Annotated in this window: 49 protein-coding genes and 1 pseudogene (2 of these 50 running past the window's edge); 32 read left to right on the top strand and 18 right to left on the bottom strand. The window is 30.7% G+C overall.

All coding sequences use genetic code 11. The features are described 5' to 3' along the window. From ACFQ1R_RS01175 to ACFQ1R_RS01130, 10 genes are all read right to left on the bottom strand, one after another. On the bottom strand, positions 1 to 442 hold the 5' portion of the coding sequence (locus ACFQ1R_RS01175; RefSeq protein WP_379924262.1) for an SDR family NAD(P)-dependent oxidoreductase. It extends 329 nt beyond the left edge of the window; only the first 442 of its 771 coding nucleotides appear in the window; the start codon lies at positions 440 to 442; its stop codon lies off the left edge, out of view. A gap of 8 nt (positions 443 to 450) precedes the next feature. Further along, positions 451 to 2,484 carry a VWA domain-containing protein gene (locus ACFQ1R_RS01170; RefSeq protein WP_379924260.1) on the bottom strand — a complete coding sequence of 678 codons (2,034 nt, stop codon included), beginning with the start codon at positions 2,482 to 2,484 and terminating at the stop codon, positions 451 to 453. Between the two features lie 54 nt (positions 2,485 to 2,538). Beyond that, entirely contained in the window at positions 2,539 to 3,285 is a 747-nt protein-coding gene (gene fabG / locus ACFQ1R_RS01165; protein WP_379924259.1) for a 3-oxoacyl-[acyl-carrier-protein] reductase, read from the bottom strand. Between the two features lie 161 nt (positions 3,286 to 3,446). Beyond that, entirely contained in the window at positions 3,447 to 4,319 is an 873-nt protein-coding gene (gene sucD / locus ACFQ1R_RS01160; protein WP_379924258.1) for a succinate--CoA ligase subunit alpha, read from the bottom strand. Positions 4,320 to 4,389: 70 nt separating this feature from the next. Next, positions 4,390 to 5,328, bottom strand: coding sequence for a UDP-3-O-(3-hydroxymyristoyl)glucosamine N-acyltransferase (locus ACFQ1R_RS01155; RefSeq protein WP_379924257.1), 939 nt, complete (start codon positions 5,326 to 5,328; stop codon positions 4,390 to 4,392). 88 nt (positions 5,329 to 5,416) lie between these two features. Then, the gene (efp, locus tag ACFQ1R_RS01150; protein WP_379924256.1) at positions 5,417 to 5,983 is read right to left on the bottom strand and encodes an elongation factor P; all 567 of its coding nucleotides are present in this window, start codon (positions 5,981 to 5,983) and stop codon (positions 5,417 to 5,419) included. Positions 5,984 to 6,104: 121 nt separating this feature from the next. Continuing rightward, the gene (gene lpxA / locus ACFQ1R_RS01145; protein WP_379924255.1) at positions 6,105 to 6,890 is read right to left on the bottom strand and encodes an acyl-ACP--UDP-N-acetylglucosamine O-acyltransferase; all 786 of its coding nucleotides are present in this window, start codon (positions 6,888 to 6,890) and stop codon (positions 6,105 to 6,107) included. A gap of 24 nt (positions 6,891 to 6,914) precedes the next feature. Then, the gene (locus ACFQ1R_RS01140) at positions 6,915 to 8,321 is read right to left on the bottom strand and encodes a bifunctional UDP-3-O-[3-hydroxymyristoyl] N-acetylglucosamine deacetylase/3-hydroxyacyl-ACP dehydratase (protein ID WP_379924253.1); all 1,407 of its coding nucleotides are present in this window, start codon (positions 8,319 to 8,321) and stop codon (positions 6,915 to 6,917) included. Continuing rightward, entirely contained in the window at positions 8,312 to 9,334 is a 1,023-nt protein-coding gene (lpxD, locus tag ACFQ1R_RS01135; RefSeq protein WP_379924252.1) for a UDP-3-O-(3-hydroxymyristoyl)glucosamine N-acyltransferase, read from the bottom strand. The genes ACFQ1R_RS01140 and lpxD overlap by 10 nt, the downstream gene beginning before the upstream one ends. A 143-nt stretch (positions 9,335 to 9,477) precedes the next feature. Beyond that, positions 9,478 to 10,695: an HD domain-containing protein gene (locus ACFQ1R_RS01130; RefSeq protein ID WP_379924251.1), complete on the bottom strand. Its 1,218-nt coding sequence runs from the start codon at positions 10,693 to 10,695 to the stop codon at positions 9,478 to 9,480. A 104-nt stretch (positions 10,696 to 10,799) separates the two neighbouring features. Between ACFQ1R_RS01130 and porX the strand changes: the two genes are divergently transcribed. The 4 genes from porX to ACFQ1R_RS01110 all read left to right on the top strand — a co-directional run bounded on the left by porX (position 10,800) and on the right by ACFQ1R_RS01110 (position 13,660). Beyond that, a complete protein-coding gene (porX, locus tag ACFQ1R_RS01125) occupies positions 10,800 to 12,353 on the top strand; it encodes a T9SS response regulator signal transducer PorX (RefSeq protein ID WP_379924250.1) in 1,554 nt (517 codons plus the stop codon). A 91-nt stretch (positions 12,354 to 12,444) separates the two neighbouring features. Further along, a complete protein-coding gene (gene tsaE / locus ACFQ1R_RS01120; protein WP_379924249.1) occupies positions 12,445 to 12,852 on the top strand; it encodes a tRNA (adenosine(37)-N6)-threonylcarbamoyltransferase complex ATPase subunit type 1 TsaE in 408 nt (135 codons plus the stop codon). A 183-nt stretch (positions 12,853 to 13,035) separates the two neighbouring features. Further along, positions 13,036 to 13,176, top strand: coding sequence for a hypothetical protein (locus ACFQ1R_RS01115; RefSeq protein ID WP_379924248.1), 141 nt, complete (start codon positions 13,036 to 13,038; stop codon positions 13,174 to 13,176). Beyond that, complete coding sequence (locus tag ACFQ1R_RS01110) at positions 13,142 to 13,660, top strand: hypothetical protein (protein ID WP_379924247.1); 519 nt, start codon at positions 13,142 to 13,144, stop codon at positions 13,658 to 13,660. Before ACFQ1R_RS01115 ends, ACFQ1R_RS01110 begins: the two co-directional genes overlap by 35 nt. On the opposite strand, the gene ACFQ1R_RS01105 is transcribed toward ACFQ1R_RS01110, so the two are convergent. Next, complete coding sequence (locus tag ACFQ1R_RS01105) at positions 13,657 to 16,089, bottom strand: outer membrane beta-barrel protein (protein WP_379924246.1); 2,433 nt, start codon at positions 16,087 to 16,089, stop codon at positions 13,657 to 13,659. The genes ACFQ1R_RS01110 and ACFQ1R_RS01105 overlap by 4 nt on opposite strands. Positions 16,090 to 16,289: 200 nt before the next feature. Between ACFQ1R_RS01105 and ACFQ1R_RS01100 the strand changes: the two genes are divergently transcribed. From ACFQ1R_RS01100 to ACFQ1R_RS01085, 4 genes are all read left to right on the top strand, one after another. Beyond that, positions 16,290 to 17,489, top strand: a complete 1,200-nt coding sequence (locus ACFQ1R_RS01100; RefSeq protein WP_379924245.1) for an alanine dehydrogenase — start codon at positions 16,290 to 16,292, stop codon at positions 17,487 to 17,489. Positions 17,490 to 17,526: 37 nt separating this feature from the next. Further along, positions 17,527 to 17,901 carry a hypothetical protein gene (locus ACFQ1R_RS01095; protein ID WP_379924244.1) on the top strand — a complete coding sequence of 125 codons (375 nt, stop codon included), beginning with the start codon at positions 17,527 to 17,529 and terminating at the stop codon, positions 17,899 to 17,901. Further along, complete coding sequence (locus ACFQ1R_RS01090) at positions 17,901 to 18,497, top strand: sugar transferase (protein WP_379924243.1); 597 nt, start codon at positions 17,901 to 17,903, stop codon at positions 18,495 to 18,497. Before ACFQ1R_RS01095 ends, ACFQ1R_RS01090 begins: the two co-directional genes overlap by 1 nt. A gap of 96 nt (positions 18,498 to 18,593) precedes the next feature. Next, positions 18,594 to 19,658: an SDR family NAD(P)-dependent oxidoreductase gene (locus ACFQ1R_RS01085; RefSeq protein ID WP_379924242.1), complete on the top strand. Its 1,065-nt coding sequence runs from the start codon at positions 18,594 to 18,596 to the stop codon at positions 19,656 to 19,658. Between the two features lie 71 nt (positions 19,659 to 19,729). Here ACFQ1R_RS01085 and ACFQ1R_RS01080 read toward each other — a convergent pair whose 3' ends face one another. After that, on the bottom strand, positions 19,730 to 20,905 hold the full coding sequence (locus ACFQ1R_RS01080; protein ID WP_379924241.1) for a proline dehydrogenase family protein: 1,176 nt from the start codon (positions 20,903 to 20,905) through the stop codon (positions 19,730 to 19,732). Between the two features lie 96 nt (positions 20,906 to 21,001). Here ACFQ1R_RS01080 and aroB point away from each other — a divergent pair, with 96 nt between their 5' ends. Together aroB and ACFQ1R_RS01070 are read left to right on the top strand one after the other, a co-directional pair. Beyond that, entirely contained in the window at positions 21,002 to 22,069 is a 1,068-nt protein-coding gene (gene aroB, locus ACFQ1R_RS01075) for a 3-dehydroquinate synthase (protein WP_379924240.1), read from the top strand. Positions 22,070 to 22,093: 24 nt separating this feature from the next. After that, positions 22,094 to 22,840: a tyrosine-protein phosphatase gene (locus ACFQ1R_RS01070; RefSeq protein ID WP_379924239.1), complete on the top strand. Its 747-nt coding sequence runs from the start codon at positions 22,094 to 22,096 to the stop codon at positions 22,838 to 22,840. Here the strand turns inward: ACFQ1R_RS01070 and ACFQ1R_RS01065 are convergent. The 4 genes from ACFQ1R_RS01065 to ACFQ1R_RS01050 are packed head-to-tail and all read right to left on the bottom strand — an operon-like array spanning position 22,833 to position 29,109. Further along, a complete protein-coding gene (locus ACFQ1R_RS01065; protein ID WP_379924238.1) occupies positions 22,833 to 25,223 on the bottom strand; it encodes a GumC family protein in 2,391 nt (796 codons plus the stop codon). The two genes, ACFQ1R_RS01070 and ACFQ1R_RS01065, sit on opposite strands and share 8 nt — an antisense overlap. Before the next feature lie 6 nt (positions 25,224 to 25,229). Next, entirely contained in the window at positions 25,230 to 26,000 is a 771-nt protein-coding gene (locus ACFQ1R_RS01060; protein ID WP_379924237.1) for a polysaccharide biosynthesis/export family protein, read from the bottom strand. 41 nt (positions 26,001 to 26,041) lie between these two features. Then, the gene (locus ACFQ1R_RS01055) at positions 26,042 to 27,982 is read right to left on the bottom strand and encodes a polysaccharide biosynthesis protein (RefSeq protein WP_379924236.1); all 1,941 of its coding nucleotides are present in this window, start codon (positions 27,980 to 27,982) and stop codon (positions 26,042 to 26,044) included. After that, positions 27,979 to 29,109 (bottom strand): aminotransferase class I/II-fold pyridoxal phosphate-dependent enzyme, encoded by a 1,131-nt coding sequence (locus ACFQ1R_RS01050; protein WP_379924235.1) that lies wholly within the window; start codon positions 29,107 to 29,109, stop codon positions 27,979 to 27,981. Before ACFQ1R_RS01050 ends, ACFQ1R_RS01055 begins: the two co-directional genes overlap by 4 nt. Positions 29,110 to 30,135: 1,026 nt before the next feature. Between ACFQ1R_RS01050 and ACFQ1R_RS01045 the strand changes: the two genes are divergently transcribed. The 15 genes and pseudogenes from ACFQ1R_RS01045 to ACFQ1R_RS00975 all read left to right on the top strand — a co-directional run bounded on the left by ACFQ1R_RS01045 (position 30,136) and on the right by ACFQ1R_RS00975 (position 46,590). Beyond that, the gene (locus ACFQ1R_RS01045) at positions 30,136 to 31,134 is read left to right on the top strand and encodes an SDR family oxidoreductase (protein ID WP_379924234.1); all 999 of its coding nucleotides are present in this window, start codon (positions 30,136 to 30,138) and stop codon (positions 31,132 to 31,134) included. A gap of 93 nt (positions 31,135 to 31,227) precedes the next feature. Next, the gene (locus ACFQ1R_RS01040) at positions 31,228 to 32,508 is read left to right on the top strand and encodes a nucleotide sugar dehydrogenase (protein WP_379924233.1); all 1,281 of its coding nucleotides are present in this window, start codon (positions 31,228 to 31,230) and stop codon (positions 32,506 to 32,508) included. 212 nt (positions 32,509 to 32,720) lie between these two features. Continuing rightward, a pseudogene (locus ACFQ1R_RS01035) lies at positions 32,721 to 34,127 on the top strand (lipopolysaccharide biosynthesis protein); the annotation flags it as partial. Next, entirely contained in the window at positions 34,124 to 35,305 is a 1,182-nt protein-coding gene (locus tag ACFQ1R_RS01030; protein ID WP_379924232.1) for a glycosyltransferase, read from the top strand. The pseudogene ACFQ1R_RS01035 and the gene ACFQ1R_RS01030, both read left to right, overlap by 4 nt. Position 35,306: 1 nt before the next feature. Further along, positions 35,307 to 35,945 (top strand): CatB-related O-acetyltransferase, encoded by a 639-nt coding sequence (locus ACFQ1R_RS01025; protein ID WP_379924231.1) that lies wholly within the window; start codon positions 35,307 to 35,309, stop codon positions 35,943 to 35,945. 11 nt (positions 35,946 to 35,956) lie between these two features. After that, a complete protein-coding gene (locus tag ACFQ1R_RS01020; protein ID WP_379924229.1) occupies positions 35,957 to 37,132 on the top strand; it encodes a glycosyltransferase in 1,176 nt (391 codons plus the stop codon). Next, positions 37,122 to 38,231 carry a polysaccharide pyruvyl transferase family protein gene (locus ACFQ1R_RS01015; RefSeq protein WP_379924228.1) on the top strand — a complete coding sequence of 370 codons (1,110 nt, stop codon included), beginning with the start codon at positions 37,122 to 37,124 and terminating at the stop codon, positions 38,229 to 38,231. The genes ACFQ1R_RS01020 and ACFQ1R_RS01015 overlap by 11 nt, the downstream gene beginning before the upstream one ends. A 28-nt stretch (positions 38,232 to 38,259) precedes the next feature. Next, the gene (locus ACFQ1R_RS01010; protein WP_379924227.1) at positions 38,260 to 39,744 is read left to right on the top strand and encodes a glucosamine inositolphosphorylceramide transferase family protein; all 1,485 of its coding nucleotides are present in this window, start codon (positions 38,260 to 38,262) and stop codon (positions 39,742 to 39,744) included. Positions 39,745 to 39,763: 19 nt separating this feature from the next. Next, positions 39,764 to 40,882 (top strand): glycosyltransferase family 4 protein, encoded by a 1,119-nt coding sequence (locus ACFQ1R_RS01005; RefSeq protein ID WP_379924226.1) that lies wholly within the window; start codon positions 39,764 to 39,766, stop codon positions 40,880 to 40,882. Beyond that, on the top strand, positions 40,879 to 41,997 hold the full coding sequence (locus ACFQ1R_RS01000; RefSeq protein ID WP_379924225.1) for a glycosyltransferase family 4 protein: 1,119 nt from the start codon (positions 40,879 to 40,881) through the stop codon (positions 41,995 to 41,997). Before ACFQ1R_RS01005 ends, ACFQ1R_RS01000 begins: the two co-directional genes overlap by 4 nt. Positions 41,998 to 41,999: 2 nt before the next feature. After that, on the top strand, positions 42,000 to 42,584 hold the full coding sequence (locus ACFQ1R_RS00995; RefSeq protein WP_379924224.1) for a hypothetical protein: 585 nt from the start codon (positions 42,000 to 42,002) through the stop codon (positions 42,582 to 42,584). Positions 42,585 to 42,693: 109 nt separating this feature from the next. Beyond that, positions 42,694 to 43,698, top strand: coding sequence for an EpsG family protein (locus ACFQ1R_RS00990; RefSeq protein WP_379924222.1), 1,005 nt, complete (start codon positions 42,694 to 42,696; stop codon positions 43,696 to 43,698). A 10-nt stretch (positions 43,699 to 43,708) separates the two neighbouring features. Continuing rightward, positions 43,709 to 44,599, top strand: a complete 891-nt coding sequence (locus ACFQ1R_RS00985; RefSeq protein WP_379924221.1) for a glycosyltransferase family A protein — start codon at positions 43,709 to 43,711, stop codon at positions 44,597 to 44,599. A 162-nt stretch (positions 44,600 to 44,761) separates the two neighbouring features. Beyond that, complete coding sequence (locus tag ACFQ1R_RS00980; protein WP_379924220.1) at positions 44,762 to 45,856, top strand: glycosyltransferase; 1,095 nt, start codon at positions 44,762 to 44,764, stop codon at positions 45,854 to 45,856. A gap of 5 nt (positions 45,857 to 45,861) precedes the next feature. Next, a complete protein-coding gene (locus tag ACFQ1R_RS00975) occupies positions 45,862 to 46,590 on the top strand; it encodes a DUF2194 domain-containing protein (RefSeq protein ID WP_379924219.1) in 729 nt (242 codons plus the stop codon). A 45-nt stretch (positions 46,591 to 46,635) separates the two neighbouring features. Here the strand turns inward: ACFQ1R_RS00975 and ACFQ1R_RS00970 are convergent, their stop codons facing one another. Both ACFQ1R_RS00970 and ACFQ1R_RS00965 read right to left on the bottom strand, forming a co-directional pair. Beyond that, positions 46,636 to 48,627, bottom strand: a complete 1,992-nt coding sequence (locus tag ACFQ1R_RS00970) for a hypothetical protein (protein ID WP_379924218.1) — start codon at positions 48,625 to 48,627, stop codon at positions 46,636 to 46,638. A gap of 874 nt (positions 48,628 to 49,501) precedes the next feature. Next, positions 49,502 to 49,699: a hypothetical protein gene (locus tag ACFQ1R_RS00965; RefSeq protein ID WP_379924217.1), complete on the bottom strand. Its 198-nt coding sequence runs from the start codon at positions 49,697 to 49,699 to the stop codon at positions 49,502 to 49,504. A 699-nt stretch (positions 49,700 to 50,398) separates the two neighbouring features. Here ACFQ1R_RS00965 and ACFQ1R_RS00960 point away from each other — a divergent pair. The 7 genes from ACFQ1R_RS00960 to ACFQ1R_RS00930 all read left to right on the top strand — a co-directional run. Further along, complete coding sequence (locus tag ACFQ1R_RS00960; protein ID WP_379924216.1) at positions 50,399 to 51,148, top strand: hypothetical protein; 750 nt, start codon at positions 50,399 to 50,401, stop codon at positions 51,146 to 51,148. A gap of 220 nt (positions 51,149 to 51,368) precedes the next feature. Then, entirely contained in the window at positions 51,369 to 52,526 is a 1,158-nt protein-coding gene (locus ACFQ1R_RS00955; RefSeq protein WP_379924215.1) for a glycosyltransferase family 4 protein, read from the top strand. 28 nt (positions 52,527 to 52,554) lie between these two features. Next, complete coding sequence (locus ACFQ1R_RS00950; RefSeq protein WP_379924214.1) at positions 52,555 to 53,166, top strand: sugar transferase; 612 nt, start codon at positions 52,555 to 52,557, stop codon at positions 53,164 to 53,166. Between the two features lies 1 nt (position 53,167). Further along, positions 53,168 to 54,931 (top strand): NeuD/PglB/VioB family sugar acetyltransferase, encoded by a 1,764-nt coding sequence (locus ACFQ1R_RS00945; protein ID WP_379924213.1) that lies wholly within the window; start codon positions 53,168 to 53,170, stop codon positions 54,929 to 54,931. A 223-nt stretch (positions 54,932 to 55,154) separates the two neighbouring features. Then, complete coding sequence (locus ACFQ1R_RS00940) at positions 55,155 to 56,408, top strand: hypothetical protein (RefSeq protein WP_379924212.1); 1,254 nt, start codon at positions 55,155 to 55,157, stop codon at positions 56,406 to 56,408. Between the two features lie 20 nt (positions 56,409 to 56,428). Next, entirely contained in the window at positions 56,429 to 57,061 is a 633-nt protein-coding gene (locus ACFQ1R_RS00935; RefSeq protein WP_379924211.1) for a sugar transferase, read from the top strand. Positions 57,062 to 57,073: 12 nt separating this feature from the next. Beyond that, positions 57,074 to 57,671, top strand: the 5' portion of a protein-coding gene (locus ACFQ1R_RS00930; RefSeq protein ID WP_379924210.1) for an ATP-grasp domain-containing protein. Its footprint extends 449 nt past the window's final position; only the first 598 of its 1,047 coding nucleotides appear in the window; its start codon is at positions 57,074 to 57,076; its stop codon lies off the right edge, out of view.

The raw sequence follows: 57,671 nt of genomic DNA, 5'->3' as shown, positions 1-57,671 counted from the left end.
TAGCACTTATTGAAGAAATATTAACAATAGAACCATGAGCCTTTTTTAAATAAGGTGCTGCTAATTTTACCATTTGGTAAGCTCCAATAACATTAACCTCATATAGGTCTTGGAAATCTTTTTTACTAAGTCCATCTAAATTGTTATAATTGCAATACTTTGTGGTTCCAGCATTATTTACCAAGGCATCAATTCTGTTAAAAGTATGAATTGTAGCTTCTACCATTCGTTTACAATCGTCTTCGTCAGCCACATTTGCTTGACATACCAGCGCGTTTACGCCAAAACTTTTGCAAACCTCTGCCAAATTGTAAGCATCAACTTTGTTTTGTGAATAGTTTATAACAACATTCCAACCTCGTTTAGCAAATTCAATACAAGAAGCGGCACCAACACCAGAAGAAGAACCTGTTACTATGGCCGTTTTTGTTTCTTTTTTCATTTAAAATTTTAAATTAATCCGTTATATTTTCTTAAAAACCACTCTACAGACAAACTTAAAGCGATTATAATGAGCAGATAGTTCCAATCTATCAAAGGTAAGGTTTTTTTATGGCTTTTTTGAATCGTTACAAATCGGCTATCGTTTAGCAAATTAGAAATTAAACCATCCGTTTTAGCAACAAAATAATGCTTTCCATTACTATTAGTAGCTAATTGTTTAAGTTTTGTTACATCGGCATTTAAAAATTGTTGCTCTACATTGTATTCCAATATTTTAAAGTTACCAGATTTTGATATTTTTTCATTGGAAGTACTAACCGTAAAACTATAGTCTGAAGGCGGTAAATTGCTTAAATCTACTTGATAGTTAGTATTATTTAAAATAAGCGGAAAGGTTTTTGTAGTGTTAGAAACAATATCTTTTACTTTGATGCGAAGGGTTTCACGCGTATCAAAAATATAGTTTTTATCGAAAAATTCTGCCATAATAATAATGTTGGTATTGCCATTATAAAACGACTCATATTCTAAATTCAATCTGCTTTTTTGCTTATTTGAAGCTACATATTGAATAAGTTTACCCATAAAGTCATCAAACGTTTCAAAAGATTTTGAGTTTAAATAACTATGTGCGCGCCATTGCCAAATATCCTCACCAAATAACACTGCTTCTCGCCTACCATTAGTTTCAAAAGTTGCTAATAAAGGGTCTTTTTTTGAAATTCCATTAACCGTTTTAGTCAAAATAGTTTCAAAAGGAATTGAAAATTTTGATGAACCATAAGGTGAATTTAAAGGCGGAAACGATTCAAAATTAATAGCATCAACTAAAAAAGGTGTGTAGTTTTGGTTTAATTCAGCTTGATAGTTTTCTGTTTGATTAGTGATTTCGTAGGTGTAGTTTTTATTAATTTTATTTAGAAAGTTTAAATCGGTTTTAGTACCTATAACTAAAAAACGATTCTTGTTTTCAGCATTTAAAGCGTCAAATAATTTGTTAAATGTATTGTTTGGTTGATATAAAATAACCAATTGAAAATCATTTAGTTGATTTAATGTTTCATTTGGATTTAAAAATGAAACAGAACGTTGTTCATTACTTTCAATACTCTTTTTAAAAGCACCTAAATCAGGGTGAAGCATATTGCTTACCAAGGCTATTTTAGTTTTTTGATTGATAACGTCTACAGCAAAATTTTTGAAATTATTGGTGGTGTTTTTTTCATTAGTTATAGGTTCTAATTGCGCCTTATAAACATGAACACCAACGGCATTTGCTGGAAGTTTTAAATTAATAACTTTTGAGTTGTTTGTTTTTGTAAAATTTACCGTTTCTGAGTAAACTACTGAATTATCACTAGTTACAACAAAACGAGTATTTACAGATGTTTCACCATTGTAAACTAAAATAGCTTCAACTGGAAATTGATTTTTTAAATACGCGTATTTATTAACATTCAATTGCTGAATTTTTAAATCGATATGTTTAATAGTATCGCCTAAAATGATTGGATAAATGGGCTGTTTGAATGTATTATAAGCAAATTCATAATCGTTACCATAGGTTTGATTACCATCAGTAATTAAAATAGTTGGAGAAATAGACGCTTTATAAATTTGAGATAATTGGTTAAAAGCATTGTCTATATTGGTTTGTTTTTCAGAAAAGGTAATGGAATCAGATGCTTTTAGGTTATCACCAAATGTATAAGTCTCTATATTGAATTTTTTTGCTAAATCTGAATTAGTTGTTAATGCTGAAACGATATTTTTTGAATTAACAGCTTGATTTTGAAAGGTAATAGAACTTGAGTTATCAATAGCTATAACCAAATTTGGTTTTTCAGTAGATAAGCTTACTTGCTTGAATTTAGGATTTATAATTAATAAGAGTATTGAGAAAATCGTAATAAACCTTAAAACCAAGAAAAGCATGTTTAGTTTAGACATGCTTTTCTTGGTTGTGTAATACTGAAATCCTGCTACAACCATAGCAATTATTCCAGAAAGTATGATGTATAATAGAGTTTCTGAACTCATTAAAAAACTTTGGGTTTAAATTGATGCGATTGCCTCCTTTGTGGCAATAACAGCTTAGGTTAACATACCACCATCAACATTAATAGTTTGTCCGGTAACATAGGCACTCATATCACTTGCTAAAAACACACAAACGTTTGCAACATCCTCTGGTGTTCCACCACGTTTTAATGGAATGCCTGCACGCCATCCTTTTACAACGTCTTCATCAAGAACAGCTGTCATTTCAGTTTCAATAAAACCTGGAGCAACAACGTTACTACGAATGTTTCTAGAACCTAATTCTAACGCTACAGATTTTGAAAACCCAATAATACCAGCTTTAGATGCTGCATAATTAGTTTGACCTGCATTACCTTTTACACCAACTACTGAACTCATATTTATAATAGAGCCTTTACGTTGTTTTAGCATGGTTTTTTGCACAGCTTTGGTCATATTGAAAACCGATTTTAAGTTTACTTCAATAACAGTATCAAAATCTTCTTCAGAGATGCGCATTAGTAAATTATCTTTAGTAATACCAGCGTTATTTATTAGTACGTCAATGCTACCAAATTCTGCAACCACATCATCAGCTAATTTTTGAGCTTCTTCAAAGCTAGCAGCATTACTTTTATAACCTTTGGCTTTGATGCCTTGTGCGATTAGTTCTTTTTCAAGGTCGTTTGCAGCTGCTACAGAACTACTATATGTAAATGCTATATTGGCACCTTGAGCAGCAAAAACTTGTGCAATTCCTTTACCAATACCCCTACTTGCACCTGTGATGATGACTGTTTTTCCTTCTAATAATTTCATGTGATATATTTTAATTATAACGAATACACGAATACTAGGTTATTCAAATTCGTTCTTTTAGTTGGTTAATTATTCTAATTTCAAATATAGTGATTACAAATAGTATGAAATAAAAAAACCTCACAAAATCTTGCAAGGTTAATTTATATGTAATTTTATTTTTAAGCTAAAACTTCAGCTACTTTTTTACCAATTTCAGCAGGCGAATCCACTACGTGAATACCACAAGCTCTCATAATTTTCTTTTTAGCTTGTGCAGTATCATCGCTACCACCAACAATAGCACCAGCATGACCCATAGTACGACCAGCAGGCGCAGTTTCACCAGCTATAAATCCTACGATTGGTTTTTTGCTTCCGCTAGCTTTATACCAATTTGCAGCATCGGCTTCCAATTGACCTCCAATTTCACCAATCATTACAACTGCCTCTGTTTCTGGGTCGTTAATCAATAATTCAACAGCTTCTCTTGTAGTGGTTCCAATAATAGGATCGCCACCAATACCAATAGCTGTAGTAATGCCTAAACCTTGTTTTACAACTTGGTCTGCAGCTTCATACGTTAATGTTCCAGATTTTGAAACAATACCAACTTTACCTTTTTTGAAAACGAAACCTGGCATGATACCAACTTTTGCTTCACCTGGCGTGATAACACCTGGACAGTTAGGACCAATTAAACGACAATCTTTATTTTTTATATAGTTTGAAGCTGTAATCATATCTGCAACTGGAATACCTTCGGTAATGGTAATGATTACTTTAATACCGGCATCTGCAGCTTCCATAATAGCATCAGCAGCAAACGCTGGTGGTACAAAAATTATGGTTGTATCGGCTCCTACTTGCTCAACTGCATCTTTCACAGTATCGAAAACAGGTTTATCTAAATGGGTTTGACCACCTTTTCCAGGAGTAACACCACCTACAACGTTTGTTCCGTATTCTATCATTTGGCTTGCGTGAAATGTACCTTCACTACCCGTAAAACCTTGAACTATAATTTTTGAATCTTTGTTTACTAAAACACTCATGTTATATTTTTTTTAAATAAAGCTTTGCAAAAGTAATTTTTTTGAAATTACTTTTAACAGCATTTCACATTTATTTTTTTGATTTTATATATGTTAATATTTCTGGTATTTTCTTAATGTTTGCCATCTCTTTCATTACACTTCTAGCTTCCTGTGCTGGAATACCCCAATAGGTTTTACCGCCATCTAACGATTTACTAATACCAGCTTGTGCATGAAGTACTGCTTTTGAGCCTATTGTAACACCACTAGTGCAACCTACTTGCCCCCAAAAAGTAACCTCGTCTTCCACAACCACACAACCAGCAATACCTACTTGTGATGCTATCAAACATTTTTTACCAATTACAGTATCGTGACCAATTTGCACTAAATTGTCAATTTTAGTACCTTCTTTTATAGTTGTATCGCCTGTTACACCTCTATCAATAGTGCAATTTGCACCTATATCTACGTTATCTTCAATAACCACACGACCACATGATTTTAATCTATCAAAACCTTCTGGTCTTTTTTTATAATAAAATGCATTGGCACCTAAAACGGTTCCAGCATGTATGGTAACATTATTACCAATTACAGCATCATCATAAATACTAACATTGGAATGGATTGTGCAATTTTCACCAATAACCACATTGTGTCCTATAAAACTATTGGGTTGAATAACTGAATTAGCACCAATAACAGCTGAATCAGATATTGAACTTGTAGCTGTTTTAAACGGTTTAAAAAAATCAGTTAATTTGTTAAAATCTCTAAACGGGTCATCACTAATCAACAACGCTTTACCCTCTGGACATGCTACTTCTTTATTAATTAAAATTATGGTAGCTGCGGAATTTAAAGCTTTATCGTAATATTTAGGATGATCAACAAAAACAATATCACCAGCTTCAACAACATGTATTTCGTTCATGCCTAACACAGAAAAGTTAGCATCACCCACAAAACTACAATCAATTAATTGAGCAATTTGTTTTAAAGAATATGTAATTGGAAATTTCATTTATAGTTGTTTGTTGTTAAATTGTTTGTTGTTTAGTTGTTTGTTCTTTTCGACTTAACAAATCCACGACCAACGACTTAACAAAATATTACTCTTTTACACGTTCTTTGTAAGTACCTTTTTCGGTTTCTACCTTAATTTTATCACCTTCGTTGATAAACAATGGTACGTTTACAATAGCGCCAGTTTCAACTGTAGCAGGTTTTGTAGCATTGGTAGCTGTATTACCTTTTACACCTGGTTCGGTTGCTGTAACTAATAAAACAACACTTGCTGGCATTTCTACTGAAAGAGGCATATTGTCTTCTGCATTTATAATTACTGTAACTATCTCACCTTCTTTCATTAAACCTGGATTATCTAAAGCAGATTCTCTTAATTGAATTTGGGAGTAATCTTCAGTGTTCATAAAGTGATAATATTCACCATCGTTGTATAAAAATTGAAATTTATGTGTTTCAACACGTACATCCTCCAACTTATGTCCTGCAGAAAAGGTGTTGTCTAATACTTTTCCGTTAGTTACACTCTTCATTTTTGTTCTTACAAACGCTGGTCCTTTACCTGGTTTAACGTGTAAAAATTCTATAATTTTGTAGATGTCGTTATTATATCTTATACATAATCCGTTTCTAATATCGCTTGTAGTTGCCATTTATTGTTTGTTGTTTATTTGTATTTTATTAAGTCGTTTATAGATTTATGTGTATGTTGTAAAATTGTTTGTGGCTAAGTTGAAAACGACTAAAAAACTCCACAACAAACAACTTAATCTTTTAGTTTGATTTAAAATAGCCTTTCATAATACCACGTTGAGAATCTTTTATGAATTGAAGTATTTCATCACGCTCTGGAGTTGCTTCCATTTCAGCTTCAATTATTTCAGCTGCTTGGGTATTATTATAGTTTTTTTGGTAAAGAATTCGGTATATATTTTGAATTTCTCTTATTTTTTCGGTTGAATAACCACGCCTTCTTAAACCTACTGAATTGATACCTACATAAGATAATGGTTCTCTTGCTGCTTTTACAAAAGGCGGTACATCTTTACGAACCAAAGAACCTCCTGTAACAAAAGCATGACTTCCTACTGATACAAATTGGTGTACTGCAGTCATACCTGCTAAAACCACAAAATCGCCAATGGTTATATGACCAGCTAAGGTACTGTTGTTTGAAAAAATACAGTTATTACCAACAACACAATCGTGTGCTACGTGGCAATAGGCCATAATTAAGCAATTATTACCAATAACGGTTTTCATTCTATCTGTAGTACCACGATTAATGGTTACGCATTCACGAATAGTCACATTGTCACCTATTTCTACTGTCGTTTCTTCATCGTTATATTTTAAATCTTGCGGAACAGCAGAAATCACAGAACCTGGAAAAATATTACAATTTTTTCCAATTCTGGCACCTTCCATGATGGTAACATTACTACCTATCCAAGTACCTTCGCCAATAGTAACGTTATTATATATGGTTGTAAAAGGTTCTATTACAACGTTTTTTGCAATTTTAGCACCAGGATGTACGTAAGCTAGTGGTTGATTCATGTATTAGAATTTGTTAAGTCTCAGTTATTTTACTTTTGATATTTGTGCCATAAGTTCTGCTTCTGCACATAACTTACCGTTGGCATATGCATACCCTTGCATGTGGCAAATACCACGACGAATAGGTGTTATTAACGAACATTTAAAAATTAAAGTATCGCCCGGAACTACTTTTTGTTTGAACTTAACATTATCCATTTTCATAAAAAATGTTAGGTAGTTTTCTGGATCTGGAACCGTATTTAATACTAAAATACCGCCTGTTTGTGCCATGGCTTCAACTATTAAAACACCTGGCATTACTGGTGCTCCAGGAAAATGACCTGCAAAAAACGATTCGTTCATTGTTACGTTTTTTGTTGCAGTTACATAACTATCGGTCAATTCAAATACTTTATCAATCATTAAAAAAGGCTGACGGTGTGGTAACATAGCCATAATTTGATTAACATCCATTAATGGTGTTTCATTTAAATCGATATTTGGCACGTTATTACGACGGTCGTTTTTAATAAGCTTAGATAGTTTTTTTGCAAATTGTGTGTTTACAAAATGCCCAGGTTTATTAGCTATAACTTTACCTCTAATTCTTGTTCCTACAAGTGCTAAATCGCCTAAAACATCAAGCAATTTATGTCTTGCAGCTTCGTTTGGATGGTGTAAAGTTAAGTTGTCTAAAATGCCATTAGGTTTTACAGCAATGCTATCTTTTTTAAAGGCTATTTTTAGTTTTTCCATGGTTTCTGTAGATAAGGGTTTATCTACATATACAATAGCATTATTTAAATCGCCACCTTTTATTAAGCCATTTTGAAGTAACATTTCAATTTCATGCAAAAAACTAAACGTACGTGCATTTGAAATATCTGCTTTAAAATCCGATATTTGATTTAATGTGGCATTTTGGGTTCCTAAAACTTTAGTACCAAAATCTACCATGGTTGTTATTTGGTATTCTTTGGCTGGCATTACTAAAATTTCACTTCCGGTTTCTTCATCAGTATAAGAAACAATATCTGTTATAACATATTCTTCTCTAAAAGCTTCAAGTGTAATAACTTCAGCTTTTTCTAAAGCTTCAACAAAAAACTTAGAAGAGCCATCCATAATTGGAGGTTCAGAAGCGTTTAATTCAATAATAACATTATCAATATCTAAACCTATTAATGCTGCTAAAACATGTTCAGATGTTTGTATAATAACGCCGTTTTTTTCTAAGCATGTACCTCGTTGTGTGTTTGTTACATAATTGGCATCTGCTTCAATTACAGGTTGTCCTTCTAAGTCTACGCGTTTAAAAGCTAAACCAGTATTAGCTTCAGATGGTTTAAAGGTTAATGTTACATTTTTACCTGTATGTAAACCAACACCTGTTAAAGAAGTGGCATTTTTAATGGTTTTTTGTTTAATTTCGGTAGTTATTATTCCCATTTATTTTTCTCTAAATCATTAATATTTCTAACAATCTTTGGTAAGTTCTTAAAGTGAACATACGATTTATTATAGTCGGTTAAACTTAGTGCAGGCGAACCTTGCAGTATTTCATTATCTTTTACATTTCTAGCAATACCAGATTGCGCTTGAATTTTCACATTATTTCCTATGGTAATATGACCAGCAATACCTACCTGACCTCCAATTTGGCAATGTACACCTATTTTTGTTGAACCTGCAACACCAGTTTGTGCAGCAATTACAGTGTGTTTGCCAATTTCTACATTATGGGCAATTTGTATGTGGTTATCTAATTTTACACCTTCACGAATAATTGTTGAGCCTATGGTTGCTCTGTCAATAGTTGTTGCTGCTCCAATATCAACATAATCTTCAATAATAACGTTTCCTGTTTGTGGAATTTTATTATAGCCACCAGATTCGTTTGGCGCAAAACCAAACCCATCAGCACCTATGATTACGCCTGAATTAATAACGCAATTACAACCTATTACTGTTTCAGAATAAATTTTAGCACCTGAAAAGATAATGGTATTATCACCAATTATTACGTTTTCACCAATATAGGTGTTCGGAAAAATTTTAACGTTGTTTCCTATTTTAACATGGTCACTTATATATGAAAAGGCACCAATATATACTGAATCGCCATGGTTGGATGATTCTGAAATAAAAGAAGGTTGCTCAATACCTACCTTATTTAACTTTATAGAATTGTAATATTCAAGAATTTTGGAAAATGCTAAATACGCATCATCAACTTTAATAAGTGTAGTCTTAACCTTGTTTTCAGGAACAAATGTTTTGTTAACAATGGTTATGGACGCTTCGGTGTTGTATATGTGTGGTGTATATTTAGGGTTAGCCAAAAACGTTAAAGAACCATGAAAGCCCTCTTCTATTTTAGAAAGTTTTGATACTTCAGCTTCTGGATTTCCAACCACTTCACCTTCTAATATACCCGCAATTTGTTGTGCTGTAAATTTCACACTTTAAGTTTGTTGTTTCTTTTAGTTTGCTCTGGCAAAAATAGGAAAAATGTGCTAAACTTTTTCAAATCACTATTCTTATTGTTTTGTACTGAATTACAATAACTTAAATATTACATTAAGTTATTGTAAAGTTTAATTAGTTAATTTTCTTTTGGGTAACAGATGTAATATTTTGTTACTGGCTTTGATAGTGCTTTTAAATTAAGCTGGTCTGAAGCCGAAACAATATCTTGAATTTTACCTGTTTTGTATAAAATATTAATGCCTTTATGATTGTTTTGGTAAGCTTGATTTGAAATATTTCCATTAAAAACAAAATACTGCGCTTCGGTTTTTGTAATGTTATGTTTATCTATTAAGGCAGTTATGTGTTTTTCTAAACTTTCTTTTTTAATAGGTTTATTTTTTAGTTTTATAGTTAGCAAATTCCTATTAATAATCATTTCACACAAATTACTTAATACAAAATCAGTGCTATGTTGCCAATGTTTCATAGCCGAAATAATATCAAAATCATCTAATTGTGAAAAAATTTCCAAGGTGTTATCGTTAAAATTAGTAATGGAAATTTTGTTTTCTAAAAAGTATAAAAGTGGTTTACTTGCTTCTAGTGCATGCCCTGTATTATGCAATTCTTTAGCGCGTTGTAGTACTCGTATTAATAGTTGTTCGGCAGCTAATCCTGTTTTATGTAAATAAACTTGCCAATACATAAAGCGTCTTGCTATAAGGAATTTTTCAACACTATAAATGCCCTTTTCTTCAACCACCAATTCATCATTAACTACGTTAAGCATCGTAATTAAACGTTCGCTGTTTACATTGCCTTCTGCTACACCAGTATAAAAACTATCACGTTTTAAATAATCGGCTCTATCCATATCAAATTGCCCAGAAATAAGCTGACACATAAACTTACGAGGGTATTCGCCTTTAAAAATTTGAATGGCAAGCGTTAAACTTCCGTTAAATTCGTCGTTTAAACGCTCCATAAAAAGCAGTGAAATTTGCTCGTGCGACACCGATTCTACAATGCTATGTTCCATGGCATGAGAAAATGGGCCATGGCCAATATCGTGCAATAAAATAGCAACATAAAGCCCTTCTTCCTCCTCACTAGTAATGGTAACTCCTTTAAAACGAAGTACATTAACAGTTTTTTGCATTAAATGCACACAACCAATAGCATGATGGAATCTGGTATGATGCGCACCAGGATATACAAGATAAGATAACCCCATTTGGGTTATTCGGCGTAAGCGTTGAAAGTATTTATGTTGAATTAAATCGAATATAAGCGAATTTGGAATTGTAATAAATCCGTAAATTGGGTCGTTTAATATTTTAAGTTTGTTCAAACTTTAAAAGTTAAGGTTTTTACAATCACAAATATAAATATATGCAGTCTATATATAGGCTTTATTGAAAACAAATTACAATTAATACTTATTAAAATATATAAATGAATACAATAAAAATACTTTGGGTTGATGATGAAATTGATTTGTTAAAGCCACATATTTTGTTTTTAGAACAACGTAATTATAAGGTAACTACCTGTAAAAGTGGTACAGAAGCTATTGAAACATTAGATACCGATAATTTTGATATTGTTTTTTTAGATGAAAATATGCCCGGACTTACGGGTCTTGAAACCTTAAATGAAATAAAGGAAAAACAAGATAATCTTCCTGTAGTAATGATTACTAAAAGTGAAGAAGAATACATAATGGAAGAAGCCATTGGCAATAAAATAGCCGATTACCTTATAAAACCCGTAAACCCAAATCAAATTCTTTTAAGTTTAAAGAAGAATTTAGATCATTCCAGATTGGTTTCAGAAAAAACAACCTCTAACTACCAACAAGAATTTAGAAAAATAGCTATGGATTTAGCTATGGTTAACTCGTATGAAGAATGGGTAAGCTTATATCAAAAACTAATTTACTGGGAAATTCAGCTAGAAAATATTGAAGATGCTGGCATGTTCGAAATATTAGAATCTCAAAAAAATGAAGCAAACACACAATTTGGAAAATATATAGAAAAAAATTACGAGAAATGGTTTCAACGCAATGGTGACACTCCTATTATGTCGCACACACTTTTTAAAGAAAAAGTTGTTCCAGAATTAAGCAAAGAACAACCTACCCTATTGGTTGTTGTTGATAATTTGCGTTACGACCAATGGAAGGTTTTTGAACCTATTATAAACAACCATTACAAAAAAGAAAAAGAAGATGCCTTTTTCAGTATACTTCCAACAGCTACACAATACGCCAGAAATGCTATTTTTTCAGGACTAATGCCAAGTGATATGGAAAAACTATTTCCGCAATATTGGAAAAATGATACCGATGAAGGTGGTAAAAATTTGCATGAAGAAGATTTTTTAAAAACACAACTAAAACGCTTAGGTCTTAATCATTTAACAACAGAGTTTCATAAAATAACCAATTTAAAAGCTGGAAAAAAGCTAGTTGAAAATTTCAAATCATTAAAAAACAATAACTTAACGGTTGTGGTTTACAATTTTGTTGATATGCTTTCACACGCCAAAACCGAAATGGAAGTAGTAAAAGAATTAGCTTCTAATGATAAAGCCTATCGCTCTTTAACCTTAAGTTGGTTTAAAAACTCACCGCTTTTAGAAATGATTCAACAAGCACAACAACTTGGTTTTAAACTTATTTTAACTACCGATCATGGTACAATTAATGTTAAAAATCCATCAAAAGTTATTGGCGATAGAGATACCAGCTTAAACCTTCGTTACAAAACAGGTAGAAGTTTAACCTATGAGAGTAAAGAAGTTTTGGTATTTAAAAATCCGCAAGACATCCATTTACCATCTATAACCATGAGTAGTTCGTATATATTTGCAAAAAGCGACTTATTTTTTGCTTATCCTAACAATTACAACCACTATGTAAGTTATTTTAGGAATACCTACCAACATGGTGGTGTTTCACTTGAAGAAATGATTATTCCTTTTGTGGTTTTTAATCCAAAATAATCCACATAATACCAAAATCATCGGTAAAATACATTATTTATTAGTTTTTTTCAATTATTATTTGTAACATTGCCAATAAATTTTTTTAAAATTGAAAATAGATTATCAACTCGTTGATGTAAAAGAAGTTGCTAAGCAATTATTAAAGAATTTAAAAACCAAAACCATATTGTTTTATGGCAATATGGGCGTTGGTAAAACAACATTAATAAAAGCTTTAGTTAATGAAATTGGTAGTAAAGATGAAATTAGTAGTCCTACCTTTTCAATAGTTAATGAATATGAATTAGAAGATGATAAGATATTTCACTTTGATTTGTATAGAATTAAAAGTATTGAAGAAGCATATAACTTTGGGATTGAAGATTATTTAGATTCAAACCATTGGATTTTAATTGAATGGCCAGCGCTAATTGAAGATATGCTAGACAGCAATTTTGATGTAATTCACTTAGAAATTGATAATAAAAATACAAGAAAACTAACTTTAAATAATTAAAAACAAACCAGCAAAATAGCAAAAAACAACATTATTTTCGTTGAAATTTTAAGATTTACGGGAAACCCACAGCATGAAAATACAAAAATCCATGTTTTTAACATAATTTTAACATTTCAGCACCTTTAGCACCTTAGTCTTTGTATAACTTTGGGGTATTAATTAATTAAATCCCTTATAATTATGAAAACTAAAAAGTATGTAATCGCAATAGCGTTATTCGGAGGAATGTTGTTCACAGCTTATGCTGCTAATGCCTATAATTTAGATGGAACAACAACAGCAAAAATTGAAAAAAACAGAATTAAAGTTCCAGGACAATAAAAAAAATTTTGTTATAGGGAGTATTACAGCTACTTTAATAGCTATTACTCCTTATTTGTACAGCTTATACGAAAGTGTTCCAGATGTTAAAGTATGGAACACTTTTTTTGGTACTTACACTAGTATTTATTATGAAAGTTTATTTGTTTTAGCATGGACATTAATGGGGAAAGTTATCCCTTTATTTTTGCTTTTTATTTGGTTTTTTACATGTCGACATTGGTGGTATCATACTATACTTGTTCCAATAGCAATGTATGTATATCAAATAATAATTGTTTTAAATGATGACTTATCATTTGCTGATGATAATCAAATATTTTATTTAATACCAATTATGTCAATTATAATTCCTTCAATCTATCTAATAAGGGCAAGAATATTTAATAGAATCAATGATGCTACCAAATCTTTAGAAGAACTTGAAGAAGAATTTAAAATATCCCCTAGAAACTTTTGGGATAAAATTAAACAGTATTTTTAATTAGATTTAGTATTTAGACGGTTGCGTTCTTCCAAATCGATTTCTTTTTGGTTGTTTTTCAAACTACTATTCCCAAATTTATAATTAAAACCTAAGGTAAATAGCCTGTTTTCCATGTACGATTTAGAGAAAACATCTTGGTTTAAATACTTAGTTGTTTGGGTGAAATTTTGTGTATTAAAAATATCATAGTAACCTACGCTTAATGATGCCTTATTATCCCAAAATGTTTTTTTTAGGTTTATATCCAAACCATGCCTACTACTTACTTGTGTAGGACCATCAATTAATGGTGAGATATATAAATACGTAATATCTAAGTTTAAGCTTTCATCTTTCAAAAAACTAAAATAATTTATAATATTTCCGTATAAAGACCATTTGTTGGTGTTAGCCAGTACATTATTACTTTCAAGAGCTGTAAATTTATTTTCATAATAAAATATTGATGATAGCATGTATAAATGCCATCGGTTAGCAATTTTAGTATAGGTTGTAAAATCTAAACCATACGAAATGCTTTTGTCAATATTAGTATTTATGTATTTTAAAATAGTGTTTTCGTTGTCTTGAAATAAAATTTCTAAGGTTGGATTATTTTCATTGCGGTAATATAGCTCAAAAGTATAATCGGTATTAAATGTATAGCCTAATGTAAAAACATCGTCTAGTTGTGGTTTTAAATTAGGATCGCCAACTATATATGCGTTATCATTTAAAAAATATTTAAATGGATTTAATTCATTATATCGTGGTCTATAGATACGCTTATTGTAGCTAAAATAAAATTCATTATGCTCGTTTAATTTATTTAGTACATACAAGGAAGGAAATAATTTTCCGTAGTTTTTTTTGTTGATGGTATTGGTTGCTAAAGAGTTACCTGTTATGTCAGTAAACTCATTTCTTAAGCCTAGTTTTAAACTCCAAGCATCCCAATCTTTAGCATAACTAGCGTAAACAGCATAATTAAATTCATCATATATAAAAGTATCTGAATTTCGAAAATCTTGTGTGGCTATATCATTTTCAATTTGGTATTGCCGTAACTTACTATCTGAATTTATTTTTGATACCTTAAGGCCTGCCTCAAAACGAGCGGTATTAGCTAATGGCAATTCATAATCAACTTGCCCTGTATATAATTGAATAATTTGATTTGAAAATGTTTGAAAATTATTATTTCTAAAAGCCATAGCATCGGTAGGATAAAAATAGCCTGTTTTCACATCTTGAAAGCTCGAAAAATCATAATTGGTATGATGCGCACTAACAAAGAGTTGTTCGCCTTCTTTTTTAAATTTATGTACATAATCTAAAGTAAAAGCAAAATTAAAAGTTTCATCCACCAAACCGTTATTGGTATTAAAAATAGAATCTAATGTCTTATTAGGGCTAAATACCTTGGTTGATGAGTTTACAAACGTTTTTGTGTGTTCTCTAGGCGATATTAACATACTGGTTGAAAATCCAATACTGTTATTGGCATCCAATTCATAATCAATATTGGCATTTATAGTATGGTTTGATGTTTCACGGGTTCGCTTATAATCGGTTTCCCAACTAGAAATTGTTTGATTGTTTTCAGAAAAATTAATAAGTTCATTATTATGCCTAAAATCTTTTCTGGGGCTAACATTATAGTTTAAATACGTATTTAATTTTTTGGTTTTAAAAAAATGACTGGTTCCTAGTGAATATTTAGGGTATTCACTTCCTTGTTTATAAGTTCCAAAAATACTGCCATTATAACCTGCTATAATATTTTTGCTAGTAACAATGTTTAGTACAGCACCGCCTTCTGCTTCGTATTTTGCAGGAGGATTTGTAATAACTTCAATAGATTTTATATTGCTTGCCGATGTGCCTTCTAATAGTTGCTGTACTTCGTTTGCCGATAAGTAAACCTTTCGGTCATTAATGTATACTACAGGGGTTGCTTGCTTTACAGTTATTTTACCGTCATGTACTAAAACACCCGGTGTATGTTTTAAAACATCTAACACATTATTGTTAGATAATGTAGAGTTTTCAACATTAAAAACCAGTCGATCTACCATTCTGCTTACGGTTGGTCTTTTTGCTATTACGGTTATACCATTTAAAGTTTCTGTTTTTTCTTTAAGTGTAATAATACCCAAATTTTTAGTTCCAACAAGTTGTATGGTTGTACTAAATTCTTCAAAACCCAAATAACTTATTACTAAAGTGTAGGTGTTTGGTTTTAAGTTTTTAAATTGAAATTCACCAGTTTCATTAGTGGTTGTACCATCTAAATAGTTTGAGTTTTCAGCAAAATATAAAACAACATTTGAGAAGGCTACAGGCTGGTTTTGTTCATCTACAACGGTAGCTTCTAAATAAAAATCTTGCGAAAAACCATAAAAAGTAGATAAATAAAAGGTATAGAATAGTAATTTTTTAAGCATATTATCGTTTCTGTCAACAAAAATGTAAATTTATGCTAATTAGTTATAAAAATCGCATATTTTTAAGCTTTTTCGTTCAAATTCATAGTATCATATTTATTCCATAAACAGTACTGTTTAAATTCTAAATTAATTATTTTTGAAATATGTATTTTCAATAAAATATTATTTGTAATTTATTTTTATAAACTAAAAAAACCATGGCAAAACAATTGTCTCCTTTTACAAAACAACAACTCTTACCGCAAGAAGAAACGCTTGAAATATTTAAAAAAAAAGGAGCTTTATTTATTGGCATTCCTAAAGAAACGGCCTTTCAAGAAAAGCGTGTTTGTTTAACACCTGATGCTGTTTTTGCTATTGTTAGTAATGGTCATAGAGTATTATTAGAATCTGGTGCGGGCAATGGCGCTAATTTTAGCGATAAAGATTATAGTGAAGCTGGAGCTGAAATTACCAACGATACCGCAAAAGTGTTTTCTTGCCCTATGATTCTAAAAGTTGAACCACCAAGTTTAGAGCAAATAAAATTAATTAACCCGCAAACCATATTAATTTCTGCTTTACAAATTAAAACTCAACATAAATCTTATTTTGAGGCGTTAGCAGCAAAACGCATTACTGCACTAGCATTCGAGTTTATAAGAGATTCAGATGGGTCGTATCCAGCCGTAAAATCTTTAAGTGAAATTGCAGGTACAGCATCGGTACTTATAGCAGCAGAGTTATTATCTGACACGCGAGGTGGCAATGGGTTGATGTTTGGTAATATTAGTGGTGTACCACCGCTTGAAGTGGTTATATTAGGCGCTGGAACGGTTGGTGAGTTTGCTGCCAGAAGTACTATTGGGCTTGGGGCAAACGTAAAAATATTCGATAATTCTATTACTAAATTAAGACGCATCCAAACCCATTTGGGCAGACCTTTATTTACATCTACCCTACAACCTAAAAACCTATCCAAAGCTTTAAAACGATGCGACGTGGTTATAGGTGCTGTAAGAGGTAATGATAGATCGCCTGTTATTGTAACAGAAAATCTGGTACAATGCATGAAAAAAGGCGCTATTATTATAGATGTAAGTATCGATATGGGCGGTTGTTTTGAAACCAGTGAAGTTACATCGCACAAGCAACCTACTTTTATTAAACATGGTGTGGTACATTACTGCGTACCAAACATACCAGCGCGTTATCCACGTACAGCATCGGTGTCTATTAGTAATATTTGCACACCCTATCTTTTAAAAATCGCAGAAGATGGTGGTTTAGAAAATTCGCTTCGTTTTGATAGAGGTTTGAAAAATGGATTGTATTTTTACCACGGAATTTTAACTAGCAAATCGGTTGGTGAATGGTTTGATTTAAATTATAGCGATATTAATTTAATTATTTTTTAAACAAAGCAACTTACTCCAAAGCTACTAAACAATTTAAATGACATTATTTCAACGTATTGGTTATTATTTAGGAGGTTTCTCTCTCGGATTAGTAATATTAGCCTTCTTTTTTAACGGAAAAAAAACATCCTGCAGCTACGGTCCAGATGCACGCGTACTTAAAAACATACGACTTAAAAAAATAGTGTATACGGATAATGCAAGCTTTGATTTGCATGCTAACAACCTCGATACTACCGCTGTAAATTATGTTTTAAAAAAGGGAAATATCAACTTTTCTAAAAGTGATGCCCGAAAAACACCTTGCGCTATGTATGTGGTTGAAGGTGATTATAACGAAAAGGATATTGTTTTAACTATTGAAAACTGCGATAGCATAGCAACTATTACCAAATTTAGATTAGAAAAGTAATGGTTTTAAAACGCTGTTTTGATGTAGTTTTTTCTATAATTGGTCTAATTATTTTAGCTCCAATGCTCATCATTATAGCGGGTATTATAAAAATAGATTCTAAAGGACCTGTTTTATTTATTCAAGGACGAGTTGGTAAAAACAACAAAGATTTCAATATTTTAAAGTTTCGCACCATGCGAGTACAATCGGAAAGCAAAGGTTTACTTACCTTAGGCAATCACGATAACCGCATAACCAAAGTTGGTTACTTTTTAAGACGTTACAAAATTGATGAATTTCCCCAACTTATTAATATTTTAAAAGGCGATATGAGTTTTGTTGGTCCAAGACCAGAATTACGGTATTACGTTAATTTTTATACAGAAGATGATATGAAAATATTTGTAGTAAGACCAGGCATTACAGGGTTAGCGTCTTTAAAATACCGAAATGAAGTAGAGCTTTTAAAGGCTGCCGAAAATCCTGAAGAATTCTTCATAAAAACCATCATTCCAGACAAGTTAAAATTCAATAAACAATACATTAAAAACCGTAGTTTCTTTTTCGATTTAAAACTCATTTTAATCACCATTATAAAAGTGGTAACAAAATAGCGGTTTGCTACAATTCTATTTGGATTAGCAGTATATTATTCCTACTTTAGAACTATCTTTTCATCCTGTAAAAACAGTACTTAAGCGCTTTTTTTAATGAACCAAACTACCTACAACCACTTAAAGGAATTAATTGAAGATTCTGGTTTAACACGTTCTAAAACAACACATTTAAAGCCTATTCAAATAATCGATTTTTCAAATGAAACCATTTTAATTACAGGTGCTGCGGGTTCTATTGGTAGTGAATTAGCTAAACAATTATTAGCTTGCAAATACAAAAAACTTATTTTAATTGATATTGCAGAATCGCCACTTTATAATGTAATCAAAGCCTTTGAAAATGAAAATCTTACAAACGTTTCATTTTTACTAATTAATATAAAGGAAGAAGACGAACTTAAGCATCTTTTTGAAACACACAAACCTACCATCGTGTTTCATGCGGCGGCTTACAAGCATGTACCATTAATGGAAGTTCATCCATACGAAGCGGTAAAAACAAACATTATAGCCACAAAAAGTTTAGCAGATTTGGCAATAAAACATGAGGTTAAAAAATTCATCTTCATTTCAACGGATAAAGCGGTAAACCCCATAAGCGTTATGGGAATGTCTAAACGTATTGCCGAAAACCAATTACTCCAATTAGCCAAAACAAGTAACACCCTATTTTCCATCGCAAGGTTTGGTAATATTATTGGCTCAAACGGTTCGGTATTACCTATTTTTATAAAACAAATTGAATCAGGATTGCCATTAACACTTACAAGTCCAACCGTAACCCGTTACTTTATTGGAAAACACAAAGCCTGTAGTTTAATTTTGCAACTAGCAACATTTAATAAAATGGAAAGTCATGTGTTTACATTTAATATGGGAAAACCTATAAAATTGAAAGATTTAGCAGACTGTTTAATAGATTTTTACCCCAATGAAACTGTTGAAATAAAAATTACAGGCTTACGCTTGGGTGAAAAAAATGAAGAATCGATGATAGCGAATGATGAATTTTTAGTACCTACCAGAAATGATGCTATTTTTCTAGTAAAAGAAAAACTAGAAAACAAGTATAATAACTTGGACTTAACGAATTTAATTAACATAACGCCATACATATCACCTCAAGAAATAAAAAACACATTACTAACGTATATTTAATGTTGTAAACCCTTCATAATCCAATAACTACAACTCAAATATAAATCTTAAGGCCTACTAATATTTAGCTATTATTGCAGTTTTCGGCGTTGTTTCTCTTTGGTTAAAAGTGCCAATTCCCTACCCGTTTGTCCTGCAACCGATGTGTTTTCTTCGGCACGTCTAATTAAATAAGGCATCACATCTTTCACAGGTCCAAAAGGCATATACTTGGCAACATTATAACCTTCAGCAGCTAAATTAAAACTAATATGGTCGCTCATACCATACAATTGTCCAAACCAAACCCGCGTATCGTTATTTTTTATTCCTTTTTCATGCATTAAATCCATAAGTAAATACGAACTTGCTTCATTGTGCGTACCAGCAAACAACGAAATACAATCTAAGTGATCTAATATATAATGCAAACCTGCGTCAAAATTGGCATCGGTTGCTGCTTTTGAAGCGCAAATGGGCGTTTTATAGCCTTTTGCTTCTGCCCGATCATGTTCTTTTTCCATATAAGCACCACGCACCAATTTATAGCCAATAAAATAACCACCTTCTTTAGCTTTTAAGTGCTCGCTTTTTAAAAAGGTCATTCTATCATGTCGGTACATTTGTAGTGTGTTAAAAACAATCGGTTTTTCGGTGTTGTAGGTTTTCATCATTAGCGTAACCAAATCATCAGCAGCTGTTTGCATCCAACTTTCTTCAGCATCTATTAAAACAGCAATATCATGCTCCTTGGCACGTTTACAAACTGTATCAAAGCGTTTTATAACCTTATCCCAAGCCGCTTGTTCTTTTGTGCTAAGGGTTTCGCCATTACCTATTTTTTCGTATAGTGCAATACTACCAAACCCAGTTGGTTTAAACACAGCAATAGAAATAGCGTCAATGTTTTTAGCAAAGTCTATAATTTTTAAAATGGTGTTCATGGCAGCATCAAAATCATGTTCACTTTCTTTACCTTCCACGGAAAAATCGAGTACAGAACTAACACCTTTTTGATACATCTTTTCAATTACGGGTAAGCAATCGGCTTCATTAACACCGCCACAAAAATGATCAAAAACGGTAGAACGTATTAAACCTTCAATAGGTAAATGCGCCTTTAAAGCAAAATTGGTTGCTGCAGTACCTATTCGCACCAAAGGTTCAATAGAAATCATTTTAAAAAGAAAATAAGCACGCTCCAACTCAGAGTCACTTTTAAGGGCAAATGCTGTTTTTGTGTTATCGAATAGACGCTCAGTAGGCATAAAAAAACAAATTTTGTAAAAAGATAATGCCAGCTAAGTTACCATTTTATGTAAAATCTCCTTAATTTCACAGCCTAAAAAAAAGTTAAATATTTCATGGATTCTATTGTAGCAAATAACTGTACTATTCATTTTAATAACACATGTTATACATCTGTAAACAAGCATATTAAAGAGCGAAATTTTTCTAAAATATTTATTTTGGTAGATGAAAATACGCACCAATTTTGTTTGCCATCATTTATCGAGAAGTTAGAAACTGATAGCGTTATTGAAATTATTGAAATAGAATCTGGCGAAATTAATAAAACCATAGACACTTGTGTTGGGGTTTGGAATACGCTTTCTGAATTAAATGCCGATAGAAAAAGCTTGCTTATTAATATTGGTGGTGGCGTTATTACAGATTTAGGTGGTTTTGTAGCATGCACTTTTAAACGTGGCATTGCTTACGTTAATGTACCTACTACCCTATTATCTATGGTTGATGCTTCGGTTGGAGGAAAAACAGGTGTCGATTTAGGACATTTAAAAAACCAAATAGGTGTTATCAGCAATCCTGATTTAGTGCTTATTGATACACAATTTTTAAATACCTTACCACAAAACCAAATGCGTTCTGGCTTAGCCGAAATGCTAAAACACGGTTTAATTAGTAATGAAGGGTATTGGAATAAATTTCAAAATCTAGAGAAGCTTACCTTAAATGATTTGGATACCTTAATTCATGAATCGGTTATGATAAAAAAGCACGTAGTAACCGTTGATCCTTTTGAAAACGAACTACGTAAAACCTTAAACTTTGGGCATACACTTGGGCATGCTATTGAGTCCTATTTTTTAAGCAATACAAATAAAAACACCTTATTGCATGGTGAAGCTATTGTTGTAGGTATGATTTTAGCTTGCTACATTTCAACAGAATTGGTTGGCTTTCCTAAACAATTAACAGCTGATATTAAGCGTTTATTTATAGATTATTACGGTAAAGTAACGATTGATGAAAGTGAATATGCACCTATTATGGACTTGCTTAAATACGATAAGAAAAACAATCATGGTAATATAAACTTTGTGTTATTAGAAGCTATAGGCAAACCAAAAATAGATTGTTTGGTTGATGATGCTATTATAATAAACGCATTCAAGTATTATGCCTCATAACCCCATAGCCCTTAACTACCTAAAATGCTACAAATATTCACTAAAAAGTCATTTTTAAAAGATTTATTAGAAGGCTTTGTTGATATACATAACCACATACTTCCAGGTATTGATGATGGGGCAAAAACCATTAAAGAATCCTTATTACTTATAAAAGGCTTGAAAGAACTTGGTGTAAGGCAATTTATTCCTACACCTCATGTTATGCAAGATTTTTACCCTAATACCGATGAAAGTATAGGCGATGCCTACCAATTACTATTAGAAAACATACCCAAAGCGGTACAAGCAGCCATTACAATAAACCCTGCGGCAGAATACATGCTGGATAATAATTTTGAAAAGCTTTTGGATGATGGGCATCTATTTACCCTCAAAGGAAATTATTTGCTTATTGAAATGTCGTATTTTCAACCGCCTATCAATTTAGAAATACTTATTTTCAAAATAAAAACCAAAGGATACAAACCTGTTTTAGCACATCCAGAACGCTATGCGTTTTACCATAATAATTTAGAATACTATCATAAGTTAAAGGCCTTAGGATGTTTTTTTCAACTTAATTTATTATCAGTAAGTAATCACTATGGCCAAGGTGTTGAAACAACCGCAAACTATTTAATCGATAAAAATTTAATCGATTTTGTAGGGACAGATGTTCATAACCTGTCGCACATTGAAAAGTTATCAAATATCGTTTTAAATAAAAAGTTAGCAGAAAAAATGTCGCATGTAATTTCTAATACAAATACAACATTTTCAGTTATTTAAATATACGTTTAAAAAGCGATTTCTTTTCAGGCGTGCCATAATAGCCATACTTCGCACCATAACCAAAGTTTGATTGACTCACATCATTAACAACAAGCATCATTCCGTTAAGTTTTTTATCAGCATGCAATTCTTTAGCAAAATTTAATACCTGTTTTTCTGTATAATCAGCACGTGTTAGGTATATTGTGTGACCTGCATATTGGCTAATTAATAATGTATCTGTAACCAGCATAGCAGGTGCTGTATCTACAATTACCATATCGTATTGGTTTGATACATAATCAAAAAGGTCTTTAAGTCTACCACTCATTAACAATTCAGCAGGATTTGGCGGTACTTTTCCAGAAAGTAAAATATCTAACTTAATATCATTAACCGTATAACTGTTAATAGTTTCGCCAACCAAAATAGATTTGTCTACAATAAATTCAGTTAAACCAACGGTATCAACGGGTGTTTTAATGGCATGTTTTAAAACAGCTTCTATTTGAGGGTTTCTAATATCCGCACCTATTAATAAAACACGTTTGTTTGTATTTGCCATAGTTAACGCGGTATTCAAACTAAAAAACGATTTCCCTTCACCATTAATGGTTGATGTTACAAATACAACATTATCATAGGTTTCCACAGTCCTTCCTCGTCTAACATAATCAAAATTAGTTCTTACAATTCTAAAGGATTCCGATAAAATAGAACGATCATTCTTTTCAACCAATAATTTTTCAGTGCCTTTTAAACCTAATTTAATTCTTGGTATTTCGCCTAAAACAGTCATGTTTTTAATTTCCTTCTCTAAATCTTCTTTATTATGTATTTTGGTATCAAGCAAATCGCCTATATAAATAATTCCAAAAGGAATTAAAAAACCTAAAAACAAGGCACCTATATAATACATGCGTTTGTTTGGTGATACAGGACTTCCCGTACTGTAAGCTTGGTCAATAACTTTTGAACTTGGCGATGTTGCTGTTAGCGATATAGCGGCTTCTTCACGTTTTTGCAATAAATACAAATACAATTGTTCTTTTATTCCTTGTTTGCGTTCAATACCACGCAATTTACTTTCTTGTCCGGGTACAGAAAATATCTTAGAGTTCAATTTACTCGATTGGTTTTCTAAACTATTAATTTGAATACCAAGCGATTTTTTTGAGTTTTGAATACTTCTATTTAAGTTGTCTTTTATGCTTCGTAAACTTTGATCTATTTGTATTACTACCGAGTTTTTTTCACCTGCACTTTTTAATAAACGGTCTCGTTCGCTTATTAACTCGTTGTAGCGTGATGATAGGGTTACAATGGTTGGATCTCCCAACCCTAAATTTGATGGAATTGGTGTATATGAGTTTGCTTCACCCAATGCAGAATCCATGTAATTAAGTTGGCGTAATTGCATTCTTGATGTTTCCAACTCTTGCTCATTAGCCATGCTTGTGGTTAAAAATTGACCAGCTTCCGAGGCTACATCGGTAACTTTGTTGCCTGTTTTAAAACGTACAATGCTATCATCAACACCTAATAAATCTTTAGCTATTAATTCAACCCTATTATCAATAAATTTTGATGTATTTATAGATTTTATATTTTTTTGCTTTAAGGCTGCTTCGTTGTATTTAGCAATTAAAGTATTTACTATATCTTTTGCTTTTTGTACAATTGGGTCTTGTATGGAAATGGTTATAATTTTAGAACCTTTTACTTCTTGAAAAATAGTAACACGTCGCTTTAAAGATTCAGCAACAGAACTAATTGATGAAATTTGAGTTCTTGTATCTGTTCCTAAACTATTTTTAATATTGTTAGAACTTGGGGTTATTATCATACCTCCAAACGCAGTTGGTATTTTTTCTCCAAAAGCTATTGTTTTAGGTGTTTCTTCTTCATGCAACCAATATTCAAACGCTTTTTCTGAAATTATTCTAGTATGAAAAGTAAAATCTAATTGATTAATAATAGAATCAGATGCTATAAAATTTATAGTTAATGGTGAACTTCTATAAATTTCAGAATCATATATACGCCCTTTTGAGAAATGCTGAATATTTAACTGTAACTCTTTTGCAACACTTTGAAAAAAGTCTCTAGACATAATTACCTCAATTTCATCCTCTACTTTAGCGTCTTCTTTTTCAGCAAAAAAAGGTAAATCTTTAAATATAGCATCAGGACTTGAAGAATCGGTGTCACTTAACAACATAATTTTGGCTGTTGCTAAGTAAGATGGTGCAGTATAGCGAAGTTTTGTAAAAGCAAGTGCCAAACAAATCAAAACACTTAAAACAAACCAAAACCAACGCTTTAAATATATTGAAGCGGCTTTTTTTAAATTAAATGGATTTGAGGTATTAAGCTTAGATAAATTATTCGAATCTGTCATAATAAACTAATTTCTTGTAACAAAAATAAGTGCTGTAGTTAATATAAAGGAGGTAATACTTATTATAGTACCAATTCGCAAATCACCAGAAGCACCGCTAATGGATGAATTATTAGGCTCAACATAAATGTAATCGTTTTGTGTTAAGTAATATACTGGCGAATTAAAAACTTCCTTATTTGTTAAGTCAATACGGGTATAAGTTTTAGTGCCGTTAAAATCTCTAATTACTAAAATATTATCACGTCTTCCTTTTATTGTTAAGTCGCCTGCCATACCCAAGGCTTCTAATATAGATACACGTTCACCAGAAACAGGATACACACCAGGAGATTTAACTTCTCCAGCAACAGTTATTCTAAAGTTTAAAACCCGTATCATCACAACAGGGTCTTTTAATAATTGACCTTCAGAAAATTTCTTTTTAAATAGTTCTTTTGCTTCTTCAGTAGTTAAGCCAACCAATTTAACTTTACCCAGTACAGGATAATCTATATTGCCATCAACATCAATTAAATAATCAATTAATTGACCACCGCTGCCGCTTTGTATAATCAAATTATAAGGTTGGGTAACGGTTGGATCTAGTGTAGATACATAAATGCTAACAATATCTCCTATTTTTAACTTCGCTTTAAATGTATCCGTGTCTACTATGGTTTCAAAACTTTTGGCATTTTGAAAATATACAACATCATGCTTAGTGGCACACGATATTGAAAATAAAGCAGCAAAAAACAAGACAACGAACTTGTTGTTTATAAAAATTTTAATCATGGTAATAAATATTGGGGGAAAATACTAAAAAAAATGCTTACTTAAGCATTACCGTAAGTTTTGTCTGTTTTATCCGTTAAAATAGATTTTACTTTTTTATAGATTTGAACTTTTTTATCAAAACGCTCATAATCAGAATTATTAGATTTATACTCAGGAATTAGCTGTTTCATTTTCATAACAATATTATTATTTTGAAAACGATTTGTAATACACAACGCTTCAATATCCGATTTTACCGTAGCATAATCAAGCTCTCGTGTTTTACTTATTAATATTTTTTTATGATAGGTTGCTAAAGTATTTTCGCCATTAGCCAACAGTTCTTCATAAAGTTTCTCACCTGGGCGTAAACCTGTAATTTTAATATCAATATCTTCAGGAAAATTAAGACCTGATAATTTTATCATGTTTTTGGCTAAATCATAAATTTTAACCGATTCACCCATATCAAATATAAATATTTCGCCTCCTTTACCCATAGTACCAGCTTCTAAAACAAGTTGGGAAGCCTCAGGAATCGTCATAAAATACCTGGTAATATCTTTGTGAGTTAAGGTTAACGGACCACCATTTTCAATTTGCTTTTTAAATAAGGGAATTACAGAACCGTTAGAGCCTAAAACGTTACCAAAACGGGTAGTTATAAATTTTGTTTTACTTTCTTTTTGTAAACAACTAATATACATTTCTGCAATACGCTTAGTAGCACCCATAACACTTGTTGGGTTTACGGCCTTATCGGTAGATACGAAAACAAATTTTTTCACATTGTAACGCGATGCAGTATCTGCTAAAAGTTTTGTACCATTTACATTTATTTTAATCGATTCATAAGGCGATTGCTCCATTAAAGGCACGTGTTTATAGGCTGCTGCATGAAATACCATGGTTGGTTTATATTCTTGAAAAATAGCATCCATACGTAAGCCATCACGAATATCGGCAACGATAGCAGTAAATTTATATTTACCGTTTCTTATCAAGTCCTGCTGTACATCGTATAGTGGCGATTCAGCTTGATCAACAAGTATTAGTTGCTTAACATCAAAGTTTGAAAGTTGTTTAACCAACTCACTCCCTATAGAACCTGCAGCACCTGTAACGATAATCGTTTCTCCATTAAATTCATTTATTAAGTTCGGATTATCTATTTGTATAGGGGCGCGTCCAAGCAAATCTTCTATTTGTACTTGTTTTATTTGGCGCACATTTAGTTCACCATTAATCCACTTTTCAATTGGAGGCACTTTGGTTATTTTAACAGGTAAGTTTACCAAACTAATTAAATTATCTTTATTTATGTTTTCAGATGTAACTATAATTTCATCAATAGAATGAGTATCAATAAAATCTTGGTTAATTTTAGATTTATTTAAAATTGAAATTCCATTTATAAATTTACCGTTTTTACTGGTATTATCGTCTATAAAGCCAATTACATCAAATTTTTCTTTAACATTGCTTATTAGGGCATTATAGGTTACTATGCCAGAATCGCCAGCACCATAAATAAGCACACGTTTTGATACAATATATTTGCATTTTAAATGATTATATATCATTTTGAAAAGCAACCTACTTGAACTTAGTAATACAAAATTTAATAAGGCATGCATTACCAAAATTGATAATGGTATTGTAAATTCAGGAAACACATGAAGTTCTCTGTTAGCCAATACAACCAAAACGGTAAACATACCCATTAAAGAAACAGCCTTAAATAAGTTAACAACATCAGTAAACCCCGTATGTCTTATAACACTTTTAAAGGAGCCTATTATTAAAAAACTTGAAGCTGCAACTACCAGTATAAAAGGTAATTGAAATAAAAACTGCTGAATATCAAAATGTAATGTAAAATTAAATCTTATAAAGTAAGAAGCACAAAATGTTACCAAAACAATAGCTAAATCAATGGCTAAAACAAGCCATTTAGAAGCATATTTTTGTGAGAGATAGGTAAAGTAATTATTAATCATAAGTTGGGGGTTTTTAAAATATTATTTAGAATCCTATCTAAGTCGGTTGAACTTAAATTGGATCCACTTGGCAAACAAAGTCCTGTTTCAAAAAGAGCTTCCGATGTGCCATCGGTAAAATGCAAACAATCTTTAAAAATAGGTTGTGTATGCATTGGTTTCCATAAAGGTCTAGACTCTATGGCATCTTCCAACAGAATGTGTCTTATCTGTTCTCTTAATTCGAAAGATGTTGTTTTTATACAAGTAAGCCATCTGTTTGAAAAACATCCGTCAGGCTCTTCTAAAAATGAAATAGACGCATATTTTGATAAGTGTTCTTTGTAAAAATTAAAGTTTTTGCGTCGTAATGCAACATGTTTATCCAACACCTCCATTTGGCCACGTCCAATACCAGCCAATACATTGCTCATTCTATAATTAAAACCAATATGTGAATGTTCATAATGTACTGCTGCATCTCTAGCTTGGGTTGATAAAAAAACCGCTTTATCCTTTAATGTTTCGTTAGGCGTTATTAAAGCACCACCACCCGATGTTGTGATTATTTTATTACCGTTAAATGATAATATCCCTAAATCAGACAATGTGCCACAAGCTTTACCATGGTAAAAACTTCCAAAGGCTTCCGCACTGTCTTCAACAACAGGAATATCATATTTTTTTGCAATGGCATTTATTTCAGTTGCCTTATAAGGCATGCCATATAAATGAACGGCTATAATGGCTTTAGGTTTTTTATAACGCTCAATCCTGTCTAAAATAGCAATTTCTAATAATTCAGGAGACATGTTCCAAGTATCAACTTCACTATCAATAAAAACAGGGGTTGCTCCTTGATAGATGATGGGGTTTGCTGATGCCGAAAATGTAAAACTTTGGCATAACACTTCATCACCTTTAGAAACTCCTAATAATTGAAGTGCTAAATGAATGGCTGCTGTACCAGAACTTAAAACAGCTACGTGTGCATCATCGCCCAAGTATTGCTGTATATCATGTTCAAAACCATCAACATTAGGACCTAAAGGCGCAATCCAATTGGTTGCAAACGCTTCATCAACAAATTTTTGTTCAGAACCGCCCATGTGTGGTGATGATAAATATATTTTAGTTGTAGTTAACATTAACCCTTAATATATAAAGTTAGTAATGCCAAAAGGAAAAATTGGGCGCAATAAAACACCATCAGCTTAACGCTAATAACTTTTAAGTAGTCTGTTTTGTGATGATTCCCTCTAGTGAACATAAATAAAAATTTTAATTAATTAATAAGCTTATATAACTATTTGTAAATATTTTTAATGCTATTGATATACTATTAAATAGACAAAAAATTGAGAGTTTGAAATATTTTTTAAGTTATACAATTAAATTAATGCTGCTATTAATCAATTCAATTTTGTATTTATGGTGTAAATTTAGTAATTGTTTTCAATTCAAAAGCGTGGAATTTAGTTAATTCGCTAAAAGAGTAATAAAAATCGGTTAACGACATCACAATATTTACTTCTCGAAGAAACCAAGCAAATCATCGAGTTGTTACATTGAAATAAGTTTTTGAGTTTATTGTTTTAATTTATTTTTATTGTCCGTAACTTGTCATAATTAAAATTCACATGTCTGGTCTAGTGTCGTCGATACCTTCATAATGAATTCAATAACTAGTATTGCCACTCTACCTCGCTTGAAGTGACAATCATATTATAATTGATTATTGATAATCAAATATTTGTTTAAAAAGCAGCACATAACACCAAAAACCCAACATAGCCAATTGGAGTGATTTTCCAAAATATAATAAAACCCTATCAAAAACATTATCCGTTCGAGTAATTAAAACAACTTAACAACAAACAACTTAACAACAAACATCTAAACAAAAAACACAACCACCATTCACCCGATATTTTTACATTCGTTTGAATTCTACCTCGCTTGAAGTGACAATTATATATAATTGATTATCCGTTCGAGTAATTAAAACACCTTTACAACATACATCCAAACATAAAACAACAACGCCATTTACCCGATATTTTTGCATCCATTTGAATTTCGTCGGAAAAAACACAACCTTAATATAATTAGTTAACTAGTTACATATATTTTTCACATATTTGCGCTGCTATTAATTAAACCCAAATCAAAAAATGTATTACCAAGAATTAAGTCGTCTTAAAAATAAAACAGTACTTGTAACAGGTGGCGCAGGCTTTATTGGCTCCAATTTATGTGAAACACTTTTAGAAAATAATATCAAAGTTATCTGTCTAGATAATTTTTCTACAGGTAAAAAAGAAAATATTGCGCCGTTTTTAAAATTAGAAAATTTCACGTTAATTGAAGGTGATATTAGAAATTTAGAACACTGTAAAAAAGCATGTAATAAGGCAGATTATGTGTTACACCAAGCAGCTTTAGGCTCAGTGCCGCGTTCCATTAAAGACCCGATTACTACAAACGATGTAAATATATCTGGGTTTTTAAACATGTTGGTTGCGGCTAGAGATGCTGGGGTAAAACGCTTTGTGTATGCAGCAAGTTCATCAACTTATGGCGATCACGAGGCCTTACCAAAAGTAGAAGACGTGATAGGGAAACCTTTATCGCCTTATGCCATTACAAAGTATGTAAACGAATTGTATGCCGATATTTTTCATAAAACCTATCAGTTTGATACCATCGGGCTAAGATACTTTAATGTATTTGGCAAGCGCCAAGATCCAAATGGTGCCTATGCCGCAGTAATACCTAAATTTGTACAGCAATTTATCAATCATGAAGCACCTGTAATTAATGGCGATGGATCCTATTCAAGAGATTTCACATACATTGATAATGTAATACAAATGAATATTTTAGCCTTAACCACCACTAATAATCAGGCACTAAATACAGTGTATAATGTAGCATACGGCGAGCGCACAACATTGTTAGAACTAGCCACATTATTAAAAGAACAATTAGCTGCTTTTGATACCGCTATTAATACTATTCAAATTCAACACAAAGAAAACAGATTAGGCGACATTCCTCACTCATTAGCGTCAATAGATAAAGCCAAAACCTTACTAAGTTACAACCCTAAATATAACATAGAAAATGGTTTAAAAGAAGCCGTGAGTTGGTATTGGACGCATTTAAAGTGAAATAATACTATTAAAATATTATTTGAAATCTAAAAAAAAAATCAACTATTTCAAAACTACAACATCAAAAAAAACATAAGATAAAAAAACAAAATGAAAGATATTAAAATTGCTATTATTGGCTTAGGTTATGTAGGATTACCTTTAGCAAGATTGTTTGCAACAAAATATAATGTTGTAGGTTTTGATATTAACAAAAAAAGGATTGATGAGTTACAATCTGGTTTAGATGTAACTTTAGAAGTTGAAGAGTCTATCCTTAGGTCTGTATTAAAAAATAGTACAAATAATAGTATCGGATTATTTTGTTCTTCTAATTTAGACGACATAAAAGATTGTAATTATTATATCGTAACAGTTCCTACACCTATAGACAAAAACAACAGACCAGATTTAACCCCTTTATACAAATCAAGTGAAACAGTAGGTAAAGTTTTAAAACAAGGTGATATTGTTATTTATGAATCTACAGTCTATCCTGGTGTCACTGAAGATGAATGTGTGCCTGTTTTAGAAAAAATAAGTGGCTTAAAATTTAATACCCATTTCTTTGCAGGCTATTCACCAGAGCGCATTAATCCTGGTGATAAACTACATACAGTTGATAAAATATTAAAAGTAACAGCAGGTTCAACACCAGAAATAGGACAAAAAGTAAATGCATTATATGCCAGTGTTATTACAGCAGGCACACATCTTGCACCAACAATTAAAGTAGCCGAAGCGGCTAAAGTGATTGAAAATTCACAACGCGATATTAACATAGCCTTTGTAAATGAGTTGGCTAAAATTTTTAACCTAATGGATATCGATACTCATGCAGTGTTAGAAGCTGCTGGCACCAAATGGAACTTTTTACCCTTCAAACCAGGCTTAGTGGGCGGGCATTGTATTGGGGTAGACCCCTACTATTTAGCTCAAAAAGCCCAAGAAGTAGGGTATCATCCTGAAATTATATTAGCAGGTCGCCGTGTAAACGATGGTATGGGGCAATATGTAGCGTCACAGGTAATCAAACTCATGCTACAAAACGATATTAAAATAAATGGGGCTAACATATTGGTGTTAGGCATTACCTTCAAAGAAAATTGTCCCGATGTGCGTAATACCAAAGTGGTAGATGTCATCAAAGAGCTAAAAAGTTATAACACCAATCTTACCATTTTCGACCCTTGGGCAAACCCCGATGAAGTATTACACGAGTACAACCTTGAAACCAAAACCCAGTTACCCAACGCCTTATTCGATGCCATCATCTTAACGGTGGCACATCAAGAATTTTTAAATCTAAACCTAAAAAATCTATTAACACCTAAGGGCGTATTGTATGATGTAAAAGGCGTTTTACAGGAAACTGTTTCAGGTAGATTATAAAATGAAAAATTAAGACTTAAATAATCTATAAATATATCTCCTATTTTTAGTTAAACTTAAAAATAAAAAGATTATTATCGATTTAAATTAATACTTTGTTTTTGACAATTTTAAGAGTATGAAAAAAATATTTTTTATAGAAATTAAAAATAAAAAATAAAAAATAAAAAATAAAAAAATGACATTAAAAAAAAAAGGTTCTATCAGGAGTTTATTGGACATTTGTTCAAGAGTTCAGTTCTCAAATAACCTCTTTCGTAGTTTCAATAATTTTGGCTCGTTTACTTTTGCCTACTGAGTTTGGTTTAATTGCAATGATAGGAATTTTTATGGGTATTGGACATACCTTAATAGGCAGTGGCTTAAGTCAATCTTTAATTAGAACTGAAAACCCTGATAACGAAGATTATTCTACTGTCTTTTTTTTTAATTTAATTGGAAGCTTACTAATATATTTATTTTTTTACTTTTTAGCTCCTTTTATTGCTTCATTTTATAATCAAAATGTTTTAATACTAATTATTAGAGTATACTGCTTAACTTTCATCATAGATGCATTTTCATCAGTGCAGCTAGCCAGACTATTAAAAAAAATGGATTTTAAAACTCAATTAGTTGTAGGAATCCCTTCTTTAATAGTTGGAAGTATCACAGGTATTACATTGGCTTACTATGGGTTTGGGGTTTGGAGTTTGGTTTGGAATACTATTGCTGGAACAATAGTTGGTAATCTTCAATTGTGGTATTCTACTAAATGGAGGCCTTCATTTACCTTTAATTGGAATAAATTCAAGTATCATTTTAATTATGGATATAAACTTACGCTTTCAAGTTTGTTAGATATTATTTTTTTAAATGTCTATACAATTATAATTGGTCGTTACTTTCCCTTAGTTCAAGTAGGTTATTATAATAGAGCTGAATCACTTAAACAAATACCTGTAAATAACATTACAAACGTCATAAACAAAGTTGCATTTCCTATGTTTTCGAGCATACAAAATGATAATATTAGACTTAAAAATGTTTATAAGAAAATAATGCAGATGGTAATTTATGTTATATCACCTGTTTTAATTTTTATGGGTGTTTTGGCAGAACCATTATTTAGATTATTGCTAACGGATAAATGGCTTCCAGCTGTTCCATATTTCCAAATACTATGCTTTAATGGTTTACTGTACCCAATTCATTCTTATAATTTAAATATCTTAAAAATTAAAGGAAGGAGTGATCTTTACCTAAAGTTAGAAATAGTAAAGAAAATACTTATAATTTTAGTTGTTGGCATTACATTTCAATTTGGAATTTATGGTCTTTTATACGGCAGTGTTTTTTTATCTATAACTGCTTTTTTTATTAATACTCATTATTCTGGTAATTTATTAAATTATAATGTGTTAGAACAAATAAAGGATATAATGCCTACTATACTAGTGGCCTTGTCATGTGGTTTTTTAATTTTTATTTTTAATTATTATACAAAAATCATATTCTCTTCGGATTTAATGAGCTTAATTATAGGAAGTTTATTAGGCAGTGCATTGTTTATAGTAATTACTTATATACTTAAATTTGATTCATTAAAAGAAATAATTTTACTAATTAAAAAAAGATGAAATCACAAAAATTGAAGATTTTAATAGCATCAAATGGTATTTTCTCATCAATTCATGGTGGTTTGGAAAGAACTACAGTTAATTTGGTTAAATACCTTTCAGCACAACCTCTTATTGATTGCTATACTTTATTTAATAAATATGTTGATAATATAGACAATACTACAAAATATAGTTTTGTCATCGAGAACCACCATCGATTAAGAGAAATTATTTTAAAAAATAATATAGACATTGTTTTATTTCCAGGAGGTCCTTGGTATAGTATAATTGGAAAAAGAGCAGTAAAAGATACTAATTGCAAAATTATTTGTGCTTATCATTCAAAGCCTGGTCATGAAATTTTAGTACTTAGGAGAGGGATTTTAAAACAATTGGAAATTGAAAAAAGAATTTTAAAAAAAATATATTTATACATAATTATTATTTTTTTTCCATTTTATCGCTATCATAAAATTTTAACTTTTCGTAAAACGTTTCAGTTAGGATATAATTATTCAGATGCGTTTGTTTTGCTATCAAATAATTTTAAAAATGATTTTAAGAACTACTATAATCTCTCAAGTACAGAAAAAATTACAGCGATAGGAAATGCTCTTTCATTTAAATATTTTGCCTCTAAAGCCGACATTGAAAAGAAAAATAATACAATTTTAGTGGCTGCTAGGTTAGAAGAAGCTCATAAAAGAATAAGTTTAATAATCAAAATTTGGGAAACTTTAGTTGAAAAAAACGAAGATTGGAATTTATTAATAATTGGAGATGGTCCAGACAAAAACTATTATGAAAGACTAATTCAAAAACGAAATTTAAAAAGGATTGAATTATTAGGAATACAAGACCCTTTACCTTTTTATAAAGATGCATCCATTTTTTTAATGACTTCGGCTATGGAAGGATGGGGTATGACTTTGACAGAATCTCTTCAAACTGGCTGTGTCGCGGTTTCTATGGATACATTTGCATCTTTACATGAAATAATAAAAAATGGAGAAAATGGATTCATAATTAATGATATGGATTTGGGTATGTTTTCACAAAAAGTGCAATATTTAATTGATAACAAAAAAAATCGTCAAGAATTGGCTCTAAATGCTGTAAAAAGTAGTTATCAATTTCAAATGGAAACGGTTGGAAAAAAATGGATTAATCTATTTTTTAATATAGTTAAAAATTAAGATGAAAAAAATTAGATATTACTTGTGGCGTGTTTTAGGCTTTGATTATCAGATGCTTTTAGACAAAACGGATTATGTTTTAATTAAAAATGACAAATTCACTCAAAGAGGTTTAAGAACTTATGATAACGGTGCTTTAGTGTGGAGATGGTCTAATGCACCATTAATTTTAGGAAAATATTGTAGCATAGCCAATGATGTTAGATTCATAGTAGACGAAGGATATCATAATAGCTCTAAAGTTACTAATTTTCCATTAATTGACAATCTATTCAAAAATGAGAAAATCCTTCCTAATGGACGACTAAAAAAGGAGGTTTTAGAAGAAATAAAGCAGAAAAAAGGAATTACTATTGGCAATGATGTATGGATTGGAATGAGTGCAATCATTATGCCTGGTGTAATAATTGGGAATGGTGTAACAATTGGTGCAAATGCAGTAGTAACCAAAGATATTCCAGATTATTCAATTGCTGTCGGTTGTCCCTCTAAAATCATAAAAATTAAGCACTCAGAAGAAGTTATTAATAAATTAAACAAAATTGCATGGTGGGACTGGGATTTAGAAATTATTCAATCTCGAATTGATGACTTTAATTTATCAGCAGAGAGCTTTGCTAACAAGTATTATATAAAATAAATCTAGAAATAGTGAAAAATGTTGTTTTTGTAATAGAATCTCTTCAATGCGGTGGTGCAGAAAAAAGTTTAACTACTTTACTTCAAAATATTAATTTAACTAATTTAAACGTTGATTTAATTTTATTTAACAAAGGTGGTGAATTTGAAAAATTTGTACCTAAAAGCATCAATGTACATTATAAAAAATATTTTAAGTCTTCCAATAAAATAAACAAATTTAAAAAAAGAGTTTTCTTTTTTATAGCAAGTAAACTTTTAAAAAATAAAAACTATCACCCAGCACAAATTTTTTGGAAAATATATGAATCTTTAATAAATGAAGATAATAAAAAGTATGATATCGCAATAGCTTATAATCAAGGTTTTGCAACCTATTATGTAGCGAAAAAAATAAAATCAAATATAAAATATGCTTGGTTAAATACTGATTATAAAAAAGCAGGCTACAACATAGGTTTTGATTATAATTTATATAATAACTTTAATGAAATTATATGTGTATCTTCAGAATGTGAAATATCATTTTTAGGCGAAGTACAAAAAACAAACAAAAACTTAAAAACATCAGTGATAAAAGATATTTCCGATGAAAAATTAATTGCAATTATGAGTTTGGAAAATGATGGTTTAAATTTTGTTGATAGTAAAAATCACATTAAATTACTTACCGTTGGTCGTTTAGCTAAAGCCAAAGGTTATGATTTAGCTATTGGTGCATGTAAAATATTAGTTGATAGTGGCAAAAAAATAAAATGGTTTGTAATTGGTGATGGACCAGAAAAAAATAACATTAATGATTTAATAAAAGCTAATAATTTACAAGACAATTTTATTCTTTTAGGTTATAATGAAAATCCATATCCCTTCATCAAAACTTGTGATGTTTATGTACAAACTTCTTTGTTTGAAGGATTAGGTCTCACTGTTATTGAAGCAGCAATACTAAAAAAACCGATAGTTACCACTAATTTTCCAACTGCACACACCATAATTAAAAATCTAGAAACTGGTTTAATATGTGAAATGAATTCCAAAGCTATCGCTAAAGACATTACTCGTTTATTAGAAAATAGTGAACTTAGAAATAGTTTTGTTAATAATTTAAATAAAAAGCCAAACACAAGTAAAGCAGATTCACTTAATAAAATAAAATTATTACTTAACAAATCTATAGATGAAAATTAAAACAATAACATGCCATGAAGTTTACAATTATGGGGCAAGTTTACAAGAATTTGCACTTTTAAAGCATTTAAAAGCTTTAGGGCATGATGTGGAAGCAATTAACTACAGACCTCATTACGATAGCAATCATTTCAATTTGTTTCGTGTTTCTAATGAGGTTTTTAACAAAAATATTCTTTTAAAGTATATTTATATTTTATTAAAACTGCCTTCAAGATTAATTCATTTAAAGAGAAAGCGGGAGTTTGATAAATTTTCTAAGAAATTTATTAAAAGTACTAACACTCAGTATAAATGTAATCAACAACTTACAAACAACTTGCCAAATGCAGATGTCTATATTTGTGGAAGTGACCAAATTTGGAATTCATTTTTTGAAAATGGAAAAGACCCTGCTTATTATCTTGATTTTGTACCTTCAGACAAATTGAAAATCTCTTATGCTGCTAGTTTCGCCATTGATAAATTGGAAGAGAACATTAAGGAATTCGTCAAAGAAAAAGTTAAACGCATTAACTTCATTTCGGTTAGAGAATCTTCTGGAAAAAATATTCTAGAAAACTTAGGAATAAAAAATGTAACTCAAGTTTTAGACCCAGTTTTTTTGATAGAATCAAGTAAATGGGAAGAGCTTATTACAATTCCAAAAGAATCGGACAAATACATTTTTATATATGATTTTGATTCGAATCCACTAATAAAAAATATGGCATTAAAATATAAAAAAGATTATGGTTGGAAAATTATTACTGTTAATCAAAATATAAAATATGCCGATAGAAATTATTTCCTAGAAGGTCCAATTAAGTTTTTATCCTTAGTAAAAAATGCCGAATTTGTGATATCAAATTCATTTCATGCGGTTGCATTTTCAATAATTTTCAAAAAAGATTTTGTTGTTTTTAATAGACATGATAAAATTAATACAAGAATGAGAGATTTATTAGATTCTATCAATCAAAAGCATTTACTTATTACAGACTCTGAAAGCCTAAAAAATCATAATTTAAATAGTATAAACTATAGCATTGTAGAAAGTGAATTAAACAAGTTAATAAATGTATCATATAAATTTTTAGATAGTGCGTTAAAAGTTTAAATAATACCTAAATAGTTTAGATTCAAACATGCAAAATATCACATTTATTACGGGCTCAAACAATATTCATTTATACTATTGGAAATGTATAGAACAAATTCTAATGGAATTACCTCATGTACAAATTACTATATATAGCAATGAAAAATACCAATATAATGAAGTGTTTACTTTTAATAAATGGATTGATTATTTAGATAGCAAGTTTTCAAATTTTAAATTAAACCCCTTACAAAAAGTAGATATTCAACAAAAAACAAACGAGTATCAACAAATCAAAATTAAAACGCATTTTAAGGACTTAAACCAAAGTGATTGGATTGTTTTTGAGAAACCTTGGCTTGATGTATCGGCTTTTAGTAAATATACAAAAAATGGCTTTTTAGCTTTAAACATACATTATCTCGAAAATATCAAAGCTGTTTTAAATAATATTCCAAGTGTATTTAGTGTACTATATCGCACCTCCACGTCGCAAAATTGGAATAATATAGAAACTGTACAATTTAATACCGAAATAGGTATTAAAAACAATACGCATAAAATAACATTTAATGCTGCTATATATGTATTGAAATTTTTAAAAAATCAAGAAAATATAAAAAGAGATGCTTCAGAAAAACTACAAAACTTTGCATCAAAATATCACATCAATTTAAGTTTAAAACTTAAAATAATCTTCTATTACTTGGGCTTATGCTTTAAAATTCTATGTAGAAAATTAAGCAGTCAACAATTAAACTGGAAGTTAGCAATTAAAAAAAATGACATTGTTACTTTCATAAAACAACCAATAAAGTCATTTTGGGCAGACCCATTTATAATAAACGACCCCAATGGTAATACCGTAATTTATTTTGAAGAGTTAAAAAAAGATGGGTTGGGTAAAATTTCATGTATCGTATTAAACGAAAATTTAGAAATCACACAAAAAGAAGATATTTTAAATACAACGTATCACTTATCATTCCCAAACGTGTTTAGTGTTGATAAACAATACTATATGATACCTGAAAGCAGTCAAAATAACACACTACAATTATATAAATGTACAAAGTTTCCTTTTCAATGGGAATTCCAACATCATGTCATGGAACATATAAAATTATTGGATGCTGTTTGGATTTATCACAATAATCTATATTGGATTTTTGCGAATAAAATAGAAGATTTTGAATACGATAATAATGAAAAATTATATGCCTATTACGCAAATGATTTATTTTCTACCAATTGGCAGCCTCATAGTAAAAACCCAATAGTAACAGATGCTAGTTTAGCAAGAAACGCGGGTAATTTTTTATTTGAAAATAACCAACTATATCGGGTTTCTCAAAATTGCAAAAATGGCTATGGTAAAAATTTGGTGTTTAACGAGGTTAAATTATTAAGTACTACCGAGTATGTTGAAGTAAAAGTAAATGAGCATATGCCTCCTAACAAATTTGTAGGCATGCATACTCTAAATAAAAATAATAACCTAGAGGTGTTTGATGTTTTAACCTTAGAATAGCTTGTAACAACCTTAAATAATGAAACATAAAATAAAACTGCTATATATTACCAATCAAATTTGTGGTTCAGGAGGTTTGGAGCGGGTGTTATCCATAAAAGCAAGTTACCTAGCCGAAAAACTCAATTATGAGGTGCACATTGTAACACTAAATCAAGGAAATCTTCCTGTATTTTACGAATTTAGTAAGCTGTTAAAGTTTCATGATATCAAAGCAACAGGAAGTAAGTTTACCTATTTCATGGCATACACAAACGGATTAAAAAAGGCAGTACAAACTATAAAACCAGATATCATTTCAGTATGCGATGATGGTTTAAAAGGGCTATTCGTGCCAAGGTTTATAAATAAACCTTGCCCAATGGTTTATGAACGTCATGTGTCTAAAAACATCGAAATTAAATCCGATAAACAAACCTGGCTACAAAAATTAAAACTAAAAATAGTATTTACGCTCATGCATTTAGGGGCGCTCAGTTATAATAAATTTGTAGTTTTAACTAATGGTAATTTAAAAGAATGGCCATTACAAAATGTGATGGTCATTGCAAACCCACTATCCTTCTACCCTAGCAAAATATCAACCTTAAAAAATAAAAAAGTAATAGCAGTAGGTAAACATTGTTTTCAAAAAGGATACGATAGGTTATTACAAAGTTGGAAGCAGATTAATACGAAACACCCCGATTGGACACTTGAAATTTATGGTACAATCGACCCCAAAGAAGGCTTGTTGGAATTGGCTAAAAAACTTAATATTATCAATTCGGTATCGTTTTTTCCCCCCGAAAAAAATATTGGCGAAAAATATCAAGAGGCTTCTATATATACCATGGCATCGCGTTATGAAGGTTTCGGGATGGTATTAACGGAAGCAATGGCTTATGGTGTGCCTTGTGTATCATACGATTGTCCTTTTGGGCCGTCAGACATTATAAATCATGAAAATGATGGGTTTTTAGTACCAAATGGCGATGGTATTGAGTTTGCTAACAAAGTAATAAGCTTAATTGAAAATGAAAACTTACGCCAAACATTTGGTGCAAATGCCAGAGAGCTAGTAAAGCGTTATTTGCCTGAAAAAATAGTGCCACAATGGGACAATCTCTTTACGCAACTAATAAATATTGAAAGATGAAAGTCGTTTTTATTATAGATCAGGTGTATCTACATGGAGGCATAGAGCGTGTATTATCCATTAAAGCCAACTATCTATCTAACTTAAAAGAGTATGAGATTTTTATAGTAACCACCGAACAAAAATTTAAAAAGCCTTGTTATGAATTTAATTCTAATATCATATTTGAAGATATAGAAATAAATTATCATAGAAACAAATCGTATTTTCATCCTATAAACCTTCTCAAAATACCAAGGCATATTAAAAAAATCTCTAAAACACTTAATAATATCAAGCCAGATATAGTAGTTGTTTGCAGCCATAGTGCCGATACCTATTTCATGCCTTTTGTAGCAAAGCATATCTCTAAAATAAAAGAATTTCATTATTCGAAAGTCATTGAAATTGAAAAAAAGGAAAATCCTACTAGTATTTTTAAGCGGCTGTTCTTTAAATTCGCCGATTATGTTGAAACTAAATATAACACATTAATAGTGTTAAATCCTGATGAGGCTACCTATTATAATTCAAACAATACGCTTGTTATACCAAATCCTTTAACCTTTTTTCCTGAAACAACTTCGAAATTAGAAAATAACATTGTGATTTCGGCAGGTAGAATAGCACCTGTAAAAAGGTTTGATGTGCTCATTGATATTTGGGAATTGGTTCAAAAAAATAATAATACCTTACAGCTACATATTTATGGTGATGGTGAAAAGAACTATGTGCAGCAATTACAAAAAAAAATAATAGATAAAAATTTAACCGAAAGTATTTATTTAAAAGGAGCAACAGATAACATACAAGAAAAAATGTTAAATGCTGCACTTTTTGTAATGACATCAGATAATGAATGTTTTCCTTTAGTATTGTTAGAAGCGCAAGCTTGCGGTTTACCCATTGTATCATTTGATTGTCCTAATGGGCCTAGAAATATTATAAATAGTGATAATGGGGTATTAATACCAATGGGAAAAAATCAAGAATTTGCTGAAAGTATTACTAACATGTTGGAAAATCCACCAAAACTAAAAATGTTTGGAAGTAATGCACGCACCAATGCATCAAAATATCAAGTGGATAGTGTTATGAAACAATGGATTGCTATGTTTAATACTCTAAAAAAATAATAATGATGAAAGTATTATTGTTTTCACTTTATAAATTACTTTTAATACCACATCTTTTGGTTTACAACTACAGCAGTAATAAAAAGCTTATAAACCACGATTTGCAACGTTGGGCAGATGCTAAGGAGATAAGCAAATCAAACGTTCAATTATTATTACATTTCTTAACATATTCAAAAGATTTTAGAACCATATTTTATTTTAGAATTAATAGTATGGTTAAACACCTATTAAATATATATTGTCCAAAAGACGCAAGTTTTGTAATTGATATAACAACAAAACTACAAGGTGGTATACTAACAGGGCATCCCTATTGTACCATACTAAATGCCAATAGTATAGGAGAAAATTTTTATGTGAATCATTTGGTCACTATTGGAGAAATTAACGGAAAACGGCCTACAATTGGGAATAACGTGTCCGTCTATACTGGTGCTATTGTTATTGGCGATATTAGTATTGGTAATAATTGCAGTATTGGTGCAGGTGCTGTGGTTACTAAAAGTATTCCAGATAATTGCGTTGTAGTGGGTAACCCTGCAAGAATAATTAAAAAAGATGGCAAAAAATTAATCTATAAATAGAGAATATTACATGTTTGATTTTGTACCAATTAAAGATTATTATAACATATACCTAAACTTATGCCTGGGTTTGGTGTTACTTACCATGCTACATACATATGTCTTAAAAATGGATGATAAAAAAAACATAGCGTTCATACAAGTGGCGGGGTTTGTATTATTAGTCTTTTTAATCGTGTATTTAGGCATGCGCCCCATACATAGAGCTTTTGGCGATACGGTAAATTATAATGTAGCGTTTAATAAATATAAATTAGGAGAAAGCATTGGTAATGAAGCCGATTATTATTGGCATGTATTTATGAAATTCATGTCTCAAATAGTTGATATTCATGTGTTCTTCACCATTTGTGCCTTTATCTATATTTACCCAATGTATCGAATATCTAAAGCATTGTTTTCTAAATATTGGTATTATGCCTTTATTATGTTTGTAGTGTCTTTTTCCTTCTATACCTATGCCGTCAATGGTGTAAGAAATGGTGCTGCTTTATCTTTGTTTTTATGGGGCATTGCTTATAAAGAACGTAAACCTGTCATGATACTGTGTTTTTTAGTGGCTACCATGTTTCATAAAACCGCTTTATTACCTATCATGGCTTATGTAATAACAGGATTTTACAATAATCCAAAAGTGTTTTTTAAAGGCTGGTTAGTAACCATTCCATTGTCATTATTAATGGGCAGTGTGTGGATTAATGTATTTGCAAGTTTAGGGTTTGGAGATGATAGGCTTACAGGATATTTAACAGGAGAAGCCGATGCTGGCAGTTTTTCAAGCACAGGTTTTAGATGGGATTTTTTATTTCACAGCGCATTTGCCGTATTTGCTGGTTGGTATTTTGTTATTAAAAAAGAGTTTAAGGATGAGTATTATAATAGATTATTAAACACGTATTTAATTTGTAATGGCTTTTGGGTGCTAGTGATAAAGGCTAACTTTTCAAACAGGTTTGCCTATTTGTCTTGGTTCATGATGGCTATTGTTATTATTTACCCACTACTTAAACAACAGTTTTTTAAAAACCAACACATCATCATAGGTAAAATTATAGTTGCCTATTTCATGTTCACCTACCTAATGTATTATCTATATTACAAAGGGTTAGATTAAATGTAAATTTATGACAAAAAACAAAATGATTACCGTTTTTACACCAACGTTTAATAGAGCTTTTTGTTTAGGTAATTGCTATAACAGTTTAGTAAATCAAACCTCGCAAAATTTTAAATGGTTAATTATAGATGACGGTTCTACAGATACTACCAAAGCACTTGTAAACGAATGGATTAAAGAAGAAAAAATTGATATAAAATACCATTATCAAAATAACCAGGGCATGCATGGAGGTCATAATACCGCTTATAGCTTAATTGATACAGAGCTTAACGTATGCATTGACTCTGATGATTTCATGCCTATAGATGCTATTGAAAACATAGAAAAGCTTTGGGAAACTAGAGATAAAACACTTAAACTAGCAGGCATCATTGGTTTAGACGCTTTTAAAGACGGTACTATTGTTGAAAAAATACCTGAAACATTTAAATACGCAACCCTGTCTGAATTAGAGGTGGAAAATAAAATTAAAGGTGATAAAAAAGTAGTGCTTAAAACCGACGTCGTAAAGCAATTTCCACCATACCCTATAAATCCTAGTGAACGCTTAGTACCACTTGGCACATTATATTTAATGATTGACCAGCACTATAAATATATATGTACTAATAAGGTGTTTTGTATTATTGAATATCTTGAAGATGGGTCTTCTAAAAATATTTTAAAACAATATAAAAAAAGCCCCAATGGGTTTTTATATTCTAGAGTTTTAGAAATGACCTATTCTAAAAGTTTTTTTTACACCTTTACAAGGGCTATGCATTACGTGTCGTCTTGCCTTTTTTTAAAAAAATGGATGTTTAATAAACATAATCCTAAAAAATTAATAACACTTTTGGCACTACCCTTTGGGATTGTCTTACATATGTATATAGTATTTAAAATTAAAGACTAAAAAACAGCACTAAAACAAATAACAATAAAACGTCAGTTCAGCTAATTTTTTGAGGAACGTAAAAAATGGTATCAAGAACCTTATCAGTTCGAGTGAAATGTGTAGGTATGGAGCATTTTGTATCAAGAACCGCATAGGTAAGTCTTAAAAACATATATAATAATGAAAGTTTTACAACTAATCAATAGTCTGGCCACAGGAGGTGCTGAAAAGCTAATATTAGAGACAGTACCTTTATTAAACAAAGCTGGAGTAGCATCTGATGTAGCCGTTTTAAATGGCACACAACATCCTTTTTTTCAGGTTTTAAGTAAAACGAATTGTTGTAAAATGTATGTGCTAAGCAATACATCGGTTTATAATCCATTATTAATTTTTAAAATCATACCGCTATTAAAAAAATATGATATAGTGCATGTACACATTTTTCCTGCATTATATTGGGTAGCTTTTGCAAAATACCTCAGTTTTTCAAAAACCAAATTAATTTATACGGAACATAGTACATCAAATAACAGAAGAAACAAAAGCCTATTTAAACTTTTAGACAAATTAGTTTACCGAGCATATAACAAAATAATAACCATTGCACCCGAAGTAGATGCCAATATTAAAAAACATCTAAATTATCATGAAAATAAGTTTGAATTAATTCAAAATGGGGTCAATTTAGATATAATACATAACGCCAAACCCATATCTAAATTTCAGTTTGGTGTACCCATTACAGATAAAACAAAATTATTGATACAAGTAGCATCGTTTCGCTATCCTAAAGACCAAAAAACAATTATCAAAGCATTAACAAAATTACCCGATAATATTGTGTTATTATTAGTTGGTGATGGGCCACTAAAACAAGAATGTCAAGACTTAGCGAAAGCATTAAATGTAGCACATAGGGTTCTTTTTTTAGGTATTAGAATGGATGTCTTTAACTTATTAAAAACAGCAGACATCGTTATTTTGTCGTCGCATCACGAAGGATTATCGCTATCTTGTATAGAAGGAATGGCTTCGGGTAAACCTTTTATAGCAACTAATGCGCCAGGTTTAGGAGATATTGTTAAAGGAGCTGGTGTACTATGCAATATCAATGATTATGAGAATTTAGCCTTAGAAATACATACATTATTAACAAATACCAAACACTATAATGAGGTAATTGCAAAATGCATGGAAAGAGCCAATCACTATAATATAACACATACAATTAACAAACAAATAGCACTCTTTAAAGAGGTATTAAAATCTTAAGTATAATGAAAAAATATTTAATTAGATTAGATGATGCTTGTGAAACGATGAATTGGGAAAAATGGCTTAGCATTGAAAAATTGTTCGACAAATATCAAATTAAACCATTAATAGCTGTTATACCTAATAATGAAGACACTTCTCAAAAAATAGATCCTCCCAATGAAAATTTTTGGCTATGGCTAAAAAAATTAGAAAAAAAAGGTTGGGAAATAGGATTACATGGTAATGACCATGTATATCGAACAAATCAAGGCGGTATTAATCCCATCCACCAACGATCAGAATTTGCTGGACTCCCATTAAACATTCAAAAATCTAAAATAAAACTAGGGTTTACAAAACTAAAAGAAAAAGGATTTAACCCTAAAATATTTGTAGCGCCCAGTCACACTTTCGATTTAAACACGTTAAAAGCCTTAAAAAACGAAAGTTCTATTAGAATCATTTCAGATACAATGGCAAGGTATCCTTATAAAAAACACGATTTTATATTTATACCCCAACAAGTTGGAGCTGTAAGAAACATACCTATCTCAGGTACGTATACTTTTTGCTATCATCCTAACACGATGAATGAGACAGATTTTAAGCATTTAGAAAGTTTTATAAAACCCAATAAAAATCAGTTTTATTCGTTTAACAATTTAGATTTAGCGAATGTAAAAAATAAGTTACTCACAGATAAGCTATTGTCATATTGCTACTTTAAGTTTAGGAAGTTATTCAGATAAAAAAGGAGGTTTAAAAAAACCTCCTTTTTTACAACACTTACCATCTTATTTTTCATTACAAGTATTATTATTTTCTATAATAACAGAAGTTGATAGACTAACGTTAGCTGCCGTTTTAATGCATTGTACGTTCAATGGCGTTTTGGAAGGATAGGTAGTAATGATATTATCTTTAATAACACTATTGGGTGCATCTGTATAAAATAATACGCCACTTTCTCCAATATTGGCATCAATTTTATTATTCATCAAAGTTATATTCTTTGCCCCTTCTAATTGCACATCACCAAAATCATTATTTAATATTTTAATTGAATTTCCATAAATTGAATTGGTTGGTGCTCCTGTAGTAGAACTACTTTTAAAACCTCTCACTGTATTATTTTGAACAATAAAATTGGCATCTGATGTTTTATTCCAAATATTACCCAAAGAAAGGGCAAAATTGGCGCCTTGCTGCATATTTATTGTATTGTCTGAAAGAGTTACATTTTCCATTGTGTTCATTGATAATACTGCTCTGCTTGTCGCCTTTATTATATTATTAGATATGATTGAGTTAGAAAGACCTTTAGCTTCATCAACTGAACCTGCTCCTAAAGATATACCTATCGATCCTTCAAAGTAATTATCATGAACATTCACCCCATTCCCAGCAACATTAATAGCTATTTCTTTCGTTTTAACAGTGTTACCATAAACCTCGTTTTTTACAATATCCGTTCTATTATGCGTTTCTGCACTTCCAGCGCCAATACTACCATTAGTAATAATATTATTTCTAATGATTACCCCATTCACTGTATGATAAGAAACGCCACAATCTATCATTTCATTATTTTCTATAATTATGGGTCCGTCACCATGTGAAATTAAAAAACCTCCTGCATTTGGGTTTTTAGATATGTCTCTAACATATTGTTTACTATTTCTAATAACAACGTTATTTACTATCTGATAAGGTTTTAAAGGTTCAATATCAATATTACTAGATGGTGCAGCTGCATTTGATTTCTCGGTGTTTATACCACCATCAATAAAAGTACAGTTTTCAACAACAATATTTCTACCATCAGTAATTGTAAAATTAATTCTTCTATTCGAATCAAAAATACAGTTTGTTATCTTTATGTCTCTAGAAGGAACATAAAGTGGGTCATATGCTAATCGATAACTTTCAATAGCTAAACCATCTTCTGTAGCATTACTCATGTGTACGTTGTCTATTAGTATATTAATACCTGTCTTGATTCTTATGGTATGGCTAGGGGGTAAATTATCTTTTCTATCATATAAATCTCTATCGCCATGTAAATGACCACCAGTAACAGTAACGTTTTCAACGTTTTGAATAATGATTAAAAACGTAGCATAACTATCTACAGATGGAAAAGCTCTTAAATGGGTATTATCTGTCATAACCAAATTAAAATTGGAAGGTAAAATAATATTGTGGTTTTCATAACCAGTAGTACCATAGAAAAACGCATCTAGTTTGTCTATTTTAAGGGTATTAACCCCTAAACTTTTTATTTTTGTAATAATAGATTGAATGATATTACTGTTTTGTTTAGCAACATTCATTGGAACATTTCCTTCAACAATACCCCATCGACTTGGTATAAAATCAAAAACAGGATCTTTCATAATAGGTTTAGAACCTGTTAGTGTTAAGGTATTATTTAAAAGCTCACCAGAAATAGTGGTATTATCAGCAAATTTAAGGGTACCATTTACAATATCACCACCTTCGTATACCAGTGTTACACCTGATGGTAAAGTAATGGTATTGCCTCCCAAATCCATAACACAATTAATAATGACGGTGGCATTAGGCTGTACCGATGTTAAAGTAAAATCACATGGTGTTGTTACTGGTGATGGAATAGATGTATCATCAGTTCCTGAAGTGGTATCCTCAGGTGTTGTTGGTTCGGTTATAGCAGTATCTTCTACAAATAATTCCTCATTGTTACATGAGGTTAATAATAGCATCATGCTAAAAATAAAAAACATAGGTTTAATAATCATTTTCATAAGTTCTCTGTTTGGGGTATTATTATTAAAGTATTCAATATTAAAATTTAATTTACAAACATCGTCGAAGTGATTTGTTTTTTCGACGAAATGCTATTTTATTTTCAAAAAATAATCGTTAAAATGTAGTTTTGTATCGATAATCTGAATTTTATATTGAATTAAACCTATATACGAGGCACTTTAATATTTGGATGTTTTTTATTAAAATTTTTTTTTGAAATGCAAAAATAAACAGAAAAATGAAATAGCTAACTACTTGTTAATAAGTGCTAATAACTTTTTAAGTAGCAAATAACAAAGTATTTTTAGGCATTAGGAGTTTTGCCAATTAAAGTAATTAATCACCTAACACTCCTACCATCATTGCGAAGTAGCCAGTATCGAGCGCAGTCCAGATAAAGCAATCTCACAATAAGTAATGCCAAATCAAAAAACACTAAATAATAATTCTTCCGTCATTGCGAGGAAGGAAGCAATCTTTCAATAAATAATACATAAAAAATTACTATGAATTATTTTTACAGGTATAGCCAAATAGCCCGTATCGAGACAGTCCAGATAAAGCAATCTCACAATAAGTAATGCCAAATCAAAAAACACTAAATAATAATTCTTCCGTCATTGCGAGGAAGGAAGCAATCTTTCAATAAATAATACATAAAAAATTACTATGAATTATTTTTACAGGTATAGCCAAATAGCCCGTATCGAGACAGTCCTGATAAAGCAATCGTTTATAGATAAGAATGAATATACTACAAATTAATGCACCATACCTATCCTAAATCAAGCTAGCATACGCCCACATGGTCGCAGCCTACAATGAAATATCGAGGGTAAAAATGTCATGGAATTAATTAAGGGTTTAAGCCTATTTACTACTATTAATCATAGCGCATACTTCGGTGTATGGCAAATCCATATAATCACAAAACTCTTTAATGGTAATAGGTCTTGGAGAAGTAATAAGGTTAACTGCCTTAATGGTACGTACTAAATTACTAGAATAAGAATTACTCTTACCTAGAATAATTGAAATTTCTTTGGGATAAATACAGAATCGATTCATTGCTATTAATGTTTTTATGGCGTTCGTAAACGGGGTTTTTAAAGGGTTTTGTAGTAATCATAATCATATTTATTAGTTAATTAATGTGCTTCAAAATTAAACATAATTAATATATTAACACAAAAAGACTTATAAACATTTAGTATAAGTTCTTAACATTTAATTGATATTAATCTCACAATTAAATAGATGCGTTAAAAAACAATGAAAACTCAGCACTGGCCTGTTGTTGTAAACAAAAAATCAAACAAAAAAACAAAGTAAATAATAGGTATGTGCAAATGTGTTTTATAAAACAAGTGCCAACAATTTGTTAATAACTTACTTAAAAGTTACCTCGACTATAACGTAGCAAAACTTACCCAACCTCCTAGGTAAAGCGTAGATAAAGCGTAGATAAGGCATAGATAAGGTTACCCAATGTTAAAATTCCTAAAACGCCAGAAAACAGCAAAATCGCCAAATATTCCAGAATTTACAAATACAGCAATTTTCACATAAAACAACTAAAAATTATTAAAAAGCCAATAATACCAAATTTTACACAACCAAAAAACAACACCCCATACTTTTGAAAAGTCATTCAGAAATACCAAAGGCTTAAAGGAGCTCATTTAAAAATTTAGTAGCTGTTTGCAAAAAAGTTTAATAATAATCACGAGTCTTAAAAATAACGGACTCATAAAACGTTTAGAAATCATGGCAAAATTAAAAAGCCTTATTAAAATTGAAGGAACCTTAGATGGTATGACCTTCTACAAAGGAAAAAATGGCTACTTAGTTCGTACCAAAGGTGGTATATCAAAAAGTAGAATTGAAAACGATCCTGCATTTGTGCGAACACGCGAAAATGGAACCGAATTTGGTAGCATAGCTAAAAGCGGTAAACTATTAAGACAAACACTTACACCAATGCTGGTCGATATTAAAGACCCAACGGTTACGGCACGCCTTATGAAGGTGATGGGACAAGTTAAAAATACCGATACAAGTTCTACCAGAGGTAATAGAAATGTAGCTACTGGCTTAGCTACACCAGAAGGAAAAACTAGTTTGCGTGGGTTTGACTTTAATAGTGGGGCAAACTTAAATTCGGTGCTTTTAGCCGATTACGAGTTGGATTTAATAACAGGAGCTATAAACATTCCTACTTTATTACCTAAGCAGCAAATAAGTGCACCTAGTGGAGCAACCCACGTAAGCTTTACAGCTGGTGTTGCCCTTTTAAATTTTGAATTAAACCAAAAAGAATTGCAATTTAGTTCAGAAATTAACCTACCATTAAACAACACGGTAACAACGGTAACGGCAATACCACCAAGTGTACCAACAGGTAGCGGACAAACACTATTTTTGTTTAAAATGAGTTTCTATCAGGAAATAAACGGTGTACAATATGCATTAAATAATGGTGCGTTCAATGTGCTTCATATTTTAGAAATCATTTAAACACAAATCTTTAACAACCTTTTGATTAATTGATAGCTTGTAGCCTGTTGTTGCAAGCTATTATTTTTTTTTACAGAATAACCACTTTAAAACATTCAAACTTTTAAACAAAATAATCCAATCATCGCAAAAAACAGGCACTAAACAGACTTTCTGTTAAACAATAAAATACTTTTATATATTTGACTGAGTTTTTACAAAATTAGCTCCAAAGCAAAGAATGAAAAAAATAATTCGAATAACAACTGTAGCTGCATCACTTCGTGGATTACTTAAAGGACAGTTAAAGTTTATGTCTAAACATTATGAAATGATAGGTATAGCATCAAGTCTTGATGGATATTTAGATGAAATTGGAAAACTTGAGGGCGTAAAAACGATACCTGTTGAGATGACTAGAAAGATAACACCATATAGAGATTTAATTGGTGTTTTTAACCTTTATAAAATATTTAAAAAAGAAAGACCTGAGATGGTACATACGCATACTCCAAAAGCAGGTACTCTAGGAATGATTGCCGCTAAATTAGCTGGTGTTCCTAACCGATTGCATACAGTTGCAGGTTTACCTTTGTTAGAAGCTAAAGGGTTTAAACGTTTTATATTAAATATTGTCGAAAAATTAACATACAGCTGTGCAACAAAAGTATATCCCAATTCTTTTGGGTTATATGACATTATATTAGAACAAAAATTTACAACTAAAAACAAATTATCGGTTTTGGCTAATGGGAGTTCCAATGGCATAGATACAAAACATTTTAGTCCTGAGCATTTCAATTACGAAACTAAAAAATCCTTGAAAAAGAATTTAAATATTAGTGATGAAGATTTTGTTTTTTGCTTTGTTGGCCGACTTGTAAAAGATAAAGGTATTAACGAATTAATTAATGCTTTTAAATTATTAGAAGAAAATAATACGAACATCAAATTAATGCTTATTGGAGAGTACGAGGACAATTTAGACCCATTACTTCCTGAAACTATGACCACAATCAAGGGAAATAAAAACATTTTATTTACGGGCTGGGTAGATGATGTAAGACCTTATTTTTCAATATCAAATTGTTTAGCATTTCCTAGCTATAGAGAAGGGTTTCCTAATGTGGTTATGCAGGCTGGAGCCATGAAATTACCTTGTATTGTAACCAATATTAATGGTTGTAACGAAATTATTTCTCAACCTGAAAACGGCATCATTATACCTGTTAAAGATACAGACGCATTATACAATGCTATGAAAAACATGTATGCCCTAACCAAAGAACAACAAGTAAAAATGGGTGAAACGTCTCGAAACATAATAGTATCTAAATTTGAACAACAGTTCGTATGGAATGCCCTTTTAGAAGAATATCAAAAGTTACTTAAACCATAACACAAAACACACCAATTAAAACCAAAATATGTACCTACTTTTTTTTAAACGTCTAATTGATTTTTGTTTATCTTTGATAGGCTTGTTAGTATTAGCACCTATTTTTTTAATTGTAACTATATGGCTTTTTTTTAGTAACCATGGCAAACCTTTTTTTCTACAACAACGCCCTGGAAAGAACGAAAAAATTTTTTCTATAATAAAATTCAAATCAATGAACGATAAAAAGGATAGTAATGGTAATTTATTACCTTATGAACAGCGTATTACAAGTGTTGGTAATTTTATTAGAAAGTATTCAATTGACGAAATCCCACAACTTATCAATGTGTTAAAAGGCAATATGAGTATAGTAGGCCCAAGACCGCTGTTAGTAGAATACCTACCCTTTTACAACGACTTACAAAAAACACGACACAAAACAAAACCAGGAATAACAGGTTGGGCGCAGGTAAATGGCAGAAATGCAATTAGTTGGCAACAAAAATTTGACTTAGATATATGGTATGTTGAAAACCAGTCCTTTAGTTTAGATTTAAAAATCATACTACTTACAATCAAACGGGTAATTAAAAAAGAAGGTGTTAATAGCTCAGAAACCTTGAATATGCCACTTTTTAAAGGAAATAGTGTTAACTAATATGGAAACACAAAAAGAAAATATCATTGTATTTGGTGCATCGGGGCATGCAAAAGTAGTTATTGATATAATTGAAAAAGAAAACAAATACACCATTGTTGGCCTTATAGATAGTTTTAAACCAAAAAACTATACCATTCTAAACTATAAAATTTTAGGCACAGAAAATGATTTGCCTATATTAATGAAGGAATTCAATTTTAAAGCTGGTATTATAGCCATAGGCGATAATTGGATACGCAGGCAAATGTATGACAAAATTGTTAGCGTAATACCCGAGTTTGAGTTCATAACAGCCATCCACCCCATGGCTTCTATTGGTAGAAATGTGAAAGTAGGAAAAGGTACTGTAATAATGCCCGGAGCTATTGCTAATATTGATTGCCAAATAGGCGATTTCTGCATTCTAAATACAAAATCATCACTAGACCATGATAGTGTTATTCATAAATTTTCAAGCTTAGCACCTGATGCAACAGTAGGTGGTAATGTAAAAATTGGAGCTTACAGTGCTATTTGCTTGGGTGCTAGAGTTATACAAGATATTACCATTGGTAAGCATTCTGTAATAGGTGCTGCTGCCATGGTAAATAGAGATATTGGAGATTATAAAATGGCTTATGGTGTACCTGCTAAAGTTATAAAATCAATTAAGCAAGGTGAAAAATACCTGTACCATGTTGAATATTTTGCAAAAGAAAAGTTTTCAACTACCAATCAAATTAATTTAGAAGTTATTACAGGAAAAACGGGTTGGGATAATTTACTTAAAGAAATAGAGGCATACGATTTTTATCATACCTACGATTATCATACGCTATCTAAATCTGAAAACGAAATTCCAATTTTAATAAAATACACCGAGAAAGATACAATGATAGCCTTACCTCTATTAGTTAGAGATATTCAAGGTACCAATTATAAAGATGCAACCTCAGTTTATGGCTATGCAGGACCTATTTGTAAATGCGATTTAAAATCTTTTGACAATAGGAATTTCAAAAAAAGCTTAATTGAATATTTTATAAAAAACAACTTTGTATCCATATTTTCAAGATTAAATCCCTTTTTCACTTGCCAAAATGAGGCACTTAAAGGTATTGGATCAATTTACCACCAAGGTAAAGTTGTAAATATAAATTTATTGCAAGATTGTAATATTCAACGGCAAAATTACCAAAGCCGTTTAAAAACACATATAAACAAGGCAAGACGAATGTGTTCTATAAAAAAAGCAATAACACAAAACGATATTGATGAGTTTAAAGCTATTTATTTTGAAAACATGGATAGAGTGCATGCAAAAAGATATTATTACTTTAGTGATGCCTATTTTAATAAAATTATAAATAGTGATGATTTTGAATCTGAAATCTTATTGGCTATAGACAATGAAACAGGGCAAACAATAGCTGGATGCCAGTTTATTTTAACAAATGGCATTGTGCAATACCATTTATCTGGAACAAAAAACGATTTTTTACATCTAACCCCTACAAAATTGTTGATTGATGAAATGCGACTAATAGCATCTCAAAGAGGCTGTAAATTTTTTAATTTGGGTGGCGGCTTAGGTGGTAGTGATAACGACTCATTGTTTAATTTTAAATCATCCTTTTCAAAAGATTTCAAAGAATTTGATCTTTGGAAGTTTATTGTTAATGAAGAAATATATAATGAGTTGGTATTGAAAAAAGGTGTAAATTCAGAGTCCGATTTTTTTCCACTTTATAGATCCTTAGAAGATTTAAACATAAGTTTGTAATTGTTATCAGCCACAAACAAAATGTTGCCAATGTGTTAAAATAAGCTACAAAGTCATAAAGTTTTTATGCTTATTATTTAATTAAAAAATATAATAATATATTTGACATAAACCTTTTGGTTTTCCCTAATCAAAAAGAGTAATAGCTTAAAGTATTCATCATTTTTAAAATTTTGAATAAAAAAATAATTAACACATTTCAAATAAATATTTGAAACTTAGAATGAGTTATTACAATTTATTACTTGCAATTTCTAAAACACTAGGCGATTCATTTTACGTATTGCACGAAGAAAACTACCTAAAAAATATTCAAGATTTACAATCGGCATTTCATAAACAATACAATAAAGTCATTATAGGGTATTCGTATAAAACAAATTACATCCCTAAATTATGCCAAATTGCAAAACAAAATGGTATTTATGCTGAAGTAGTATCAGAAATGGAGTTAGAATTAGCATTAAAATTAGGATACAACTTTGATAAAATAATTTTTAATGGGCCTTTAAAAAAAGAAAAAGATATTGAAAAAGCCCTTTTAGGAAACAGCATTATAAATTTAGACTCTTATTCCGAGCTAGATAGTGTTGAAAATATTGTTAAAAAATACCCTTCAAAAACATTTAAAGTAGGCTTGCGTATTAATATGTCTTTAGTTAATAAAGATGGCGAATCGGCTATACAAGAAGGTTTAGATGTAGGTCGATTTGGTTTTGATACAACAAATGCCGAATTTTTAAACGCAATAAACCGATTGAATAATCTTGGAGTTGTTATTAATGCCTTGCATGGGCATACATCATCATCCGATAGAAGTTTAAAAAATTTTGAAACGATAACCAAAACATTATGCAACGTTAGAAACCATTACAATTTAAATAATATTAAGTATTTTAATATAGGTGGTGGCTACTTTGGCCCTATGCCTAAAGGCTTAATAAACCAAACAACGCCTACATTTGAAGACTATGCAACTACAATTTTTAACCAATTAAAAACAGATGCATGGTTTACAGAAAACCAACCTTACGTTATTTTAGAACCAGGCGTTTCTGTAGTATCAAATGCCCTATCCTTTGTTTCAAAAATAATGGATATTAAAAAAATTCGAAATAAAAACTTTTTACTAATTGAAGGTGGTGTGTACAATATAAAACCTACATTTCATAAAATAAACTTACCCTTTCAATTAATATCAAAAGAAACTAAAACCACAAATAATAACGAAAATTTTGATGTGGTAGGTTCAACATGCATGGAAAAAGACCTAGTACTTAACAATGTATCAATTAACAACCCTAGCGTAAATGATTTTATTCAAATAAATAATGTAGGTGGTTACACCATAGTAAAAACACCAAATTTTATAAATTACGTACCCGCAATTATATCAATTAATACAGAAAATGTATATAATATCATTAGGCACAGGCAAACTATTAATGATTTAATTGCCACCTACGTTTTAAATTAAACAATAGTTACAAATAACAAATGCTATATAAAAATATAATTAAAAGACTTATAGATTTTGTTGCTGCAGCCATAGGGTTAATAATAGCGTTCCCTGTTATGGTTTTAATTTATATACTACTTAGAATAGTACATAACGAAGCACCATTTTTTTACCAAAAACGAGCAGGAAAATACGGAAAAGAATTTAAAATAATAAAATTCAAAACCATGAACAGTTTAAAAGATGCAAATGGCATGCTTTTACCAGATGCAGATAGAATAACAAAACTAGGTGGCTTTTTAAGAAAAACATCTTTAGACGAGATTCCACAACTTATAAATGTTATAAAAGGAGATATGAGTTTAATTGGGCCAAGGCCACTATACATGAAATATTTACCATATTACACTGCAAAAGAACAAGTAAGACATACCGTAAAGCCAGGCATTACAGGGTTAGCACAAATATCTGGAAGAAACCTTATTGGTTGGGATATGCGATTAAAAAAAGATATTGAATACGTTGAAAACCTATCACTTAGTTTAGATATAAAAATTTTATTAAAAACAATTCAAAAAGTAATTTTAATAAAAGATGTTGCAATAGATGAGGTTTCTGGTATTTTTGATTTAGACGATGAAAGAAAAAACAAAACGATTAAAATTAATTAATGTACCTATATAATGAAACAGAATATACTATTCACTTGTGCAGGTAGGCGTAATTATTTAATTAATTACTTTAAAGAGGCACTAAATGGTAATGGCAATGTTATTGCAGCAGATCAAGATTTACTAGCACCAGCTCTTGTAGATGCAGATATTGCAATGCAAACACCCAATATTTATAGCGACACATACATACCTACATTAATTGAAATATGCAAAAATAACAACGTTACTGCACTTATTACACTAAACGATTTAGAGCTTCCTATATTATCAAAAAACAAAGCAGCTTTAAAAAAAGAAGGCGTAAAAGTAATTATATCAAGCGAAGAAGTTATAGATATTGGTTTTGATAAATTAAAAACCTTTAAGTTGGCCAAACGCTTAGGCATACATACCCCAAAAACATATACAAATCTTAAAAATGCTATCAAAGCCATTAACGCGGGCGAATTAAAATACCCACTAGTAATAAAACCTCGATGGGGAACTGGATCAATTTGTATAGAGTTTCCTGAAACACTAGAAGAATTAAAATTAGCATTCAAATTGCAAAGAATAAAAATAAAAAAAACTATACTAGATAACGTAAGTAAAAGAGATTTTAAAAATG

The sequence above is a fragment of the Mariniflexile jejuense genome, assembly GCF_042675665.1.
In the GTDB taxonomy this organism is placed as follows: domain Bacteria; phylum Bacteroidota; class Bacteroidia; order Flavobacteriales; family Flavobacteriaceae; genus Mariniflexile; species Mariniflexile jejuense.
This window is presented reverse-complemented; position numbering and strand designations above follow the sequence as displayed.

What these genes read in the sequence shown, in the direction of transcription:
- ACFQ1R_RS01170 (WP_379924260.1), bottom strand. Translation starts at nt 2,484, where the DNA reads ATGAGTTCAGAAACTCTATTATACATCATACTTTCTGGAATAATTGCT.
- fabG (WP_379924259.1), bottom strand. Translation starts at nt 3,285, where the DNA reads ATGAAATTATTAGAAGGAAAAACAGTCATCATCACAGGTGCAAGTAGG.
- sucD (WP_379924258.1), bottom strand. Translation starts at nt 4,319, where the DNA reads ATGAGTGTTTTAGTAAACAAAGATTCAAAAATTATAGTTCAAGGTTTT.
- ACFQ1R_RS01155 (WP_379924257.1), bottom strand. Translation starts at nt 5,328, where the DNA reads ATGAAATTTCCAATTACATATTCTTTAAAACAAATTGCTCAATTAATT.
- efp (WP_379924256.1), bottom strand. Translation starts at nt 5,983, where the DNA reads ATGGCAACTACAAGCGATATTAGAAACGGATTATGTATAAGATATAAT.
- lpxA (WP_379924255.1), bottom strand. Translation starts at nt 6,890, where the DNA reads ATGAATCAACCACTAGCTTACGTACATCCTGGTGCTAAAATTGCAAAA.
- ACFQ1R_RS01140 (WP_379924253.1), bottom strand. Translation starts at nt 8,321, where the DNA reads ATGGGAATAATAACTACCGAAATTAAACAAAAAACCATTAAAAATGCC.
- porX (WP_379924250.1), top strand. Translation starts at nt 10,800, where the DNA reads ATGAATACAATAAAAATACTTTGGGTTGATGATGAAATTGATTTGTTA.
- ACFQ1R_RS01115 (WP_379924248.1), top strand. Translation starts at nt 13,036, where the DNA reads ATGAAAACTAAAAAGTATGTAATCGCAATAGCGTTATTCGGAGGAATG.
- ACFQ1R_RS01105 (WP_379924246.1), bottom strand. Translation starts at nt 16,089, where the DNA reads ATGCTTAAAAAATTACTATTCTATACCTTTTATTTATCTACTTTTTAT.
- ACFQ1R_RS01100 (WP_379924245.1), top strand. Translation starts at nt 16,290, where the DNA reads ATGGCAAAACAATTGTCTCCTTTTACAAAACAACAACTCTTACCGCAA.
- ACFQ1R_RS01095 (WP_379924244.1), top strand. Translation starts at nt 17,527, where the DNA reads ATGACATTATTTCAACGTATTGGTTATTATTTAGGAGGTTTCTCTCTC.
- ACFQ1R_RS01090 (WP_379924243.1), top strand. Translation starts at nt 17,901, where the DNA reads ATGGTTTTAAAACGCTGTTTTGATGTAGTTTTTTCTATAATTGGTCTA.
- ACFQ1R_RS01085 (WP_379924242.1), top strand. Translation starts at nt 18,594, where the DNA reads ATGAACCAAACTACCTACAACCACTTAAAGGAATTAATTGAAGATTCT.
- ACFQ1R_RS01080 (WP_379924241.1), bottom strand. Translation starts at nt 20,905, where the DNA reads ATGCCTACTGAGCGTCTATTCGATAACACAAAAACAGCATTTGCCCTT.
- aroB (WP_379924240.1), top strand. Translation starts at nt 21,002, where the DNA reads ATGGATTCTATTGTAGCAAATAACTGTACTATTCATTTTAATAACACA.
- ACFQ1R_RS01070 (WP_379924239.1), top strand. Translation starts at nt 22,094, where the DNA reads ATGCTACAAATATTCACTAAAAAGTCATTTTTAAAAGATTTATTAGAA.
- ACFQ1R_RS01065 (WP_379924238.1), bottom strand. Translation starts at nt 25,223, where the DNA reads ATGACAGATTCGAATAATTTATCTAAGCTTAATACCTCAAATCCATTT.
- ACFQ1R_RS01060 (WP_379924237.1), bottom strand. Translation starts at nt 26,000, where the DNA reads ATGATTAAAATTTTTATAAACAACAAGTTCGTTGTCTTGTTTTTTGCT.
- ACFQ1R_RS01055 (WP_379924236.1), bottom strand. Translation starts at nt 27,982, where the DNA reads ATGATTAATAATTACTTTACCTATCTCTCACAAAAATATGCTTCTAAA.
- ACFQ1R_RS01050 (WP_379924235.1), bottom strand. Translation starts at nt 29,109, where the DNA reads ATGTTAACTACAACTAAAATATATTTATCATCACCACACATGGGCGGT.
- ACFQ1R_RS01045 (WP_379924234.1), top strand. Translation starts at nt 30,136, where the DNA reads ATGTATTACCAAGAATTAAGTCGTCTTAAAAATAAAACAGTACTTGTA.
- ACFQ1R_RS01040 (WP_379924233.1), top strand. Translation starts at nt 31,228, where the DNA reads ATGAAAGATATTAAAATTGCTATTATTGGCTTAGGTTATGTAGGATTA.
- ACFQ1R_RS01030 (WP_379924232.1), top strand. Translation starts at nt 34,124, where the DNA reads ATGAAATCACAAAAATTGAAGATTTTAATAGCATCAAATGGTATTTTC.
- ACFQ1R_RS01025 (WP_379924231.1), top strand. Translation starts at nt 35,307, where the DNA reads ATGAAAAAAATTAGATATTACTTGTGGCGTGTTTTAGGCTTTGATTAT.
- ACFQ1R_RS01015 (WP_379924228.1), top strand. Translation starts at nt 37,122, where the DNA reads ATGAAAATTAAAACAATAACATGCCATGAAGTTTACAATTATGGGGCA.
- ACFQ1R_RS01010 (WP_379924227.1), top strand. Translation starts at nt 38,260, where the DNA reads ATGCAAAATATCACATTTATTACGGGCTCAAACAATATTCATTTATAC.
- ACFQ1R_RS01005 (WP_379924226.1), top strand. Translation starts at nt 39,764, where the DNA reads ATGAAACATAAAATAAAACTGCTATATATTACCAATCAAATTTGTGGT.
- ACFQ1R_RS01000 (WP_379924225.1), top strand. Translation starts at nt 40,879, where the DNA reads ATGAAAGTCGTTTTTATTATAGATCAGGTGTATCTACATGGAGGCATA.
- ACFQ1R_RS00995 (WP_379924224.1), top strand. Translation starts at nt 42,000, where the DNA reads ATGATGAAAGTATTATTGTTTTCACTTTATAAATTACTTTTAATACCA.
- ACFQ1R_RS00990 (WP_379924222.1), top strand. Translation starts at nt 42,694, where the DNA reads ATGGATGATAAAAAAAACATAGCGTTCATACAAGTGGCGGGGTTTGTA.
- ACFQ1R_RS00985 (WP_379924221.1), top strand. Translation starts at nt 43,709, where the DNA reads ATGACAAAAAACAAAATGATTACCGTTTTTACACCAACGTTTAATAGA.
- ACFQ1R_RS00980 (WP_379924220.1), top strand. Translation starts at nt 44,762, where the DNA reads ATGAAAGTTTTACAACTAATCAATAGTCTGGCCACAGGAGGTGCTGAA.
- ACFQ1R_RS00975 (WP_379924219.1), top strand. Translation starts at nt 45,862, where the DNA reads ATGAAAAAATATTTAATTAGATTAGATGATGCTTGTGAAACGATGAAT.
- ACFQ1R_RS00970 (WP_379924218.1), bottom strand. Translation starts at nt 48,627, where the DNA reads ATGAAAATGATTATTAAACCTATGTTTTTTATTTTTAGCATGATGCTA.
- ACFQ1R_RS00965 (WP_379924217.1), bottom strand. Translation starts at nt 49,699, where the DNA reads ATGAATCGATTCTGTATTTATCCCAAAGAAATTTCAATTATTCTAGGT.
- ACFQ1R_RS00960 (WP_379924216.1), top strand. Translation starts at nt 50,399, where the DNA reads ATGGCAAAATTAAAAAGCCTTATTAAAATTGAAGGAACCTTAGATGGT.
- ACFQ1R_RS00955 (WP_379924215.1), top strand. Translation starts at nt 51,369, where the DNA reads ATGAAAAAAATAATTCGAATAACAACTGTAGCTGCATCACTTCGTGGA.
- ACFQ1R_RS00950 (WP_379924214.1), top strand. Translation starts at nt 52,555, where the DNA reads ATGTACCTACTTTTTTTTAAACGTCTAATTGATTTTTGTTTATCTTTG.
- ACFQ1R_RS00945 (WP_379924213.1), top strand. Translation starts at nt 53,168, where the DNA reads ATGGAAACACAAAAAGAAAATATCATTGTATTTGGTGCATCGGGGCAT.
- ACFQ1R_RS00940 (WP_379924212.1), top strand. Translation starts at nt 55,155, where the DNA reads ATGAGTTATTACAATTTATTACTTGCAATTTCTAAAACACTAGGCGAT.
- ACFQ1R_RS00935 (WP_379924211.1), top strand. Translation starts at nt 56,429, where the DNA reads ATGCTATATAAAAATATAATTAAAAGACTTATAGATTTTGTTGCTGCA.